54 protein-coding genes (1 of these 54 running past the window's edge) are annotated in these 57,671 nt (G+C 38.1%); 28 read left to right on the top strand and 26 right to left on the bottom strand.

Going from position 1 to position 57,671, the window contains the following annotated elements:
- The 4 genes from ACQ334_RS18575 to ACQ334_RS18560 form a co-directional block, all read left to right on the top strand.
- Positions 1 to 1,207, top strand: partial view of a S46 family peptidase gene (locus tag ACQ334_RS18575; protein ID WP_430989757.1) — the 3' portion only. The gene continues 953 nt to the left of window position 1, outside the view; only the last 1,207 of its 2,160 coding nucleotides appear in the window; the start codon falls outside the window, past its left edge; its stop codon occupies positions 1,205 to 1,207.
- A gap of 12 nt (positions 1,208 to 1,219) precedes the next feature.
- On the top strand, positions 1,220 to 1,711 hold the full coding sequence (locus ACQ334_RS18570; protein WP_430989756.1) for a GNAT family N-acetyltransferase: 492 nt from the start codon (positions 1,220 to 1,222) through the stop codon (positions 1,709 to 1,711).
- Between the two features lie 286 nt (positions 1,712 to 1,997).
- A complete protein-coding gene (locus ACQ334_RS18565) occupies positions 1,998 to 3,113 on the top strand; it encodes a saccharopine dehydrogenase family protein (protein ID WP_430989755.1) in 1,116 nt (371 codons plus the stop codon).
- 86 nt (positions 3,114 to 3,199) lie between these two features.
- A complete protein-coding gene (locus tag ACQ334_RS18560) occupies positions 3,200 to 4,009 on the top strand; it encodes a glutaminyl-peptide cyclotransferase (RefSeq protein WP_430989754.1) in 810 nt (269 codons plus the stop codon).
- 59 nt (positions 4,010 to 4,068) lie between these two features.
- Here the strand turns inward: ACQ334_RS18560 and ACQ334_RS18555 are convergent, their stop codons facing one another.
- The 5 genes from ACQ334_RS18555 to ACQ334_RS18535 form a co-directional block, all read right to left on the bottom strand.
- On the bottom strand, positions 4,069 to 4,956 hold the full coding sequence (locus ACQ334_RS18555) for a class I SAM-dependent methyltransferase (protein WP_430989753.1): 888 nt from the start codon (positions 4,954 to 4,956) through the stop codon (positions 4,069 to 4,071).
- Between the two features lie 11 nt (positions 4,957 to 4,967).
- The gene (gene lspA, locus ACQ334_RS18550; RefSeq protein ID WP_430989752.1) at positions 4,968 to 5,492 is read right to left on the bottom strand and encodes a signal peptidase II; all 525 of its coding nucleotides are present in this window, start codon (positions 5,490 to 5,492) and stop codon (positions 4,968 to 4,970) included.
- Complete coding sequence (locus ACQ334_RS18545) at positions 5,493 to 6,098, bottom strand: hypothetical protein (RefSeq protein ID WP_430989751.1); 606 nt, start codon at positions 6,096 to 6,098, stop codon at positions 5,493 to 5,495. It abuts the gene before it with no gap.
- Between the two features lie 260 nt (positions 6,099 to 6,358).
- Positions 6,359 to 8,068, bottom strand: coding sequence for a hypothetical protein (locus tag ACQ334_RS18540; RefSeq protein ID WP_430989750.1), 1,710 nt, complete (start codon positions 8,066 to 8,068; stop codon positions 6,359 to 6,361).
- A gap of 44 nt (positions 8,069 to 8,112) precedes the next feature.
- On the bottom strand, positions 8,113 to 11,157 hold the full coding sequence (locus tag ACQ334_RS18535) for a tetratricopeptide repeat protein (RefSeq protein ID WP_430989749.1): 3,045 nt from the start codon (positions 11,155 to 11,157) through the stop codon (positions 8,113 to 8,115).
- Positions 11,158 to 11,348: 191 nt separating this feature from the next.
- Between ACQ334_RS18535 and ACQ334_RS18530 the strand changes: the two genes are divergently transcribed.
- The 3 genes from ACQ334_RS18530 to ACQ334_RS18520 are packed head-to-tail and all read left to right on the top strand — an operon-like array spanning position 11,349 to position 12,754.
- Entirely contained in the window at positions 11,349 to 11,756 is a 408-nt protein-coding gene (locus ACQ334_RS18530; protein ID WP_430989748.1) for a DoxX family protein, read from the top strand.
- 10 nt (positions 11,757 to 11,766) lie between these two features.
- Positions 11,767 to 12,342 carry a hypothetical protein gene (locus ACQ334_RS18525; protein ID WP_430989747.1) on the top strand — a complete coding sequence of 192 codons (576 nt, stop codon included), beginning with the start codon at positions 11,767 to 11,769 and terminating at the stop codon, positions 12,340 to 12,342.
- Positions 12,343 to 12,346: 4 nt separating this feature from the next.
- Positions 12,347 to 12,754: an acyl-CoA thioesterase gene (locus tag ACQ334_RS18520; RefSeq protein WP_430989746.1), complete on the top strand. Its 408-nt coding sequence runs from the start codon at positions 12,347 to 12,349 to the stop codon at positions 12,752 to 12,754.
- 1 nt (position 12,755) lies between these two features.
- Here ACQ334_RS18520 and ACQ334_RS18515 read toward each other — a convergent pair whose 3' ends face one another.
- Genes ACQ334_RS18515 through dacB form a run of 3 tightly spaced genes read right to left on the bottom strand, consistent with a single transcriptional unit; the run spans position 12,756 to position 15,409 of the window.
- The gene (locus tag ACQ334_RS18515; protein WP_430989745.1) at positions 12,756 to 13,499 is read right to left on the bottom strand and encodes a hypothetical protein; all 744 of its coding nucleotides are present in this window, start codon (positions 13,497 to 13,499) and stop codon (positions 12,756 to 12,758) included.
- 32 nt (positions 13,500 to 13,531) lie between these two features.
- Positions 13,532 to 13,966 (bottom strand): DUF6526 family protein, encoded by a 435-nt coding sequence (locus tag ACQ334_RS18510; protein ID WP_430989744.1) that lies wholly within the window; start codon positions 13,964 to 13,966, stop codon positions 13,532 to 13,534.
- A 36-nt stretch (positions 13,967 to 14,002) separates the two neighbouring features.
- Positions 14,003 to 15,409, bottom strand: a complete 1,407-nt coding sequence (dacB, locus tag ACQ334_RS18505) for a D-alanyl-D-alanine carboxypeptidase/D-alanyl-D-alanine endopeptidase (RefSeq protein ID WP_430989743.1) — start codon at positions 15,407 to 15,409, stop codon at positions 14,003 to 14,005.
- Positions 15,410 to 15,456: 47 nt separating this feature from the next.
- Between dacB and ACQ334_RS18500 the strand changes: the two genes are divergently transcribed.
- The 8 genes from ACQ334_RS18500 (at position 15,457) to ACQ334_RS18465 (ending at position 21,916) form a co-directional block, all read left to right on the top strand.
- On the top strand, positions 15,457 to 16,044 hold the full coding sequence (locus tag ACQ334_RS18500) for a Uma2 family endonuclease (protein ID WP_430989742.1): 588 nt from the start codon (positions 15,457 to 15,459) through the stop codon (positions 16,042 to 16,044).
- 37 nt (positions 16,045 to 16,081) lie between these two features.
- Positions 16,082 to 17,329: a CinA family nicotinamide mononucleotide deamidase-related protein gene (locus ACQ334_RS18495; protein ID WP_430989741.1), complete on the top strand. Its 1,248-nt coding sequence runs from the start codon at positions 16,082 to 16,084 to the stop codon at positions 17,327 to 17,329.
- A 314-nt stretch (positions 17,330 to 17,643) separates the two neighbouring features.
- Positions 17,644 to 19,026: a dihydrolipoamide acetyltransferase family protein gene (locus ACQ334_RS18490; RefSeq protein ID WP_430989740.1), complete on the top strand. Its 1,383-nt coding sequence runs from the start codon at positions 17,644 to 17,646 to the stop codon at positions 19,024 to 19,026.
- A 266-nt stretch (positions 19,027 to 19,292) separates the two neighbouring features.
- Complete coding sequence (locus ACQ334_RS18485) at positions 19,293 to 19,664, top strand: hypothetical protein (RefSeq protein ID WP_430989739.1); 372 nt, start codon at positions 19,293 to 19,295, stop codon at positions 19,662 to 19,664.
- A 222-nt stretch (positions 19,665 to 19,886) separates the two neighbouring features.
- A complete protein-coding gene (locus tag ACQ334_RS18480; RefSeq protein ID WP_430989738.1) occupies positions 19,887 to 20,375 on the top strand; it encodes a hypothetical protein in 489 nt (162 codons plus the stop codon).
- An 86-nt stretch (positions 20,376 to 20,461) separates the two neighbouring features.
- Positions 20,462 to 20,872 (top strand): contact-dependent growth inhibition system immunity protein, encoded by a 411-nt coding sequence (locus tag ACQ334_RS18475; protein WP_430989737.1) that lies wholly within the window; start codon positions 20,462 to 20,464, stop codon positions 20,870 to 20,872.
- Positions 20,873 to 20,876: 4 nt separating this feature from the next.
- Positions 20,877 to 21,626 carry a hypothetical protein gene (locus ACQ334_RS18470; protein WP_430989736.1) on the top strand — a complete coding sequence of 250 codons (750 nt, stop codon included), beginning with the start codon at positions 20,877 to 20,879 and terminating at the stop codon, positions 21,624 to 21,626.
- The gene (locus ACQ334_RS18465; protein ID WP_430989735.1) at positions 21,626 to 21,916 is read left to right on the top strand and encodes a hypothetical protein; all 291 of its coding nucleotides are present in this window, start codon (positions 21,626 to 21,628) and stop codon (positions 21,914 to 21,916) included. Before ACQ334_RS18470 ends, ACQ334_RS18465 begins: the two co-directional genes overlap by 1 nt.
- A gap of 72 nt (positions 21,917 to 21,988) precedes the next feature.
- On the opposite strand, the gene ACQ334_RS18460 is transcribed toward ACQ334_RS18465, so the two are convergent.
- The 8 genes from ACQ334_RS18460 to ACQ334_RS18425 form a co-directional block, all read right to left on the bottom strand.
- A complete protein-coding gene (locus tag ACQ334_RS18460) occupies positions 21,989 to 23,098 on the bottom strand; it encodes a Gfo/Idh/MocA family protein (protein WP_430989734.1) in 1,110 nt (369 codons plus the stop codon).
- 129 nt (positions 23,099 to 23,227) lie between these two features.
- Positions 23,228 to 24,280, bottom strand: coding sequence for a tetratricopeptide repeat protein (locus ACQ334_RS18455; protein ID WP_430989733.1), 1,053 nt, complete (start codon positions 24,278 to 24,280; stop codon positions 23,228 to 23,230).
- Positions 24,281 to 24,356: 76 nt separating this feature from the next.
- Positions 24,357 to 24,740, bottom strand: coding sequence for a DUF2809 domain-containing protein (locus tag ACQ334_RS18450; RefSeq protein WP_430989732.1), 384 nt, complete (start codon positions 24,738 to 24,740; stop codon positions 24,357 to 24,359).
- 41 nt (positions 24,741 to 24,781) lie between these two features.
- Complete coding sequence (locus ACQ334_RS18445) at positions 24,782 to 26,959, bottom strand: PQQ-binding-like beta-propeller repeat protein (protein ID WP_430989731.1); 2,178 nt, start codon at positions 26,957 to 26,959, stop codon at positions 24,782 to 24,784.
- Positions 26,960 to 27,002: 43 nt separating this feature from the next.
- Entirely contained in the window at positions 27,003 to 27,386 is a 384-nt protein-coding gene (locus ACQ334_RS18440) for a hypothetical protein (RefSeq protein WP_430989730.1), read from the bottom strand.
- A gap of 53 nt (positions 27,387 to 27,439) precedes the next feature.
- Positions 27,440 to 27,868, bottom strand: a complete 429-nt coding sequence (locus tag ACQ334_RS18435; protein WP_430989729.1) for an OmpA family protein — start codon at positions 27,866 to 27,868, stop codon at positions 27,440 to 27,442.
- A gap of 9 nt (positions 27,869 to 27,877) precedes the next feature.
- The gene (locus ACQ334_RS18430; RefSeq protein ID WP_430989728.1) at positions 27,878 to 31,123 is read right to left on the bottom strand and encodes a S41 family peptidase; all 3,246 of its coding nucleotides are present in this window, start codon (positions 31,121 to 31,123) and stop codon (positions 27,878 to 27,880) included.
- A gap of 111 nt (positions 31,124 to 31,234) precedes the next feature.
- Entirely contained in the window at positions 31,235 to 31,615 is a 381-nt protein-coding gene (locus ACQ334_RS18425; RefSeq protein ID WP_430989727.1) for a VOC family protein, read from the bottom strand.
- A gap of 151 nt (positions 31,616 to 31,766) precedes the next feature.
- Here ACQ334_RS18425 and ACQ334_RS18420 point away from each other — a divergent pair, with 151 nt between their 5' ends.
- The 3 genes from ACQ334_RS18420 to ACQ334_RS18410 are packed head-to-tail and all read left to right on the top strand — an operon-like array spanning position 31,767 to position 35,933.
- Positions 31,767 to 32,435 (top strand): hypothetical protein, encoded by a 669-nt coding sequence (locus ACQ334_RS18420; RefSeq protein WP_430989726.1) that lies wholly within the window; start codon positions 31,767 to 31,769, stop codon positions 32,433 to 32,435.
- Positions 32,432 to 33,652 carry a hypothetical protein gene (locus ACQ334_RS18415; protein ID WP_430989725.1) on the top strand — a complete coding sequence of 407 codons (1,221 nt, stop codon included), beginning with the start codon at positions 32,432 to 32,434 and terminating at the stop codon, positions 33,650 to 33,652. The genes ACQ334_RS18420 and ACQ334_RS18415 overlap by 4 nt, the downstream gene beginning before the upstream one ends.
- 58 nt (positions 33,653 to 33,710) lie before the next feature.
- Positions 33,711 to 35,933: an FUSC family membrane protein gene (locus tag ACQ334_RS18410; RefSeq protein ID WP_430989724.1), complete on the top strand. Its 2,223-nt coding sequence runs from the start codon at positions 33,711 to 33,713 to the stop codon at positions 35,931 to 35,933.
- A 37-nt stretch (positions 35,934 to 35,970) separates the two neighbouring features.
- Here the strand turns inward: ACQ334_RS18410 and ACQ334_RS18405 are convergent, their stop codons facing one another.
- From ACQ334_RS18405 to ACQ334_RS18370, 8 genes are all read right to left on the bottom strand, one after another.
- A complete protein-coding gene (locus tag ACQ334_RS18405; protein WP_430989723.1) occupies positions 35,971 to 37,548 on the bottom strand; it encodes a T9SS type A sorting domain-containing protein in 1,578 nt (525 codons plus the stop codon).
- Positions 37,549 to 37,586: 38 nt separating this feature from the next.
- Entirely contained in the window at positions 37,587 to 38,042 is a 456-nt protein-coding gene (locus tag ACQ334_RS18400; protein WP_430989722.1) for a hypothetical protein, read from the bottom strand.
- 220 nt (positions 38,043 to 38,262) lie between these two features.
- Positions 38,263 to 40,383: a M56 family metallopeptidase gene (locus ACQ334_RS18395; protein WP_430989721.1), complete on the bottom strand. Its 2,121-nt coding sequence runs from the start codon at positions 40,381 to 40,383 to the stop codon at positions 38,263 to 38,265.
- A 17-nt stretch (positions 40,384 to 40,400) separates the two neighbouring features.
- Entirely contained in the window at positions 40,401 to 40,760 is a 360-nt protein-coding gene (locus ACQ334_RS18390; protein ID WP_430989720.1) for a BlaI/MecI/CopY family transcriptional regulator, read from the bottom strand.
- 91 nt (positions 40,761 to 40,851) lie between these two features.
- Complete coding sequence (locus ACQ334_RS18385) at positions 40,852 to 42,066, bottom strand: hypothetical protein (protein WP_430989719.1); 1,215 nt, start codon at positions 42,064 to 42,066, stop codon at positions 40,852 to 40,854.
- A gap of 15 nt (positions 42,067 to 42,081) precedes the next feature.
- Positions 42,082 to 42,471: a RidA family protein gene (locus tag ACQ334_RS18380; RefSeq protein ID WP_430989718.1), complete on the bottom strand. Its 390-nt coding sequence runs from the start codon at positions 42,469 to 42,471 to the stop codon at positions 42,082 to 42,084.
- Positions 42,472 to 42,521: 50 nt separating this feature from the next.
- Positions 42,522 to 43,475, bottom strand: a complete 954-nt coding sequence (locus ACQ334_RS18375; protein ID WP_430989717.1) for a SecDF P1 head subdomain-containing protein — start codon at positions 43,473 to 43,475, stop codon at positions 42,522 to 42,524.
- Positions 43,476 to 43,692: 217 nt separating this feature from the next.
- Positions 43,693 to 44,295, bottom strand: coding sequence for a class I SAM-dependent methyltransferase (locus tag ACQ334_RS18370; RefSeq protein WP_430989716.1), 603 nt, complete (start codon positions 44,293 to 44,295; stop codon positions 43,693 to 43,695).
- 147 nt (positions 44,296 to 44,442) lie between these two features.
- Between ACQ334_RS18370 and ACQ334_RS18365 the strand changes: the two genes are divergently transcribed.
- Positions 44,443 to 44,898 carry a phage tail protein gene (locus ACQ334_RS18365; RefSeq protein ID WP_430989715.1) on the top strand — a complete coding sequence of 152 codons (456 nt, stop codon included), beginning with the start codon at positions 44,443 to 44,445 and terminating at the stop codon, positions 44,896 to 44,898.
- An 85-nt stretch (positions 44,899 to 44,983) separates the two neighbouring features.
- On the opposite strand, the gene ACQ334_RS18360 is transcribed toward ACQ334_RS18365, so the two are convergent.
- Together ACQ334_RS18360 and ACQ334_RS18355 are read right to left on the bottom strand one after the other, a co-directional pair.
- Entirely contained in the window at positions 44,984 to 47,950 is a 2,967-nt protein-coding gene (locus tag ACQ334_RS18360; RefSeq protein WP_430989714.1) for an alpha/beta hydrolase family protein, read from the bottom strand.
- 132 nt (positions 47,951 to 48,082) lie between these two features.
- The gene (locus tag ACQ334_RS18355) at positions 48,083 to 48,673 is read right to left on the bottom strand and encodes a TrmH family RNA methyltransferase (RefSeq protein WP_430989713.1); all 591 of its coding nucleotides are present in this window, start codon (positions 48,671 to 48,673) and stop codon (positions 48,083 to 48,085) included.
- 109 nt (positions 48,674 to 48,782) lie between these two features.
- On the opposite strand from ACQ334_RS18355, the gene ACQ334_RS18350 reads away from it, so the two are divergent.
- The 9 genes from ACQ334_RS18350 to ACQ334_RS18310 all read left to right on the top strand — a co-directional run bounded on the left by ACQ334_RS18350 (position 48,783) and on the right by ACQ334_RS18310 (position 57,636).
- Positions 48,783 to 50,807, top strand: a complete 2,025-nt coding sequence (locus ACQ334_RS18350) for a M13 family metallopeptidase (protein ID WP_430989712.1) — start codon at positions 48,783 to 48,785, stop codon at positions 50,805 to 50,807.
- Between the two features lie 134 nt (positions 50,808 to 50,941).
- The gene (locus ACQ334_RS18345) at positions 50,942 to 51,568 is read left to right on the top strand and encodes a PH domain-containing protein (RefSeq protein ID WP_430989711.1); all 627 of its coding nucleotides are present in this window, start codon (positions 50,942 to 50,944) and stop codon (positions 51,566 to 51,568) included.
- 39 nt (positions 51,569 to 51,607) lie between these two features.
- A complete protein-coding gene (locus ACQ334_RS18340) occupies positions 51,608 to 52,231 on the top strand; it encodes a matrixin family metalloprotease (protein ID WP_430989710.1) in 624 nt (207 codons plus the stop codon).
- 124 nt (positions 52,232 to 52,355) lie between these two features.
- Positions 52,356 to 53,090 (top strand): LytR/AlgR family response regulator transcription factor, encoded by a 735-nt coding sequence (locus ACQ334_RS18335; RefSeq protein WP_430989709.1) that lies wholly within the window; start codon positions 52,356 to 52,358, stop codon positions 53,088 to 53,090.
- Between the two features lie 287 nt (positions 53,091 to 53,377).
- Positions 53,378 to 54,757 (top strand): T9SS type A sorting domain-containing protein, encoded by a 1,380-nt coding sequence (locus ACQ334_RS18330; protein ID WP_430989708.1) that lies wholly within the window; start codon positions 53,378 to 53,380, stop codon positions 54,755 to 54,757.
- Positions 54,758 to 54,857: 100 nt separating this feature from the next.
- Positions 54,858 to 55,529 (top strand): RteC domain-containing protein, encoded by a 672-nt coding sequence (locus ACQ334_RS18325; RefSeq protein ID WP_430989707.1) that lies wholly within the window; start codon positions 54,858 to 54,860, stop codon positions 55,527 to 55,529.
- Between the two features lie 108 nt (positions 55,530 to 55,637).
- Positions 55,638 to 56,168: a DUF2911 domain-containing protein gene (locus ACQ334_RS18320; RefSeq protein WP_430989706.1), complete on the top strand. Its 531-nt coding sequence runs from the start codon at positions 55,638 to 55,640 to the stop codon at positions 56,166 to 56,168.
- A 158-nt stretch (positions 56,169 to 56,326) separates the two neighbouring features.
- On the top strand, positions 56,327 to 56,773 hold the full coding sequence (locus ACQ334_RS18315; protein ID WP_430989705.1) for a DUF2147 domain-containing protein: 447 nt from the start codon (positions 56,327 to 56,329) through the stop codon (positions 56,771 to 56,773).
- Between the two features lie 8 nt (positions 56,774 to 56,781).
- Positions 56,782 to 57,636 carry a sterol desaturase family protein gene (locus ACQ334_RS18310; RefSeq protein WP_430989704.1) on the top strand — a complete coding sequence of 285 codons (855 nt, stop codon included), beginning with the start codon at positions 56,782 to 56,784 and terminating at the stop codon, positions 57,634 to 57,636.
- The last annotated feature ends 35 nt before the right edge of the window (positions 57,637 to 57,671 follow it).

Raw genomic sequence — 57,671 nt, 5'->3', positions numbered from 1 at the left:
TGCCGCAAAATATGCTACTATAGAAAATGCCTATAAAAAATGGAAAGGCGAAGTACTCGGTTTGAAAGCATCTAATGCTGTTGGCAAAAAACAAGAACTGGAAGCTGGCTTTGAAAAAATTGTTTTATTGCAACCCGCCATGAATGCCGGTTATGTTGACCTGTTAAAAAAATTAAACCAGGCTTATGCAGACATTGAGCCTTTTGGTTATGCCCGTGATTACTATAATGAGATCATTCCCAAAATAGAATTGTTTACAATTGCCACCAATGCTATTGCTGCTGTAACCGCATCCGGCAAAGACGATGCTACCTACAAAAAAACATTAACTGATGTAAATGAAAAACTAGACGGGTTATTTGGTGAATACAATGCTACAGTAGATCAAAAACTTTTTGAAGTGTTGATGGAAATGTATGTGAAAGATCAAAAAGAAGAAAACGTATCTCCACTACTGAAAAAAATGCTGGCAGAAAATGGCAACTCCTTTGCAGCATTGGCAAAAGCCGTTTACAGCCAGACTGTATTGACAGATCCGGTTAAACTTAAAAATTTATTAACCGGAATTGCTACCGGCGGTACGCAATCTGTAACTACTGATGTTGCTGCGGCTCTATATGCAGATATTTTAAAAACCTATGTTGCTAATGTATCTCCCGGGCTGAATGAATTACAGGCAAACATCAATCAGTTGCAACGTACTTATATGCAGGCACAGATGGATGTGTTTACAAAGAAAGTTTTTTACCCCGATGCCAACAGTACTTTACGTTTAACTTATGGCAATGTAAAAGGTTACAATGCAAGAGATGCAGTTAAATATGATTTCTATACTTATCTGGATGGTGTAATGGAAAAATACAAACCCGGAGATTATGAATTTGATGTGCCACAAAAATTAATTGACCTGTACAATAAAAAAGATTTTGGCCCTTACGGTGTTAATGGTCGTCAGCCGGTATGTTTTATTGCCGCTAATCACACTACAGGTGGTAATAGCGGTAGCCCTGCATTGGATGGTTATGGTAATTTAGTGGGCTTAAATTTTGACAGGGTTTGGGAGGGTACGATGAGTGATATTAATTACGATAAAAATATTTGCCGCAATATAATGGTGGACATCCGTTATGTATTATTTATTGTAGACAAATTTGCCGGGGCAAAAAATATTATCAGCGAATTAAAATTAGTGAGTAAGAAAAAATAAATTATTGCATTTATGCAATTCAGAGATGCCATACAAAATGATCTGGTCACCATCGTAGCCATTTACAACTCAACTGTTGAAGGCCGCATGGTAACTGCTGATACCGATCCTGTGTCGGTAGAAAGCAGGCAGCAATGGTTTGATGAACATACTGCTGATAAACATCCGTTGTGGATGGTGGAAGATGATAATGGCAATACCATTGGCTGGGTAAGCTTCCAGGCATTTTACGGAAGGCCGGCTTATGATGGCACTGCAGAGATCAGCATTTATCTCGATCCGGCACAAAGAGGAAAAGGTTATGGCAAAAAAATATTACAATATTGTATTGACAATGCCGGCTCATTCGAAATAAATATTTTACTCGGTTTCATCTTTGCCCACAATACACCCAGCCTGCAACTCTTTATGGCATTGGGTTTTGAAGAATGGGGGCATTTAAAAAATATTGCTTTGCTGGATGGCATTGAAAGAAGTGTAAAGATTTTAGGAAAACGGGTGTAACTTTACAGCCGGAATTATAAAAGTAAATTAAGGTTGCTTACAAAAAACTCATACGCACATTTCTACAGGCACTCAGCCTACATTTCCATTATGATGAATGGAACGTCGCAATCGCTGCAATAAAAATGACAGGAAATACAATTGTTGATCCGCCGCGGCGGACGCCAATGTCGCTCCAAAGAATTACTCATTTCGTTACAAAAAACACTTGAAGCAAGAGCTTCAAAATACACAATCATTACGAAAAGACTTGAAGCCGGAGCTTCAAGGTACAAAAACATATTTTATGCAAATAGCAATATTAGGTGCCGGCATGGTAGGTCGTGCCATGGCAATTGATGTAGTAAAAAATTATTCCGTTACTTCTTTTGATGTAAGTGAACAGTCATTACAATTATTACAACAAAAAAGCAAACTGATCACTACTGTGCAAACAGATTTGAGTGACTACGACAACTACAAAAATTTACTACAGGGTTTTGATTTCGTGATCAGCGCTGTGCCCGGCTTTATGGGGTATAAAACTTTAGAAGCCATCATCAACGCCAAAAAAAATGTAGTGGACATTTCTTTTTTTCCTGAAGATGCTTTGCAACTGGATGCTTTGGCCAAAGAAAATAGTGTAACCGCAATTGTTGATTGTGGTGTGGCACCGGGTATGAGTAATTTAATTCTAGGTTACCATAACGAGAGAATGAAAATTGACAGTTTTGAATGCATGGTAGGCGGCTTACCGAAGAGAAGAATTCAACCCTTTGAATACAAAGCCCCCTTCTCTCCCATTGATGTGCTGGAAGAATATACCCGGCCGGCACGCTATGTAGAGAATAGCCATATTGTAACCAAGCCGGCTTTAAGCGATGCTGAATTAATTGACTTCAATAATGTGGGCACATTGGAATCATTTAACACTGATGGCTTGCGGAGTATTTTATTTACGATGAGCCATATTCCCAACATGAAAGAAAAAACCCTGCGTTACCCCGGCCATATCGACCTGATGAAGGGATTAATAAAAGCAGGATTTTTAAATTCAAGCCCTGTTAATTTTAAAGGACAGCAAATTATCCCATTGGAATTTACTTCCAGTTTACTTTTTGATCAATGGAAACTGGGGCCAACCGAAGAGGAGTTTACACTAATGGCCATAACGATAAAAGGCGAAGGCAAAACCATTCATTACGATCTGTATGACGAGTATGATACCATAACAGCAACAAGCAGTATGAGCCGCACTACAGGCTATACCTGCACCGCAGCATTAAATATGCTCATCAATAAATTGTTTACTGCCAAAGGTGTTTTTCCGCCTGAGTTGGTAGGCAATAATGAAAGCTGTTTTAATTTTATACTGGATTACTTACGGCAAAGAAATATTGTGTATACCAAAACAGCGCAATAATAGCTGGCATTTTACAATCTTTTACCAATAAAACTGCAGCAGATCTGCTGCAGTTTGTTACTTTTGCGGATATTATTTAATCAGATATGAAATATATTTTATCCCTGGCGGTAATCATTTTTTTTGCAGCCTGTAATGGAGGTGGAGATAAACAGGATGTTGTTGACCCCGCCCTCGTACCAAAAGTAACACCAAAGATCAGTTACAATATTGTGAATGTATACCCTCACGATACCAGCGCCTTCACCGAAGGCTTGCAAATTTACAATGGAAAATTCTATGAAGGAACTGGTATGGAACAGGAATCTACTTTACGTATCGCAGACATTAAAACCGGTAAGGTAGAAAAGAAACATTTTTATACCGACACGGCTATATTCGGAGAAGGCATACAGGTATTCAAAGGAAAAATATACCAGCTTACCTGGAAGAATCATATCGTATATGTTTACGATGAAAACAATATCGATAAGCCTATCAAAACATTTCAATGGCCTTACGAAGGATGGGGCATGACCAATAATGGTACTGACCTGATCATCAGCGATGGCAGTGCCAACCTTTATTTTGTAGATGCCGAAACCTTTAAAGTAAAAAGTACTATTGCTGTAACAGAAGATGGAAAATCCGTTGATTCAATCAACGAATTAGAATATGTCAATGGATTTATTTATGCCAATGTTTGGCAAACTGATGATATTGTAAAGATCGATCCGGCAAACGGGCAAATTGTTGGTAAAATGGAATTGCCTGATCTTAAAGAAAAATATTTTCCTAAAGAAATTGTAGATCAGCGAACAGATGTATTGAATGGTATTGCTTACGATAGCACTACTAAAAAAATGTACATTACCGGTAAGCGCTGGCCGAAAATGTTTGAGATTTCGTTTAACTAATCAAATGCTTTTCAATACTAAAGAAGTCAACTTTTAAAAAGTTGACTTCTTTGTTTAAACTACTTACTGATAACGTAGATCACCGAACTGCATTTTGTTTTATCACCCATTGCTTTTAAGTTAGAGATCAATCCGTTCCAGAATGCTTTGATGATATTGCCTTTCCCGTTTTTATATTGTTCACTGAGCATACTCACATAAAAACTATCATACCACATCGGCCTGATAGTGGTAAGTTTCAAATTATAAGTGCTAAGCAATACTTTCATTGAAGCCGGCGAAAAATGATAAAGATGCCTGGGCACATCATAAGCCGCCCAAAACTCTTTATAGATATCTGCATCTTTAGAAGTATAATTTGGTACTGCAATAAATATCTTTCCCTGCGGTGTAATCAGCTCAGCTAATTGTTTGATGTACGCATGTAACTCGTGCACATGTTCCAGCACATGCCACATAGTGATAGCGTGATATGAGGCAGGCTTTAATTGAAATAATTGTTCCGGCGATTGCGGATTAATGCTATACAATTCTGCAGCTTTTTTTCTTGCTGTATCATCCGGCTCTAAACCGGTAATGCCCCAGCCTGCCGTTTTCATCGTATTTAAAAAGGCGCCGGTACCGCAACCAATGTCCAGTATCTCTCCTTTTGTCATACCTACCTGGCCGATGATCAACGCTTTCTTTTTATCAAGCGTACGTTTTCTTACGGCATGATATAAAGTATTAACGAAACCTTTTTTTGTATCGCTGTGAGAAATATAATTATCCGATTGATAATAAGGCCCGATAGCATTTTGTTCCGGTACATCCTGTGTAAACCTTGCTGTACAGGCATTACAATGCCATACAGCAAATTCTTTTTGAGAAACAGTATAATCTTTTGCTGTTAACGCAGGAGCAATATTTTGAGAAGAACAAACAGGACAGTTAGTATAATGGATCATGAAGAAAGACTTTATGGTGCAGGTAGTTCGTTAGAAGTAATAGTTGGTGTATTTCTTTTATCATTAAAAAACAAGAGTAATCCGATAACACCTGCAGTTACACAAATATCAGCCACATTAAAAATTCCTGTGCGTATATTGCCAATACCGAGATTCATGAAATCGGTTACATGCCGGTCGAATACTATTCTGTCGATAATATTTCCAACGCCGCCGGAAAAAACAAGGGCGATAGAAAATATTTTCATCGTGCCCATTTGCTGCAGGTTTTTTATAGTGTAGATAAACAATCCCAATAATACTGCTAAAGGTAAAATACTCAGTAACCAAAAACTTACCGCCTTAGGCAGGTCATCTCCCAAACTTAAAGCAGCCCCGGTATTTTCAACGTATTGCAATCTTACTGTATCATTCAGATAAGTAATGGCTTGCTTATCTTTTAAATGTTCTTTAGCAAGATCTTTTGTTAACCTGTCGCAGCCAATAAAAGCCAGGCAGCAGGTACAGAACATTACTATTTTAGTCCACTTTTTCATTTATTGAATAGGGGTTGTATTTCCTCCGAATGCAGAGGCTGTTTTATCCATAGTTAAATAATACAATAAACCCAGTATAGCAAATGTTCCTAACACAATGGCCCAAACCCACCAGCGACTTGATTTTTCCGGAGTTTCGTTAAAATATTCCGTCATTACGGTATTGGTGGTTTCTTTATCACCTACTAATATCTGGTGTTCTGCCTGCGGATGTATTACCCGTTCTGCTTTTACCGGTTGCAAAAAAACAGCAGGTAACTGGCTGGATTTAAAATTGATGTTGCCTGAAGAATCAGTGAAAAAATTACCTACTCCATCCAATATTGCAGGTTTATTGCTAATGGCTGCCGCTTTAAGGTTATTACAAAACTGCCCCAATGCATCTATCGTATTTAAAACCGTACTATTAGTTTTTGAAGCTACATAATCCAGCAAATTGCTGGCATCATTTTCTTTGGCCTCAAAAATAATTCTTGGCAGCGGCGCTTTAATTGTTGTGTTTAAAAAATCTGATTCTGCCTTACCTGCCACTACAGATAAAATACCCAGGCCCGGCAAAGGGCAGGTTTTATTTTGAAAAAGATATGAAGCGATTAACTGGTGCATAACATTTGGGGTTGTGCAAAGGTATGACGGAAAATCGAATGTCCAAAGCGATGGCTTTAGAGGCTAAAAGTTGAATTTCCTGGGATATTTTGAGCAGTTAAGAAATAATCAATACTCAATGTTCAATGCACAATAATCAATAAAAATGCATAGCGTTACATTTTCAACAGTTTTTTAAAATTGAAGCAATAAAATACTGCTGTATTTCATTGGAAATTGAACATTGAGCGTTGAACATTGAACATTTTTCCTTATTTCCATTAGAAAGTAATCCTCACCCCTCCCAGCACGTTCAGTCCATACACTTCGTAATTATGCCAGCGTTCGTATTTATTGTTGAGGATATTATTCACATCCAGCCATGCACTGAACATTTTATTTACTTTAAATTCCATTCCTGCACTTAAATCAGTGCCGCCATTAAATGATTTGGTGCTATTCCCTTTGGCAATGTAATTACCACCCCCAAACATATAAAAATCACCTTTCAGCAATACCTGTTTAAATGCCCACCAACGCAGTGAACTGGTCAGCTCCATTGGTATGGTATTCCATGCTTTACCATTATTATTAAAGCCGGTATAACCATTTAATGTAAGCCCGGTGGTTAAGGTAAACCTATCCTGGTTAATATAACTCAGGTCGCCATGAATACGCAGGTTATTGCCTTTGCCTTCAAATACTGTTTTAAATGCTTTGTTATCGGTTGCGGTATCATTAATAAACAATGGAAAGTTAGTATAACTGATAAAGCCTGCTTTAGCACTAAAATTAAAGTGTTTGCCCATGGTTGCCTTTATGCCACCATAATACTCAATTTCTTTAGTGTTGGTTTGAGATGCAATGGTTTTTAAATAAGGATTGATGGCTGAAAGGTTACGGAAAGTATTTTTAGTGTATGTTCCTACCCAGCCTGCCTGTATCATGAAAACTTTTTCTTTCACCTGTGCCTCTGCATACACATTCGGTAACCACACAAAATTTCCATTATCCCAGGTTGGTGTAATGCCTGCATTAATGCTGAACCTTGGCGATGCAAAAGCCAATGCCGGTGCTACCTGGAAAACATTGTTGCTGATCTTTACATTGCTGGTAAGATCTTTTGTAGTGTAAGAAGTGATGTCTGCCTTGCCTTCTACTTTTATTGACATCGCTTCACCAAATTGTTTTTCTATTGGCGCACTTACAATTAAAGAACTTTCACTTAACCTGTTTTTATTAGTGAAGATATTTACCTGCACATTGGGATTGTACTTAATGCCAAAATCACCTACAGTGGTATTTCTTATGCCTGCCTTTAGTGTTATATCCTGGTACTGATTGCGGATACTGTCTTTTTTATAATTATATAAAGTATGATCGTAGCCATATAAGTAAGTATCATGCTGGCTGATATTCACACTGGCATACGCTTCATTCTTCTCCATAAAATAACTGCCCGTTCCTTTAAGGTTCAGCTGAGAATAATCCTGGTATTTTATTTTTCCTTTAGAAGAAATATAATCTGCATATAAATTCAATAAACTTGTTTTGCCATCGCCAAAACTAAAACCTGCGCTTACATAAGGTGTAGAAAAATTACCAAAACCAAGTTTCAGGTAATTTCTTAATCCTAAATTCAGATTAGTATCCTGCTGTAATGCCAAAGGTTTTAAAGTAATGGGCTGATAAGAATAAAATAAATTCTGTGCCGGTACAGTATAATTCATTTTAGGTTTGCTTGTATCGGCATTTAAATGCGATGCCGAAAAATTTATTTTCACCGCATTACGCAATACCGGTTTGTATGCCGATGTAATATCGATAGTAGTTCCTTTTTTAGTGGTGTCCTTTTGGGCAGAAACCGAAACAGACAACAGGCAACAGGCAATAGACAATATACCTGTAATACAAAGCATTTTGCCTTTTCTTCTATTGAATATTGAACATTGAACATTAAACATTAAATATTTTTTTGCTTGCCTTTTCATTCTTATTATTTTAACTTCTTTTAATTTTGTTGCGAACCCGATTCCTAATTACCTGTTATTTTACTCCCTGCCTTTTCTTCCTCCGTTGCTTTATCCAGTTTCTGCTGTGCTTCATTTTTCAATTCAGGGATCACAGAATTTTTAGCCACACTTTCGTAAGTAGCTTTAGCATTGAAATAATCTTTCTGCTGCATGAAAATATCGCCCAGTAAAATATAGGATTTAGTTACCCAATAATCGTAAGAACCGGTTTCTTTAATTACAGCCATTGCTGATTTTTCTGCTGCGGCCAGGTTATTAGAAGTAAACTGGCAGTTGGCAATTTCATACCTGGCTTCCGCACCCCATGCTGCCTTGTTGATAGCCGCACAAGATTTAAATGAAGCAATAGCTGCAGCACAATCACCACCCAGTTGCTGCGATTTACCTAATACTAAAAAGGCAATTGATTTATCATCTGTGCTGATACCTTTTTTAGTAAGTAATGTTTTTGCTGTTTCATTCGCCTTAGAATAATCCTTCAACAGGTACTGACATCTTACCAACCCTCTTAAAGCTTCTAAAATATTATCCTGGTTGGCAGTACCACTCAATAATGATTCAAAGAATCTTTTTGCCTCTGCATAATTCTTCAATTCAAAATAATTGATCCTTGCTGCTTCTAATGTTGCTTTCTCAAAATAACGGTTCAGGCCTTTTGCATTTACGTAGTTATACCCTGTAAGAGCATTTTGAAAATCCTTATTCTTATTATAACATTCACTGCGGAAATAATTTGCTTCCAAAGCAAAAGAACCGTTAGGGTATTGCGATAAATAGTTATTGAAGCCAGTTATTGCGGCGCCGCAATCATTAGCATTGTATTTTAATTCCGCTGAAGTATAGGTTAATGAATCAGCTTCACTTACCGAAATGTTCTTACCATTCTTACGCATCAGTTCCACATATTCATTCGGCTTGCCATCTTCTACATAAATACTTTTGATATTATCCAGCGCTTCATCTGCTTCAGGTGATTGCGGATATTTCTGAATCAAGGTTTGATAATTGGTCAGCGCATCTTTATTATTATCGATATTGTAATAACTCAAGCCTAATTTTAAATAAGCCGTTGGTTTTAATCCCCCTGCATCAGGCATCGTTAAAATATTATTCAGGTAAGGAATCGCATCCCTGAATTTTTCATCGGCCATATAGGTATTAGCTATTTCCATGGTAACATCAGGCACCAAACCACTTTGCGGATATAATCTTGTAAGTGTATTAAGCGTTTTAATTTTATCTGCAGAGCTTTTTACACCAGCGATCATTGCTTTTTGAAAATAAGCATAATCACTTTGCGGCAATGCATTGCTGATCACATTATCATACATACCGTTGGCTTTTGAAAAATCACGGTTCATAAAATAACAATCTGCGCTGCGTACATACGCATCTTGTTCCATTGCAGGAGAAGTTACTGTTACTGATTTTGTAACCTGCTCAAAATAATTTAATGCCTGTTTGTAGTTTTCTTTCTTCATCCAGCTATAGCCTAAATTATACCGGGCCGCCTGTGGTGTTGCTTCACCCTGTGATGGTGCACTGCTCTGTAAATAAGCCGTCATGTATTTAATGGCTTCATCAAATTTCTGGTTGCGTAAGGCTATTTCTCCTTTCCAGAAATTTGCGTAAGGCAGTATCGGGCCTGCGTATTGATCAGCTAATACTTTAGTCAATAATTCATCGGCCCTTATTATTTGCTGATCGTTAACATATTCCACAGCTTTACCAAATAAAATTCTCGGATATACTTTTTGCATGGCTACTGTTGGTTTGCCCAGCGATTCATACAAGGTTAATGCATCAGAAAAATTATTGGTGTTTGCCAAAAGCCCTACTAATAATTCTTTGGCTTCTGTTTCGTAATCTGAATTAGGATAATCGTTGAGGAATTTTTTCAGTTCATTTAAAGCTATATCCTGGTAACCTAATTCGTAAGATAATTTAGCATAAATAAAACGGGATACTTCCTGTTGCTTTGCGTTGCTGTTATTATATGCACAATACTGAAAAGCGTTTCTTGCATTGGCTTTTTGCCCGGTTCTTAAATAACAATCCCCCAGCAGGTACATACTGTTTTGCCCCATCGAATCTTTTTGATTACTCAATTGTTTAAATCCGTCTATAGCTTTTTGTAATTGATTATCCTGGTAGTAACAGTAGCTTACTTCGTACAATACTTCTTTATCAACTTTGTCAGTATTGTTTACATAATATTCCAAAAGCGGTAATGCTTTTCCAAATTCCTTTTTCTCAAAATGCAATTGCCCCATCAGCAATTTCATTTCTTTTTCATAATATAAAGTGCCTCCCCTGGCCAATACACTTTCTCCATAGCGCAATGATTCTTCCTTCTTGCCCTGGAAATAATAGATCTCGGCAATATAATAAGGCACCACGCCTTTGTATTCTTCTCTCGTCTCTACTAATTTAAAAGATTTTAAAGCTTCGTTATATTGTTTATCGTAATAGCTGATGAAACCATAATAATAATTTGCAGGAAAATAATATTTATTACCCGGCAACTGGTGTATCTCATCAAACAAAGGTTTGGCTTCTTCAAATTGCTTTAAATTAAAATAGCAGTAGGCTCTTTCAAATTTTGCATCGGCAATTTCTTCGTTACTGAGGTTATCCAATCCTGCTCTTTCGTAATATGTTATAGCATTGCTAAAATCTTCTTTTGTAAAATAAAACTTTGCCAGGTGATAGCTCATCAGCTGCCTGCGGGGCTCATTGCTCACCACATCGATATAGCGTTTGGCTTCGTCTTCTGCAACAGGTTGCACCAGTTTCAATTCGCAAACGGTATAAAAATAACTGATATCGTCGTTAAGATATGTATGGTTGCTGATGCTGTTATCCGGGTACTGTTCCTTCAGTTCTTTAAACAGCGGATAAGCCAGTGCGAACTGCTCTTTTACAAACAATTCCTTAGCATCTTTATATTTTTTTTCTGAATCGGTAACCGCATTAGTGGGTTGTGCAACTGCTGTAAAATAAAGCCCGGCAGTAAGTAGCAGGGCGATGAGTTTGTGTTTTATCATGTCGGTAAATTCAGGCTTTTTGCCAATTGTAAAATTAACTATAATGCCAGTTATGCAAACACCGTTCCAAGTTTATTGTGAATAAGTGGATAACTGTTATATGCTAAACGAATGTATTTTTGTTTCGCTGTTAAGGATTTTGTAAAATTGTCAACTAAAAAATTCGATAACCTTAAAACTAAAAAAAGAAAATGAAAAAATTACTTTCTACAAAGTATTCTGCAGGGGCTTTCAGCACTGCAATGTTAGTGCTCCGTTTAGCTGCCGGCATTTTAATGCTGCTGCATGGCTATGATAAACTGATGCATTTTGCCCATTACAAAAATGATTTTATGAATTTTATGGGCATTGGCAGTACCCTGAGTTTGGCACTGGCGGTTTTTGCAGAATTCTTTTGCTCACTGTTTTTAATTTTAGGATTGTTTACACGCCTTGCAACTATTCCATTGATCATTGTTACCTGTGTGATCATTTTTAAGGTTGATCATGGGCATATATCTGCAGATAATGAAAAAGTAGTGTTGTTTCTTTGCAGCTATATTGTTTTACTCCTGGTTGGCCCGGGCAGAGTAAGTGTGGATAGTATGATTGGAAAATAAAAAATAATTCATGAAAAATAGTGACCCCATTCAGTTAGCCATACTCATCATCGCATTGCTGGTAGGTTATAATGCAGTAGAAACAGTGCCGTACTTTTTATGGGTTTTATACCGCTGGTTTGAACAGGGCCTGACTTTGGCGGGTGATTTTTATACTGTAACCCTTAATTTATTCTACCTTATTTTTTACATTACTGTGGCAACAGTTTTAATTAGAAGGTCAAAAACTATTGCACAGAAAATTGCTTCGGGAATATCTTTTTCCAATGAAATTAAAATTGTTTTAAAAAAAGAAGACGTATTGTATGTAACGTTTGTAGCCATGGGTGCTTATATTTTAACTACAAGGTTACCGAAGTTATTGATAAAACTGTACGAACACATCAAAGAAAGAAATCAGTCAATATCTTACGAAGGCCCCAATCTTATTTTACCCAAAGAAAGTATCCCTGAATTTCTGATCACTATCATCCTGGCAACTACAATGCTGGTATATGCCAAAACAATAACAGAATTTCTTGTAAGACAAATTAAGGAAGATACAGCCGTTGATACAATTGGCGATAATCTTGAAGAAATGAAGTAAAATTATGTTTGTAACCGAAACACAAATACGCATTCACTATGCCCTCACCGACCAGATGAGCATGGTGTATTATGGCCACTATGCACAGTTTTACGAGATCGGCCGTACAGAAGCCATACGACAGTTGGGCTATACCTATAAAGAGATTGAAGCACTAGGCATTATTATGCCGGTAGTGGATATACACAGCCGTTTTTTAAGGCCTGCCAAATATGATGACCTCATCACTATTAAAACCACGTTGAGGGAAATGCCTGCTCATCATAAAATTGTTTTTTATGCCGAAATTTATAATGAGCAGGATGAATTACTGAATACCGGCGAAGTAACTTTATTTTTTATTGATGCCAAAACTATGAAGCGTTGCGAAATGCCGGAAGTACTTAAAGAAAAATTGAAACATTATTTCTAACCTATTTCTTAGCCATTATTTTTTTATACAAAGAAAAATTTACACCAATTGCTGTTGCAGTTTGTGTAATTTTTTTTGACCATGGCGTTACATAAAAACTAATCGGGAATAAACCCAGCCGCATTCCATACCCTTTAGCAAAATGAATATCCATGTCTAAATAAGGTTCAATACGCAACAGGTAACTATTGATATCATTGTTATAAGAATTGTTGATGGCACTCAATTGCGTACTGTTTGGCCTGAAATAATTTGTATCAGGAGTGGCAACTGTTGTAGCGGCAATTTTAAAACTATTGATCAATCGTAATCCTGCAAATAAAGTAACCGTGCGATTATCGCTGTTTGATAAGCGATATTCGAAGCCCAGCGGCACATTAATATATTGGCTGCTAGATCTTACTTTTGTGAGGTAAGCGGTATCTTTATAAGTGGCAAATGGTATAAACAACAATATAAAATCACCGGCATTAAACTTACTCATCGAAAAGTGGCGCTGGCTAAATCCCACACCTGCTGATAATCTTAATCTTTCATTGCGTAAAGAAAAAAAACTCTGGAGATCGATATTAACTTCATCTCCAAAGCTCAGCTTATTCCTGTTACGAGGAAATACCATAGAATCGCTGGTGTGAGAATAAGGATCAAAAAAAGCGCCTGTTATCAATGCTGTGCGTTCGTATTTTATTTGTGCTGCAGCATGCAATGAACAACCAATCAGCAAGCATAATAAAAAAGATTTCATAAGAGCAAAGTTTATTTTTATCTGTCACAAAATTACACCCTGTTATTATCGGCCTTCCAGTTGGTGATGGCCATTTTAATTTGTTTGGCAGAAAGGTTTTCATCCACCGCTTTTTTAGCCAGTGCTACAAATTCATTATCACCTGCAAAACGTAGAGCGATGATCTGGCCCATACGCAGCCTGCTGTCAAAAGTTTTTCCGGTAGCAATATAATAGCGGAAATTTTCTTCGGCACGAATAGCCCTGTCCTGCGCTTTTAATGCAAATGCCCTTGCAAACCAGAGTGCCAAAACCAAAGCCACAGATAATGATACCATTGCAGCAGCATGCAGGCGTCCGCTGCCATCGCCGATGGTTTTAAACAAATGTATCACACTGCTAACCAATGGAAATATTGCCGCAGGAAATGCTACAAAATGAAATAAGGGAACATAGCGGGAATGATTTTTAAAATTTTGTTCTGACATAATACTTTAGTTTAGGTTGATTGTGTATCGATAAAGCTACTTTAAAATATCCAGTACCTTCCACATTTTTTCCCTCACGGTTCCGGGATTTCCATCAAAATTATTGACGATAAAAGAGAAGGTATATTCTTCACCCGACCTGCTTTTTACATAACCCGTATAACTTCTTACGCCATTGATATAACCATCTTTCATTTTAATGCCGTTGATCTCCGGCAGATCGTAATAAAAAGAAGCAAACCATTTTTGCTTTTGGGCATATTGCATTACTGTAACCAATGCATTTGTGGTAACCCTGTTAGCGGGCGATAGTCCGCTGCCATCAATAATATTTAATGCTGATTTTTCTATACCATTTTTATTCCAGAAATCTTTGATGATGGCAATGCCGGTATCGGTGGAACCAGATTTTGTTTTTTCGTAAGCAATGGTTTTTACAAAAGCTTCGCCATATAAATTCACACTCTTTTTTAAAAACCAGTAGTTGATGCTATCAAGTGTTGGAGAATAGTATGTGTATAATAAAGAATCAAAACCTATTTCCCGGGGCAAGTGTGAAATGAAGTTAGTTTCCCCATCGACTTCAATAAATGAATAATCCAGGTTAATTTTTAAAGCTCTTTCTCTAAAATCATTTACAAATAAATTAAATCCATTTTGCTGGGCACCGGATATAGTAAATGTTTTTTCAGATAGAGGAATTGTTCCTCTTAAAACATTCAGTTTACTATTACTACCTAAATAAATATAAGCATTATCTCCTGTTCCTCTTTCAGCAGTTTTTAATTCATTGATCCATTTATGATACCTGCCTAAATCCGAACTCACTACTTTTACTTTATCTCCAACCTTTTGCCCAGATTGTAAAATAATGCTGTATTGATTTTCATTCCAGTTAAAAGAACTTGCTCCTGCTCCATAATAATTTCCAATATCTTCCCAAACCCAGCCATCAGGAATACTTTGTGAGCCCCATTTGGTATCATCAACTACAATGGATTTAAAGCTCCTGATATTTTTTTTACGTAAGAATTGTGTCATAGCTGTAAAAAATCCTTCAGGCGTAGTACTGTTATAACGCCAGCTTCCTAAAGTTGGATCCCCATACCCTACAATATGAATATCGCCTGTTATTAAAGTGTCCACAATTTTACCACTATACCCAATATCAGTTTTGTATTTATACTCCTTCCCCAGCAATTCAAAAGCACTAACACTCGTTACCACTTTCTGGCAACTCGCCGGTGCCAAACCAATTTGTGCATTCCTGTCAAAAATAACTTTACCGGTTTTGCTGTCCACTACATACATGCTTAGTATGGCATGTTTAAACTGGGCATCGTTTTCAAGGCCTTTAATTGCAGCAGTTAACCGGGCATCAATATTTTGCGCCTGTATGTTTGAACAAATGCAAACCAGCAGTGTTATCATCAGCCATTTCATGAGCAAATAAATTTATTTGTCAAAACTAAAAGATTTAAATTTGATGCATGGAAAATAAAGTAGAGGAGCCTGCGCTACAATATAATTTTTATTCCTTGCAGGAATATTGGGAAATTGAAGAAAGTACAGAAAATAAAAACGAATACTATAACGGCAACCTTGTGGTAATGCAGGGTGCTTCATTAAACCATAATCAAATTGTAATGAACCTGGCTGGCAATCTGTCTTCGAAGGTAAAAAGTAATGATTGCAAAATGTTCGTAAACGACCTTAGGTTAAGTATTTCTTCGGCCAATGCGTATGTCTATCCTGATGCAATGATAATATGTGGAGAGCCGGAATTGACTGAAGATAAATTTGATACGGTAAAAAACCCATCAGTAATATTTGAGGTTATTTCCAAATCAACCGAAGCTAACGACCGCAGAAAATTCTTTTATTATATGCAGATGGCAAATGTAAAAGAAATCATCATGATCAATTCTTACGAGCTGGTAAAAGTAGAAGTTGGTGTTAAACAGGAAAATGGCAGTTGGCAAATTACCACCTACACTTCTTTGCAGGATGAAATAAAATTATCAGTGATTGATGAACAAATTTCTCTTGCAGATATTTATGAAAATGTATCTTTTTAATAAACTATTCCCCTTATTTTATCTTTCTTTTTAAATTATGATCAAAGCAACCATCATCACCATTGGCGATGAACTTTTAATAGGCCAGGTGATAGATACCAACAGCGCCTGGATGGCACAGGAATTAAACAAAGCCGGCATACCTGTTGTAAGGCGTTTGGCTGTAGGCGATGTATGGGATGAAATATGGAGCGCCTTAGATGAAGAAAGCAAACATGCAGATATTATTTTGATCACCGGTGGCCTTGGCCCCACTGCTGATGATATTACCAAACCATTATTGTGCAAATATTTTGGCGGCAAATTAATTATTGATGAAGGCGCTAAACAAAACGTCATCGATATTTTTACCCGGCTAAACAGGCCCATGATCGAAAGAAATTTATTGCAGGCCGAAGTATCAGATGTGTGTACCGTTATTCAGAATAAAAGAGGTACTGCACCTGGTATGCTTTTTAACAAAGAAGGAAAAATATACGTAAGCATGCCCGGCGTACCCAATGAAATGAAAGGCATGATGGAAGATGATGTGATCCCATCCCTGGTAAAACAATTTGAACTGCCGGTTATTATTCACCGTACTTTATTAACTGCCGGTGTGGGAGAGAGTTTTTTAGCAGACCTCATTCAGAATTTTGAAACTGCATTACCATCGCATATTAAGTTAGCGTACTTACCTAATTACGGCATGGTGCGTTTGCGTTTATCAACCTCAGGTTTTGATAAAGCCGCAACAGAAAAAGAAATTGATGCACAATTTGGGCAACTGCAATCATTAGTAAAAGAATACCTCGTTACCAATATTGATGAACTCATGGAACAGGTAGTAGGCAAATTACTCTTGCAAAAAAATCAAACCATGTGTACTGCCGAAAGTTGTACCGGCGGTTATATTGCCCACCTGCTTACTTCAATCCCCGGTTCATCAGCATTTTATGATGGCAGCGTGGTGAGTTATTCTTATGGCGCCAAAGAAGACCTGCTCAATGTTAATCATCAGACCCTGTTAACTAAAGGTGCAGTGAGTGAAGAAGTGGTGACCGAAATGGCTAAAGGCGCTTTGCAGAATATTAAATCTGATTACGTGATAGCGGTGAGTGGTATTATGGGGCCTGGTGGTGGCCTGCCCGAAAAACCTGTAGGCACTGCCTGGGTTGCTATCGGCAATGCCGAAAAAATTATTGCTCAAAAACTCTTTTTCCGTTTCGACAGGGCGAGGAATATACAATTAACCGCAGTTACTGCACTAAACCTCTTGCGCAAATTTATTCTGGAGAACGGCTAAAGCCGTTTTTCTTTTGCCACAGATGACACAGATTACACAAATTATTATTCTACATTTTGGCTAATCTTTTTGAATTATTAAAATAAGAAGGAGTGTAAGTAGGATAAAATATTCCCCGTCTTTTCTGTGTAATTTGTGTAATCTGTGGCTAACTCTTGCTGCTTAGCAGCAACCCTGCCTCCCATTTTATCCGTGTAATCTGTGGCTAACTTCTCCTGCGTTTTATTCGTGTAAATTTGTGTCATTCGTGGCAAACCATTTTTGCTTACTTTTGCCCTTGCCAGAACAACGATTGTTAACACTTAAACCATTTTATGAGTGTAGTAGATTTAATTATGCCAAAGCTTGGCGAAAGCATTATGGAAGCCACCATTTTAAAGTGGCACAAAAAACCCGGTGACACGGTAAAGCAGGACGAGACTGTTTTAGACATTGCCACTGATAAAGTGGATAGTGAGGTTCCCTCTACTGCCGAAGGTGTAATTGAAACCATTTTATTTAATGAAAATGATGTGGTGCCCATTGGTACCGTAATTGCCACCATACGTGTGGGCGCCAATGCAGCAGTGTCTGCTACGCAGCCAGCAGCACCTGTAACACAGCCGCAATACGAAGAAGCTAAACTGGTGGAAGAAATTCCCTTTGTGCCTGCTAACACCATGCCTGCAACAGGCAACGGACAAAGCAGTGATAACAAAATAAAATTCTATTCTCCTTTAGTATTGAATATTGCACAGCAGGAAGGTATCAGCATGACGGAATTGGAAAATATTCCTGGTACGGGCCAGGAAGGCAGGGTGAGCAAAAAAGATATTTTAGCGTACGTGGCAGGAAGAGGAAGTGGAAGCTACAAGCCACAAGCTGCAAGTCAGCCTTCGCAGGAAGTTACGGTTCTGCCAACAAACAACAACCAACCAGTAACGAACAACCAACAACGACCCGCTACCAACGATCAACCTGCATTTCAACCACCCACTGTGTATAACGGTAATGTAGAAATTATTGAAATGGACCGCATGCGTAAGCTCATCAGCAAGCATATGACGGACAGCAAGCATACCAGTGCTCATGTAACCAGCTTTGCAGAATGTGATGTTACCGGCCTGGTAATGTGGAGAGAAAAAGTGAAGAAGGATTTTGAAAAAAGAGAAGGCGAAAAAATTACTTTCACACCATTATTTATAGAAGCTATTGTAAAGTGTATTAAAAAATACCCCATGCTCAGCAGCAGTGTGGATGGCGATAAGATCATCATTAAAAAAGACCTTAACATTGGTATGGCTACTGCCCTGCCCAGTGGCAACCTGATTGTACCGGTAATAAAAAATGCCGACCAGTTAAATTTAACCGGCCTTACCAAACAGGTGAATGGCCTTGCCAATGCTGCCCGTAACAACAAATTAAAACCTGATGATACCACCGGTGGCACTTTTACTTTAACCAATGTAGGTACATTCGGAAGCATTATGGGTACCCCCATCATCAATCAACCGCAGGTAGCCATTATGGCCGTAGGTGCCATTAAAAAACGCCCCATGGTTATTGAAACACCGCAAGGCGACAGTATTGCTATCCGCCATATGATGTACATTTCTCTCAGTTACGACCATAGAATTATTGATGGTGCATTGGGAAGTACCTTCTTAAATGCAGTGAGCAAAGAGCTGGAGAACTTTGATGTACACCGCAGCATATAAATGATTTTGGATTTGTGATGTTGGATTTATGATTTTTTGCGCAAGATATTGATTGGAAATTAAAGCGGGTTACTGCGATGATTTCCAATTTTTTTATCTACTTTGATGAATTAATGAATATAGCTTTGTGTTGGTGAGGATTTGTTCATTTTTGATTAAGCTGTCAAATGATTAGTGAACAAGAGTTGCGTAAATACAATAGTTGCACGCAGTTTGCTAGACCAATCACAATTTTTTTTGATTAATTAGCCTTGAAATCCCTGTATATGAAAAAATATTTCTTAGTTTTTGTAATACTTTGTTATCAAAATTTATTTTCGCAAACTTCTAAGCAACAAAGCATTGACTCTTCCCGCTTTTATATAAATTTTATGTCTACTCAATATAAACCGGCTATTGCTAATATTTATATATCTGGTGGGCTGCCAAATGTGTTTAGTCAAACCTTTTACATCCCAAACAATGCCTTCATGTGGTTTAGATGCGACTCAGCCAATCCCTGTAGAGTTAATGTTGATGGTGCCTACAATGAGCTCAACGCTTTACTTGCAAATAGACAATTTAATAATGGAGATAGTATTATCGTAAACATGGATAATAAGTCAATAGCAGTTATAAATAGAAAAAAAGACAAGTAACCAAAAAACCGCATACAACAGGTGGTTTAGCAAAATTGGGGCTGGACAAATTTAGCTTCAGCATTTTATCATTATCATTATTGGCTCAGGCAGACACAACATCACCAGACATTAAATCAAACATCGACTTTTAATTGTAAATTTAGAAGACGTCCGGGGGAACGTTTTCCAAAACCCCAACTTCGCTAAGCCCCGAACGTTGCCTATAAGCCTTTATGAAGTATGCCTAAATTAAAAAGAGAATTTCTACCATTTATTGCAGTTATCGTTATTCTAGTTGTCGGATACTTTCGGTGTAATAAATGGTATGATAAATTAAGTAGCAAAGAACGAAGATTGACAATTGCTAATGTTTATGAGACATTTACTATAAAGTCAAGTCGTTACTATAAATACATTTATAAAGTAGGGAATAATTTCTATTCTGAATCGACAAGCGGAACAAATGTTCAGCATGATGGTGATTCTCTTAAATTACAAACCTTTATGGTAGTATATTATTTGCCAGATCCGACAATTCATACGGTCATTTGGAGCTATAAATTTAAAACAGTAATTCAGCTTGGGAAAGAAATCGATACACTTGCAATCAATAATAACTTGATAAAAAGACATACCATTGATTGGGATGGCTTAAGTCCTAAATCTGATATTAACGACAAAGATGAAATTAATAAGTATGAAAGATTTCTCAGGACACACTTACAATAGGCATGCTCCCAATATGAAATGTCTAAAAAATAACCCCTTATTAAAAGTTATATAAAAATACAAAAAACTCTACCCGATATTAAGAAATGAACCTCCCCCACAACTGGCAACAAAAAACACTGGAAACCTTAGAAAATAAAAACTGGGGCGACCCCGATGAAGCACCCACGGGCCTCGTAAAAAGATGTTTGCAGTTAAGAAGAAAGCCTTTAGATACATTTACTATTGAAGACCTTCGTAGCATGATCGGGCAACAAATCGGATTGCCTTACCTGATACCACTTGCCATAGAGCAGTTAAAAGAAAATCTGTTTGCAGAAGGTGATCTGTATGAAGGTGATCTTTTACACAGTGTATTAAAAGTTGATACTGTTTTCTGGAATGACAATGAAGCATACTGGCAACAAGTGAATGTATTGATACAACCAAAACTACAAGAGATAGCAGAAGAAAAATTTGATACTGTAAAATTTTACCATTGTAAATATGCCCGTTAATAAAATGAAACGCCTTCTGTTTTTATTGTACTCTTCTTTACTGGTGCTTGCCACCGGATGCCTCGACCTTACCAATGGTAGCGACTCACCGGGAAAATATACGGAGCTATCAAAAGTATTTTGTCCTGATAGCTCAAAATATTTATTGACTTACCGCTATGAGCAAGGGGCATGGGATGGTGGCCGTGTTTCGCTTACTGCTGTACTTCACAAAACAGATTCGTTAAAGGCTGCTCACTATTCATTAACCAGTTTAGATTTTGACAAGGTCTATTGGAAAGGCAATGACACGGTTATAGTGGAAGAAAAATATTCTGACTTTATCAGCGAAGGAAAATCAAAATTGAAAGACACTTTAGTTAATGGTATTGCTATTAAAATTATTCAACGGGATCCGATTGATACTTCATACCAGCGAAAAATTATTTCCAGGGAAACATCACCCGATAATTTATCTGAACTGCTGGTGTATCGCTATATAAAACCATCTGAACGTTATCATTATAACCTGTTGAACATTTCAGTCATCAATAAAGGCGACAGTATTCCTAAGTATGGCAATTTCTATATTTCCAGATACGATTTTGATTGCTTCAATGATATTCGCTGGGATAGTACCAATGCGTTAGATATAAAAGTTTCCAGCAGTTGTTATTATGCTTTTGCTGATTACCTGGTGAAGAATAAACCGGCAGTAAAATTTACAGTAAAAAGTGATGATGAAGTAAAAGGAAATATAAATCAGGCACAATAATGAAAAAATATTTCACCATATTGGCATTAACGATTATTGTTTTTGTAGTTTCCACGATGGCTGCTGCTACAATTGAAACGCCATTTGATGGCAATGATACTTATGGTTTTCCTGTAACGTTTTACCAAAAATTCAGTGGCATGTGCGACCCCTGCCCACCCAACCCATCGGAGATAAACTTTTGGAACTTGTGTATTGATATTGTTTTTTGTTTTTTAACAGCGTTGGTTATATGGCTGCCAGGCAATTATGTACTAACCAAATGGCGGGCAAGAAAACAGACTACCTGAAAATTTAACTTGCACTAAAAGTATCTGCTATTATTAATCCGGCGATAATTTTTTTATATAATAAGAAGCAATTTACACCAACGAAATTTTCTTCCCCGTTCTTGCCGCTTCATAAATAGCCTGCAATACTTTCATGTCTTTAAAACCTTCTTCGCCATTGATGTGTTCGGGCAATTGTTTATTGTCTAATATTATTTTTGCAATGCCATCGCATTGTGCAGCCTGCTGGTTGATCTCCGGAAAATTCAATTCAGCCTTACTTGTCTTGCCTTTGAAAGGGCCGTAACTAATACCAGGACTCAGTTCAAAAGTACCTTCATCTGCGGATGCAAAAAATCTGTCGATACCGCAATTATAAGTGCTGGTGCAATTACTGAAAGCGCCACCGGGAAATTCCAGTTGCCATGCAATGGATGCTTCTACTTCGGCAAATAATTTTTTATCGGTGATAGGGCCAAACTGTGCAGTTACCGAAATCGGTTCTTCGCCTGTTACATAACGGCTGCTTTGCACACAATAAATACCTACGTTCATTAAAGGGCCACCGCCTGCCAATGCTTTATTCAACCGCCATTCTGTTGGGTCACTGGTTTTATAACCAAGCGATGCTTCAATTAAACGCACCTGCCCGAAAACCTTTTCCTGCCCCAATCTTTTCATTTCTAAATTATACGGTTCGTAATGCAACCGGTACCCCACTGCTAATTGCACGCCTGCAGTTTTACAGGCATCAATCATTTCCCTGCAATCGGCAGGTGTAATCGCCATGGGTTTTTCTACAATCACATGCTTGCCTGCTTTTGCAGCACGGATGGTATATTCTTTATGCATAGCGTTGGGCAATACCACATACACTAAATCAATGTCTTTATTATTTTTTATCTCATCAAAATTCTGGTAGTTGTAAATATTTTTTTCGGGGATATTATATTTTGTTTTCCATTCAGCTGCTTTAGCTGGTGTGCCGGTTATTATGCCTGCTACTTTACAATATTGAGAAACAGCTATGCCTTCGGCCAGGTAATTGCCGTAGCGCCCCAAACCGCAAATAGCAATATTTAATTTTTTGCCTGCATCATTTGCAGGAGGCATCATAAAAGATGGCAATGATGCTGCCACAGCAACACCACCTGCACCCATACTTACATTTTGTAAAAAAGAACGGCGGGATAAATTTTTCATCTTGTATATTTTTAAATAAAGCTGAAACCAGTACCACTGCAATTAATACAAATGTATAGAAGAAAACCAATGAGTGTGGTTGATTATTATGACTGGTATAGTACATTCACCTGCCACAAAAAAATTCCGTTATTTCGCAGGCCATTTATAAGCTTTCAGCCAATCGTAAAATTCGTCGGTTTTACCGGTGTTAGCGGTAAGCCATATTTTATTTCGCTCTTCCCCTGTATGGGCAAATACCAACCGGCTTACGATCATGGTGTATTTATTTTCTTTCATGCTTTTAAAGAAAGGTACATACCGTTCGCTGAAAAACCCTTTTTCATTATCATTCAAACTACTGATCAATAACTGCAATCTCAGGTCAAATTTTTCAATTTCAGTTTTAGTAATGGTATTCATTACAGAATCTTTGTCCAATGCTGCAGACATATTAAAGATCATTTCCTGCATACCGAAATTATCTGGTTTCTTTTTTGATTTTTTTGTATCCAGCATTCCGGCGTCCATGGTAATGGTAATGCTGTTATCGCCTGTCTTTTTTACGCTGCCAAACATCAGTTCTTTTAAAGTAGCAAAGCTGGTAGCAGCCCTGTCTGTTTCAGGCTCAACAATCAGTTGCATAATACAGGCCATCATTGCCGGAATATGATTGGTTGATTTTAATAATTCACCCACACGGTAATAACTCGACGCATGAAATGGATTTGATACCAGGGCCTCCTGGTAACTTTCATAGGCTTTGTCAGCATCATTCATGATACTGTAAGTGATGCCCTTATTAAAATTCAACAGAAAGTATCCCGGGAATTTTTTCAACCCTTCGTTATAAATTTTAATAGCATCTGCTGATTTCCCCTGGTCATCCAATGAACTACCATACTGCACATACACTGCTTTTAACAGCGGATTATCAGGAAATTGTTTAATGACTTGTTTGGAAAGTTCGATGCACTCGTCATATTTTTTCATGGAGTACAGGGAAAATGTTTTTTCATAATACGCATCTATATAATTTGCATCTTCTGCAATGGCAGCATCATATTTTTTTATGGCATTGTCGTACTCGCCTTTATCGTGCAATACAATGCCTTCATTTACCAGGGCCTTAGCTTTTTCTGATTGGGCAAAACCTAAAACAAAGGAAAGACAGGAGAAGAGTAGTAGAATATTTTTTTTCATAAAACAGTTTATTGATGAAGATGCGAATTGCATTCAATTTACACAATAAAATTTAATATGATTTATGATTGACCGGTTATTTTAGATTTCCTGCCAGTTTTTCTGCAAACAGTACAACCAACACCCCGGCTATATATGCGGCTATATCAACCCATTCAAATGAAGTACCGATAATAACTCTCGCCAGTTTTGAATGCTGCAGGCCTAATACTTCCACAATTTTAAAATATTGCAGTGTTTCAATTAAAAAAGAAAACAACAGTACAGCAATAGCCGTTTTTAAAACCGGGGAATTTATAAATGCTTTTACGGTGCAATAAATAAGAATAACAACCAGCAGGTCGCCGATATAAGGCCGTATAATTGCATCATGAACGTATACTGCAATCAGTATTTCCGTTACCAATAACAGTATGGCTAAAATAAAATACCTGGCGCTGAATTTTAATGAAATGTTCATAAGCTGATGAGGTACGGATTTATTGCTGCTAAGTTATACGTTTATTTTTTATCCGGCAATCCAAACGCAACATACACGTCTGCCGAAGGTTTTCCGAGTTTTCCGCCGCCGCAGGCAATCACTAAAAATTGTTTACCATTTACTTCGTAAACAGCAGGCGTGGCAAAGCCACAAGCCGGCAACGGAAACTCCCACAATAATGTACCGGTTCGTTTATTAAATGCCCTCATTTTAGCATCGCTGGTGGCTGCAATAAAAACCAGTCCGCCTGCAGTTACAGCGGGGCCGCCGTAATTTTCTGTACCGGTGTGTAACCCTTTTGCTTTTAATTCCGGGTAATCACCCAATGTATCTTTCCAAACCAACTGCCCGGTATTTAAGTTAATAGCATTTAGTGTACCCCATGGTGGTAGCACAGCAGGATATCCTTCTTTAGTTAAAAATTTATTATAGCCTGTGCCGCTGTAAGGCATTTTATTCCATCCATCATCGGGTATTAGTGGTGCAATAAATTTTTTATTTTGTTCACTTTTAATGTCCAGTATAAATACAGCCAGCGCTTTCTTTTCGCTTGTTGCAAGCTGATTAAAAGCCGGCATCATTCTTCTGCCTGTACTAATCAATTGCGTAAACTGTTCTTCAGTATATTTTTTGGAGGCATCAGTTAAGGGCGGATAATTACCACTCCCCTGCTTTTCGGTACCATGACAAGCCATACATTTGGAAGTATACAAACGTTGCCCTGCCAGCAGGTTGTTTTCAGCTGTTAATGGTTTGTCTTTAATATCCACCATGGTGAGTATCCATGGCATTTCGTTGGCATTAACATACATAATGCCTGTTGCCGGATCTACCGCAGGACCGCTCCATTCTGCACCTCCATCATAGCCCGGAAAAATTACAGTGCCCCGTTTTGTAGGCGGATTAAACATCACACCGGTTGAATAACCCGATAATCTTTTTTTAATATCCTGGTAAGAAGAATCAGGCACGAGTGTATTCAAATCTTTTTCTGTTAAAGATTGTCGTACAAAGGGTGCAGGTAAAGTAGGGAATGGTTGTGTAGGATTTGGTTTTTCGCCAATGAGTTCCGATACAACAGGTACATTTCTTTCTTCAATTGGAAAAACAGGCTGGCCAGTTACCCTGTCAAAAATAAAAATAAAACCACTCTTGGTAGGTTGTGCTACTGCATCAATCTTTTTACCATCTTTTGTAATGGTAACCAATGAAGGTGCCGTTGGCAGGTCACGATCCCATATATCGTGATGCACTGTTTGAAAATGCCAGATGCGTTTACCCGTTACCGCATCTAACGCCACTAATGAATTGGCATATAAGTTTTGCCCCAATCTTTTGCCACCGTAAAAATCATATACGGCAGAACCCAATGGTGCAAATACAATACCTCGTTCTTCATCCAGGCTAAAGCCTCCCCAGGAATTGGCACCGCCTACATGTTTATAAGCCTCCTTATTTTCCCAGGTTTCAAAACCTGCTTCACCAGGCTGCGGAATAGTATGGAATATCCAGCGCAATTTACCTGTATGCACATCGTATGCTCTTATATGCCCCGGTGCTGCAGGCATTTCCTCTGCTACACGGCAACCAATAATAATTTCATCTTTATAAATAATTCCGGGAGTGGTACAAGACACATAGAGATCATTTGCATTTACACCAAGATCATTGTGCAGATCTATTTTTCCATTATTGCCAAAAGAAGTTATTGCCTTACCTGTTACTGCATCAACACAAAAAAGACTGGGCCCTGCAGCATAAAAAATACGTTTATCGTTTTCTCCTCCTGAATAATAGGTTACCCCACGGCATACATTCATCATAAAATACCCGGCACCTTTTACATCTTTATTAATATCATCTGCAGGATTAAATACCCATTTTTCTTTTCCGGTGACGGCATCCAATGCAAAGAGTTTTAATTTAGGAGAAACACCATACAGCATATTATCTATAATAACCGGGTTCACCTGCAGCTGTGTCATCTTATCAGCATCTCCGGCATGGTATTGCCAGGCCACCTGTAGTTGCGTAACATTATTGGTATCAATTTGTGTTAATGCTGAGTAGCGGTTGTTTTCTTTATTACCGCCATATACCGACCAGTTTTTGTATCCTGTGTTATTATGTGAATTGCAGGAGAGCAAAACAAAAAATAGTATAGCTGCAAAGAATACATTATTACTTTTACTTTTCATGCAAGCTCAATTTTTCCTGATTAGTTATAAAAAATAAAATTTATCATCGCATTTTTTCCATTTCATCATTATCCTGTGCACCATTGCTTACGGTAGTTCTGTATGTCATTTTTGTTTTATCTATATTTAATATTTCCACTAATAAAGAATCTCCTGCTTTTATTGATGCCGGATGAGCACTGGTAGTGCCCACGTAAATTAAATGGTAACTGCATTTATCAATCCAATGTATCTTAAATTCGTAAAAATGTTTACCGCTATCTACATATTCCCTTTGTTTTTGCAATGTTCGCACTACAAATAAATTCTTCGGATCGATATTTTTATATTTCCATTTACCGGTAAATAGTTTTTTGCAATCGGTATCTTTCGGGTATGCAAAAGCCATACACAATAAAAAAACAGGAATGTATTTTAAATATTTCATGCTACAGATTTATGCTTAGTAATAATTAATAATTAGCAGGTTTTGTATAACAGTCATTCTTTTTTACGCCAGAACTGGATGTAAATATCCACACAGCGTTGTTGTATATGAGCCTGCGGAAAATGCAGATCGTATGCATCTGCAGACTCCCCTATCCAACCGACATATACACGTGTAGTGTCGAATACTGCATGGTTGGCTAAATAATCATATACCGCATTTGCTCTTTCAGACGAAAGTTCATCATTATCATCTTCTTTTCCCTTAGTATCGGCAAAACCAAAAACTTTTAAAAAGCCCATTGAATCAGAACCGAGTTGCCTTGCAACATGATCAAGCATGGGAAAATATTTTTTGTCAATAGAAAAGCTACCGGGTTTAAAATAGATTGTTTTTACAAGTATTGTTTGTGCATTTAAAGAAAATGCAGTGGCAACAAACAACATGGCAAAGACTATCCTTAAACGTATATGATCACTCATGTTTTATAATCAATTTCTTTTTTCGTAGGCCGGTTGTTTGGGCGCACTGTAGCCTTTGTTTTTTAAAGCTGCTTTTATTTCAGTGATGGCACGTTCCAGTTGCGGATCGGTACCCTTGCTCATCAAACCCAGGTCTTCATCAACAGCAATATCCGGATCAACACCGTGCCCTTCTTTAAACCAGGTACCATCCTGGTTATACATCCTGAAAGATGGTGCTGTAATACTTCCTCCATCAACTAAAGAAGGCATACCGCTGATACCGATCAGTCCGCCCCATGTTCTTGCACCAATCAACGGGCCTAAACCTTTCTTTCTAAAATAATCAGGAAAGGCATCACCACCGGAACCACTCCAGCCATTAATGAGCATTACCTTAGGCCCGAAGTGTGCGTAAGGCGGCCATGGCCATGCAGCGCCATCACGTGTAGCCCAATATGCCAACGGTGTACGGTTAAGCATTTCTATAAAACGATCAGGAATTTGTCCGCCGCTATTAAAGCGTTCATCAATCACCAATGCTTTTTTATCCCATTGTGCGTTAAACTGTCGTGTAAGTTCTTCCTGCCCATCAGTGCCAGTGCTTGGTACATAAATATAACCGGCTTCGCCATTAGTTGCTTCATCCACACGTTTGCGGTTAGCTTCCACCCATGCTAAATAACGAAGGTTGTATTCATTATCCATCGTTTGTACCACTGCAGTTTTGGCACCGTTAAAATTTGGGCTACTGTTATACGTTAGTTCAACCGTTTTTTTGGCTAAACCCTGGAAGAAAGCATACGGTTCCTGGTCTGTGGTAATGGGCTTGCCGTTTACTGCCAGTATATAACTACCTTCCTTGATATCGATACCCGGTTCATCTAATGGTGAACGTTCTTTAACATCCCATGCCGCACCACGTATGATCGTTTTTACTTTATAATAATTTCCTGCGGCCTGCCAATCTACACCAAGATAACCTACGCTTTTATTGGTTTCTCTTTCTTCATCACCACCGCCTTTGTAAGTGTGCGATGCATTTAATTCACCGATCATTTCTCCTATGATAAAATTCACTTCTTCACGTGTCAATGCCCCTTCAATCATTTTTAAATAACGTTCCTTTACCAAATTCCAGTTTACGCCATGCATATTAGGATCATAAAAATAATCCCGTTCCATACGCCATGCATCGGTAAATAATTCTTTCCATTCTGCCATCGGGTCTACTGTCATTTCCATTTCATTCAACCGTAAAGGCTTGTCGAATTTTTGTCCTTCCTGTGGTTTTATCACTGCCATTGCATTGCCACGCATAGCCAGCAATTTATCGGTATTAGCACAGAGGATATAACCATCCGCATTGTCCAAAATATTTTTTTCTTCTCTGCCTTCAATATCAAAAAATTTAATGGCCGCTTTAGCATCATCGCCACTACCCATGTTAGGATACTTCATGTACACTATCTTCCCTTTTACAGAACTGAGGTTGCCATAATTACCTGCCGCCAGCGGCAGCATCACCATTCTTTTTTGTATTCCATCAAAATCTATTTCTACTGTATTGGCTGCAGGTTTCTTTGCAGCAGTATCTTTCTTTTTTTCTGCAGGCATTTCATCTGCTTTATATGCTACCGTATCATTTTTTGCATACAATAAAGAGGCTGTAGCTTTCTTTAAAGTAATAACTGCGATTTGTGTGGAATTACCATAAATAAATGAATTATCAATATCGCTGTAATAAGGCGAATAAGATTGATTGGTGGTGAGGTATAAATATTTCCCTTCAGTATCAAACACCGCATTGCCGCAATTGTAAAAGCCATCAGTAACCTGTTGCGTTTTTTTATTCTGCGTATCATAGATGTACACTGCATTGTGATAATTATTAAGATCACGGGTGTAAGTAAACCAACGGCTGTCCGGCGACCAGCTTCCTTTAAAACCTTCGCAGCCACCATGCATAAAACGCAATGCCTGGTCAACATCTGTTGTACTGCCGGTTGCCACATCAAAGATTTTTATTTTCATAGCCTGGTCAATAAAAATTAGTTTTTTACTATTGGGCGACCATGATAAATTATACCTGAACCCAACGTTATAACTGGTTACTTTTTTGGGCGCCTCATCTTTGCCAGGTTGTGCTAACCACAATTCATTTTCTCCTGACTGATCACTCCAGTAAGCAATTGTTTTTCCATCGGGCGACCATGAAGGATAACGTTCATTGGCATCGGTGGAATGGGTAATGTTTTTTACAAAACCATTTTCAGCAGGTACAGAAAAAATATCTCCTCTTGCCTCTACCAAAACCCTGTTACCATCGGGGCTGATATCAACATGCTGTACAAAACCTGCAACGGAAACAGATTTAGATTTTAATGCTGCTTTATCTGTTACCACATTTACAGCAATAGTTTTTGCCTGTTGTGTGGCAAAAGAAAAAAGAAACAATTTTCCTGCCTGTTCAAATACAATATCATCAGGTCCTGCAGAAGGAAAATGAATATCATAATCTTTAAAATTGGTAAGCTGTTCAAATTTTTTACTGCTAACTGAATACTTCCACAAATTCATTCTTAATTCTGCTCCACGATCTGAAATAAAATAAATATCATCAGCATGCCACATCGGAAATTCGTTTCCTGCAACTTCGGCAGCGGAAATATTCTGTGAGGTATTGCTGGCAAAATTAAAAATATGAATACCCGCTTTCCATCCGCCACGATAGCGTTTCCAGTTGCGGTTAGATTGTGTGATAAAAGTAAGCGCCATTTGTTTGCCATCAGGAGAATAAGAACCAAGTTCCGCATAAGCAAAAGGTAATTTTTCTGCAGGGCCGCCATTAGCTGCTACTGTATAAAACTGATTGAAGCGGTCTCTGCCACTTTCACGCCCTGAAGCAAATAGAACTCTTTTGCCATCGGGTGTCCAGTCTACTACTCTGTCGGGAAAACCATGTGCTGTTAATCGTGCCGGCACGCCGCCTTTAGCTGGAATCACATACACATCTTTATTGCCATCGTAATTACCGGTAAAGGCAATAGCATTACCATCAGGCGAAAATTTAGGATAGATCTCCACGCCTGCAGGTGAACTTAATTTTTCGGCAGTGCCACCCTCTTTGGGCATGATCCAGATATCATTGCCATAAGAAAAAACGATCTGTGTTTTTGATACGTCCGGGTAACGAAATAAACCGGCATCAATTTGCGCTGTTGCACTCAATACAATAAAAACAGCAATACAGGAGAAGAGCATTAATTTCTTCATGGCAATTATAAGTTTAGTAGTTTAATGTGTGGGATATTGATAAGGAACAGTAAGATAAAATAAAAAAGGTAATAATTACAACTAATCAGCAGGTATTATTATGGTTAAAAATTACCTGCCACCATGCTGGTACAAGCCCAATACGTTTCCTGTGGGATCGCTGAAGCTGGCTGTTATTTCACGAGCTGCCTTATCAACCGGCTGTATTATTTCTCCGCCATTTTCATTGATGAGCGCAATAGTTGCATCGATATCATACACCATAATATGGATCATGATGCCCAATTCGTTTACCGGCTTCCTGTCTGTTCTCCAGGTACCGCTTACTTCCGTAACGGCATCATCAAACGAAGCAGTACCATCATCATTTTTCCTTATCTGCCAGTTAAAAACCTGGTGGTAAAAAGTAGCGGATTCATTGATGTCTTTTGAGGGTAATTCGATATAACAGATCTTGCCATTACCAAATGTTGGATGAGAAGCATTTTCCATGATGTATAGTTTGTAGTATTTTAAAATTAAGTAAAAGTTTACATCCGTTTAATGTATGATCTAAACAAAATACCTGAATTTTAACATTGTGCTATGGCTGAACCCGGAGAAAAAATAATTATCTTTAAAGCGTTCCAAAACTTTACCAGTCATGAAACTAATTTTTATTGTGCTGCTGAGTATACTCACTACTTCTTCTTTTGCACAAACAAAGGCCATTGCTTTTAAAAGCCATAGTGGCAATATGAATAATTTCAGTATTGCTTTGGAGCATGGTTTATTCAGTAATGAAGAATCAAATTTTGGGCTCCCATCAAGTATAAAAACTTATCGCCTGGATAGTGTTATTTATGTTTCCGAAGAAGTTTCCGTAATCGTGTACAGGTTTTATAACCGCCGGTTTAATGAACCTAAAGATTCTGCAAAATTTATCAGAAGCTATAAAGATTCACTCTTTAATGATCCTTTGTTTTCAAAAAAACATGCATTAGACAGCATTAAGACAGTTTTGAAAAAGACCGGCCGTTACGATTACCCTATTAACAATGCAGTGTTTGTAGGGTATGACAATAAGAAGAAAACCGTAAAAGAAAAGACAGTTACTAAACCTGTTGATAATACCAATAAAAAACCGAAAGAAAATAATATCACCCCTGTTATAACAAACAATAACGACAATTCTCCTTTTGATATGCAAATGGTAAAAGCACTTGCCGGTATTTTTTTACTGGCCTTGCTTGGCGGCTGGTTATCGTGGAAATATGCCGGTTACCGTAATAAAAAAAGTGATGGCATTGCTGATCAATTAACTGTTGCATGAAGGGCAGTATAACTAAAAGCGTAGCTGCCCTTTTTACATTGCTTGGCGTACTCTTTATTCCTTTTCCATTTAATATTACAACACTTCAATTACAGGTTACTGATTTTATTTTTGGTAAACTGATCGGTATTACAGCTAAAGTTCTTTTTGGAAAAGCTCTTTCCAACACAACAATTTATTCCGACAGTATTTCGATGTACATATTGTTGCTGATACTTTTTGCAGTAGCTGTTATTATAGTTTTAATACTGAGTAGTATAAAAAAATGGCAATTGTACAGTGAGAAAATATTCCGCATTTTATACCAGCTCTTTATTTATTACCTGGCATTACAGTTGTTAAAATACGGTGCAGATAAAATCTTTAAAAATCAATTCTATACTCCAGAGCCTAATACTTTATACACTCCAATGGGGCAACTACAAAAAGATATTTTGTACTGGAGTACTATGGGCACTTCTTACACTTATAATATTTTTCTTGGATCATTGGAAATACTGGGCGGAGTTTTAATTTTAATTAAACGAACAAGATTAATCGGTTTACTATTATCATCAGGCATATTGGTAAATGTAGTAGCGGTAAATTTCAGCTTTGATATTTCTGTTAAATTGTATTCCTCGTTTTTATTATTCCTGGATATCTATCTTTTGCATCCTTTTGGTAAGAGGCTTTATCAATTGCTGTTGCAAAAAAACATTACTGCATTACCTGCAACCGGGCAAACAACAGTATTCAAAAAAACATTTGCTATTGCATTTTTACAATGGTTAGCCATTGGCCTTATTGTGCTGGAAGTTTTTTATCCTTTTGTAATGGCAGGAAATTTTAATGGCGATAAAACACCGAGACCTTACCTGCATGGTGCTTATGAAGTAAGAAATATCATTGAGGGAAAAGATACGCTTGCTTCGTCTCTGTCTCCGGTAAAACGTTTTTTCATTCATCGTGGCAGTTATATTATCTTCCAGGACCAGGGAGATATTATGAAGGATTACAAACTCAGTTACGACAAAGCAGATACCACATTAACTATTACTGACTACGAGTTTAAACAAACAGTTCTCTCCTATACTTACCAAACCGCTGACAGTATTTTAACGCTGGAATATCTTACTAATGACAAACCGATCAAATTAATTGGCAAGGCCATTAACTGGAGAAAATTGCCCGCCTTACAAAAAAATTTTCACTGGACGATGGATGGTATGCAGTAAAGTGCCGGCGCTTTCATTTAGCATAGTATCTTTGCCATTGCAAACCGTCATCTGACCAATGGATTACATCAAAGAATATAAAAGTTTTATCAGCAGCCATTACCTGAGCGATGGCGTTCGCATTACTGCCGGTATCGTTTTACCTGCAATTGTCCTCAATCATTTTAATTTATTAGCTGTTGGTGTGGTGGTATCGTTAGGTGCCATGAGTGTGAGCATTACAGATACACCCGGGCCTATACACCATCGTAAGAATGGTATGCTGGCCTGTATCGTTATCAATACACTGATGGCATTGCTTACGGGTTTGGTGGCGCCTTATCATTTGCTGCTTGGTGTATTAATTGTAGTGGCCTGTTTTTCTTTTTCTATGATTGCTGTATATGGTGCAAGGGCAAATTCCATTGGCGTTTCTGCATTGCTGATGATAGTGCTTAATATCAGCGACCATCTTACAGGATGGAACCTAGTGATAAATGCAGGCTATATACTGGCCGGCGCAGTATGGTATACTTTGCTGAGTTTGTTGCTGTATAGTTTTCGCCCATACAAACTGGCGCAACAGGCATTAGGCGATTGCATTATGGCTACCGCGGATTACCTGCGTGTAAGAGCGGCATTTTACGAAAAGGAAGTTGACTATGAAAAAACTTACCAGCAAATGATGGAGCAACAAATCGTGTTGCATACCGAACAAAACCTGGTAAGAGAACTATTATTTAAAAGCCGTGATGTAATTAAAGAATCCACCACTACGGGCAGAACATTGCTGATGATGTTCACAGACATTGTTGACCTGTTTGAAAGAACCATGACTTCCTATCATGATTATAAAGCACTGCATGATGCTTTTAATGATAATGATATACTGGAACAATACCGGCAACTGATACTGGAACTGGCGAATGAACTGGACGAAATTGGTATTGCAGTAAAAAGCGGAAGAGAGTCTGAAGATACAGGACTACTGGCTGCACATATCAGCACCACAACGGAATACTTCAATACCTTCAGGGATGCTAACCGTACCGCAGAAAATGTAGACAGTTTCATCAGCATGCGGCATATCCTTAACAGCATCAGTGATATTGCAGGCCGCATACATACTTTGCATTTATACACAGCGTACGATAAAGAGCTTACTAAAAAAATGGCCAGGCCTGTAGACCTTGATAAATTCATTTCTCACCAGGCTATCGACTGGAAAGTATTGCGGGATAACCTATCCTTTGCATCAAATAATTTCCGTCATGCATTAAGAGTAAGTATTGCCACACTGGTGGGTTATATTGTTTCGTTATTGTTGCCCGTGGGGCATAGTTACTGGATATTACTCACCATCATTGTAATTTTAAAACCAGCTTATAGTCTTACTAAAAAAAGAAATTATGAAAGATTAGTGGGCACTATTCTTGGAGCTGCGGTTGGTATGTTGTTATTATATTTTATTCATGATAACCAGGTGCTGTTTATTATCATGCTGGTATTAATGATCGGCACTTACAGTTTACTACGTACCAATTATATGATCAGCGTTATTTTTATGACGCCGTATATATTGCTGCTTTTTCACTTGCTGAGTAATGCTAATTTTCAAACTATTATTATTGATCGTGTAACTGATACTGCCATAGCATCTGTGATTGCTTTTTTAGCGAACCTTATTTTATTACCTGCCTGGGAACAGGAACAGGTGAGTAGTTACATGCTGGATGCCATCCGCAGCAATAAAAAATATTTCACCGCTATAGCAGCTGCTTTTACCGGCAACCCGGCAGATAATACCTTGTATAAAGTGAGCCGCAAAGATGCATTTGTTGCATTGGCCAACCTTTCGGATGCATTCACCCGTATGTTATCGGAACCTAAAAGCAAACAGAAAAACAGTACCAGATTGCACCAGTTTGTAGTGCTTAATCATATGCTTACTTCGCATATTGCCACGCTTTCGTATTATGTAAAACCATTGTCGGCTAAATTTGCATCGCCGGATTTTATACCGCTGATCAACAATACCACAGCACGTTTGGAAGATGCAGAAAAGATCATCGGCGAAATGCCAGGAGAAGCGGTGGCTCCTGAAACCTTACCGCACAACATCATTCAGCAGCAATTGCAACATTTATTGCAGGCAAGGCGTAAAGAATTACAGCAAGGTATATTACAAAGTGATACGCAAAAAATACTGACTGAATTTAAACCTATAGCCGACCAGTTTAATTTCATTGATAATATTGCCACTGATATTAAAAAGACCGGCATGCAGTGGATGGAAGAATAATTGTTATTTACAATTACCCACCATTACTACCTGCTTCTTACTGTTTAAATATTTTATTGGTTTGTTGTTGTCCGTTATTGAAAAGCTGTACCATATACATACCGCCGGGTTGATTTGAAATATTAATTTTATTAACACCACCTGATCCGCTACCAGCCATTACAACCCTGCCGTTAATATCCAGCAAACGGTATTGATAATTTTCAGTAGCATTGATGCTGACCTCATTTTGAACAATTGCAGATACAGTAAAAATAGTATTTGCAAATGATTTTAATGCAATAGTGTTAGAGTACATGATCTGATCAAGCACCGAAGTAACTTTTATCCTGTAATAGATAATATTGCTTTTAACCGGCTGGTATAAAAATTGTGTTGTTGCAGTTGCGGTACTTGTTAACTCATTGAAGTGGATACCATCATCAGAGGTTTCAATACCAATACTTTTAACCGGCTCATCTGTTATAATACGCCAGTTAAGGCGGTGATTATTATGCTCTGCTTTTCCATTCAGGCTTACATCACGAATTGGTAAAATTCCTGTAAAACCATTTAAAGTATATGAACCAAGACTTCCATATTCCCCGATATTTATATTTCCCGTACCGTCTATTTTAAGAAAATAAGTGCCTGCATTTAATACCGTATCAATAGTAACGCTCATTGATGCCGGATCATAGGTAGCGATTAAAGCAGCGGCAGCATTGTAGAGTTCTATCTTTATATCCAGGTTAGCGCCAACATAATCAGCGCCAACATTAAAAGGAACAGCCGTTAAATGAAAAGCTGAATTTTGTGCCATTGTAAACTTAAACGCATCTTTGTCTGCATCAGTACTAATAATGCCATTTGCAGTAAATGCAGATCCGTTTAAAGCAAATGTATTTGCATTTAAGGTATCAGCATAATCGTCTGCCCTGTAACCAAAACCATTCATAGTGGTGATTATAGAAAGATTATCCTGCAATGTAGTACATCCATAAGGAGTAGGCCCGTTATTCCAGTTACTCATATTCCTGTTGTAACTGTTACCCATAATTGGTGCCCAACCCGTTTCACCGCTTCCATTACCGCTATTGTAAGTTTCAATTGGTGTATTGCAGTCGGTGCCGTATTTTGACTGATGCGATAATCCTATCGTGTGTCCGCTTTCGTGAGAACAACACTCTCCTACCATTTTAGGGCTATTTGGCCCAAGCCTGTCGCAAAAAACAAATGCCGGTGTATCATCACCCCAGTTAAAAGAACCAATCCAGGATACGCCGCCTACACCTGGGCTCCAGGCACTTGTTGGAGTAATAATTATCCTGATCCGTTTATTTAGCGGCATACTTTCAAACACTGCAGAATCTGTAGTGATATTGATATTGAACGGGCGATAATCTTCTGCCACACGATTAAATGATTCTGTGATCTGTACATCGGACATTCCCGAAGGGTTACAATAAAATGCGGTGCCGTTATTCCATAAGGTACTCTGTACAAAATGGCCGTCAAAATCAAGAAAGATAGTGGATACAGCGCCGGGTAAACTATTCAGTTTAGGAACACTTAAAACTTTATTACAAAATAATAAGCTTGTTACGAATAGAAATAATGTAAAAATATTTTTCATAGTTCCTGGATTTAGAGAATCAAATAGTCAACGGTACTTTATAGTTGTTTACAATCCTGCATTAAACGGCCGGTTTCAATTTTTATCAATTGATAATTACCCGCAGTATTTCTTTGTAATTCATAGCCGTCAAAATATCTGGTATTGATGATACGGCCCAGGTAGGTAATGCTGTTGTCTTTATTTTTTATTTTAGAGACACTAAAAATAGTATTGTCAAGGGCCGCAGATTGGATTACCGCAGTTTGCAGGTTATTATATTTTACCAGGTTACTGGTTACATTTCCTGAAAACGAAAAATTACCCGGAAAAGAAAGATTGATAGTTTGCCCGGCAGCAGTATTAAAAATACTGTTTAAAGAAGATTCAGAGCAGTCGATCACAGAAGGGGAATTATGGAATTGCTCAGGCTTGTTTGTATTTCCGTTTTGCCCGAAACTGTTTGTTGTAAAAAATAGCAGCAACAGCAATACATAAAGTACAGGTTTATTCATGATAGAGGATTTGAATGCTAATAAAATCGGGACAGTAACTTGCATTGCAAACGCAATTAATAACGAGTTAGTATCTCCCGGAAATAATAACTGCACATTATATTATCAAATACATAATAACTTATATACCGATTAAATAACAGATGGGTAATTGTAGTACATAAAAAAAGCAGCCTGCTTAAAATAAACAGGCTGCTTTTTTATATCTAAATGAGGCTATCTACTGCACGGTAGTAATTTCAATGGCACCATTTTCGCCTTTAGGGCCGTATTTTTTTGCTGCTGCATGTTTGGTTAAAGTAAGCATATTAAACTTTCCTGTTAACCTTGTATTATTTGATGCCAGTTCTTTTCCATCGAGAATAAGCAGCTTGTTACTGTTCATTATTTTAATCTCACCGCTATATACAGTAGGATTATTTTTTCCGGGGATAACAGTTGCATCAGGTGGTGTTGGTGGTTTAGTTATCTCGCCATATTTTTTCTCAAACTTTTCTTTCTGTTCAGCATTATTAAGATCGTAAGTTTCTTTTTGCCCGTTCTTTAACCATATCGTGGCTTTATTATTATCAATATCTAAACGTTTTACGTTGGCAGGTAATTTTGGTGGTGCAGGAGGCGCTGGTGGTGCGGCTGGCGGAGGTGGTGGTGCTAATGCTGGTGTAACTTGTATTCCTGGTGCCGCAGGTGGCACAGGTGCTACAGCAGGTGCAGCTTGTATACCAACAGCTGCCGGTGGTGGAGGTGGCGCAGGCATGTCTGGCGCTGGTGGTGCAAGGAGGCCAGGCATATCTGGTGTTGGTGGAGCAAGCGGGGCAGCCGGTGGGGTTGGTGGCGGAGGGGGTGGCGGCAGCTCGCCGTAAATACTCTCGTATTTTTCAGCGTTTTCGTTCCATTCACTCAATAAAACTCTTTTTACTTCTGTACCTGCTTTGTCTTTTATCACCACCGTAGCATTACCTTTTTTGTCGGCAATATTTATAAGATATCCCTTACTGTTAGGTTGCTTACGTTTGGGAAATGTATCCCTGAGATTCATTTTTTCGCCGTAAGCAGTATTCCATTTATAAACTTCTGAAAGTTTAGCAGCAACTGCTGCATATTCCAGGTCTTCTATACCCGAAGCACCTCCTAACCACGAAAATCCTTTATCAGAACTTTTGGATAAACCAAAATGTTCTATTGATTTACTGTAGCGGTTATAAATATAATCCTGTGTAAAATTACCCCAATGTTCTGTTTGTTGAAAAGGCTGGTAGCCTTCCTTTGTAATTTGCAATGTAAACTCAAGTTCTTTGTTTTCGAAAGGCAATTGCAAAAGATAATATCCTTTTGCATCGGTGCGGATGGAAATATTTTTTTCCTTACAGTAAATACCGGCATCCGCTAAAGGTTGTAGAGTTTTGGCATCTACTACAAGGCCCGCTACGGCAACTGTTTTATCAGTAGTAGTTGCTTTGGCTGCTGCATTCCATTTACTACGGAATGCAAGCAGCAAAACAGCAGTGGCAGGTAATAAAAACAACAGTCGTATCAACTGCCGTTTGGCACTTTTTGTTTTGTTCATCATGGCTATTCTTTTTTTAAGTGAAGAAAAATTAAACTGAGTGGCTATACTATATTGATTGTTACCTATCACTTTCAGCAACAGGTATTGATATTCTTTTTTGTTGATACCGTTCTCCAGCACTTTGCCATCGGCAATAAACTCCAGGTTCTGGCGTATCGATCTTTTCAGTAACCACACAAAAGGATTGTACCAGCAGGCAATGCAAAGCAGTTCGCTCCAGATGATATCAATACTATGCCTTTGTTTTACATGTACAAATTCATGATGAATGATCTCCTGTAATTCTTCCTCGGTATGTAAATGGCGGTTAATAAAAATTGCATTGCCAAAAGAAAATGGAATGATGTTATCGTTTACCTGGTACAGGTTCATTCCATCAGTGGTAACCGGTTCTGCTTTACGCAACATTTTTTTAAAAGAAAAAACCTGCAATAACAAACGGGTGAGCATTACCAGCATGCCAGCAACAATTATCAGTAATACAATTTCTTTTATGCCCCATATAGCCAAATGCGTTACAGGTAAACCGGTTACTATATTGTTATTGATCGTTGGTACCCAGTTAATGATCTCACTGCTATGCCAGTTATTTTTTTGCAATACAGCAGCAATATTAATGAATGGAATAAAAAAAGAAAGTATGGTATAACCAAGCAGGTACCAGCGGTTATGGTTATAAAAAGTAAGCTTACGCAAAATAAAATAGTAAAATAAAAACACTACTGCAAGGCTTACAGAAAGTTTTAAAATATAGTCTGATAAAAAATGCATACCAATAGTTTTACAGGTTATTTGTTCCCTTTCTCAATCATGTTAATAATCTCTTTCAGTTCTTTGGCAGATAATTTTTTCTGCTCCACAAAAAAATTCACCATCTCTTTATATGAATTATCGAAATATTCTTTTACCACATTACCCATGAATTTCTTTTTATAGTCTGCTTCGCTTACTGCAGGTTTGTACAGGTACGCATTACCCACCAGCCTGCTGCTGATGTATCCCTTGCGTTCTAAATTTTTTACAATGGAGGCTACTGTGGTATAAGGAGTAGGTTCACCGAGGTTTTCCATAAAAGCTTTTACATTGGCTTCGCCGGTGCGCCAGATGGCCTGCATTACTTCTTCTTCAACATGTGTTAATTTTTCCATTTCTACGAAATTTTCGTAAATCTACGAATATTTCGTAATAAGCCAAATTTATTTTTGTTAAAGTGATGCAATAATAATTTAACAACTTTGCTTACTCCTGTAAATCAATCACCACTTTCGCATTTTTTTGTTCCGACGATGAAATAAAAATTTCGTAGCGTTTCTTTCCGGCAGTAATAATCATGAGAGAGGTGTTGGGAGGAATAGTGCCTAAATTATCCGCTACCATTATCAGTTCGTGATGAGGTTGTTGTTTATCTACTTTTATTTTAAAAGTAACAGGTTTTGCAGAAATACCTGCATGGTTTACCACCAGTTCATTATTATGGTAAATACTTACTGTATCGCCATCTATTTCTCCATTATCATATAACTCAATAATTAATTCAGCAGCTTCGGTCTTTATTTGTTGTACAACGGGGTTGGCCCTGGTTTCAATTACTTTAGGTACAGGAACTATAATTTTTTTTTGAACAACTGCCGGTGTAACAGGAGTTTTGGTTTCCGGAATTTGTTCCACCGGTTTTTGCGGTTGCCTGTTGGTTTCTATTTTTTCCGGAGCAGGAATATTTTTTTCAACAGGCTTTGTTACAATAATCTCCGGCTTTGGTTTTTCTTTTTGTATTACTTCAGGTTGTGGTACTGTACATTCACTTATAAAAATATCATCCATTGCAAAATCATTTCCGCAGCCGCCGGCAGTCATGTCTTTCATTTGTATCGTAACAGCATCTGCTGTTGCCGGCATAGTAAATTCGCCGGCATATTTTAGCCATACCGGTTCGTTGGTCATCAATATCTTACCGGTTTCAAAACTGGTGAGCATTTTTTCGTTGGCAAAAATACCAATGGCAATTACCGGCGGTGTAGGATAACAACCGGTACCATACCTGCAAATATTGGCAAACCAGCTTGAAAGCTGATAAGTAGTGCCGGGCTTGAGCCCTGTAATTTTTAAAACAAAAAAATAACCAGGTTTTTCAGAAGCATTTACCACCATCATTTTCCCATTTACATCGCCTGCAGTATGATCATTTAAAAGGTTATGCCACCTGCCACCAAAACAATCACTGGTATAGGATACAAAACTATAATAACCATCATCAGGACAGCCTCCTTTTGCTTTTCTGTAATTTTTTACATTGGAAAGATTGTAGTCCTTACTATCCTCAGCCGTACCAAAATCTATTCTGATAACGGGATCTCCGTAATTGCAATTGTTTGTTTGTGCCAACACTTTTGTAGTACTGCAACAAGTAAGCAACACAAAAAAAGCAAGCGAAATATTTACAGCAATCGTTTTCAACTCCTGGTTATTTATTTACACCATTGCAATACACTCTACCGAAACCAATATGTTGCCGGGAAATGGCATTACCTGCGGTGCACTGCGTGCCGGTGCCTGTTCTCCAAAGAAATTGCTGTACACTTTATTGATCATTTTAAAATCACTGTCACAACCGGCAACCATATAAATAGTGGTTCTTACAATTTTATCAACACTGCTGCCGGCTTCCTCAATAATGGTCTGCACATTTTTAAATGCCTGCAAAGCCTGTGCTTCAAAATCATTTTCAGCAATGGTGCCAGTTGCTGTATCAATACCTGTGGTTCCTGAAACAAAAATAAAATCACCTGCAATTACCGCCTGCGGAAATGCCATATTGGTCCGCAATACTTTGGGTGTGTTAAAGTTTTTTCTTTCTGCCATAGTGGTAGTGTATTTTTTTATAAATGTAAAACGTTTTTGTTTTGTGTAATCTATTCTGCAGGCTCTAGTTCATGCATTTCTTTTAAACTACAATTCACAGGGAGGTAACCTGAGCTTAACAGATCGGCAAAATCATGTGCCTCCTGTTTTTTTAAAACACCGCTAATAATACTGTTACCACCTTCAATGGTATTGATAACTGTCGGTACGGTTAACACTTTACCATCCATTACCATTGCTATTGCTTTATTGATATTTCTTTCGGTCATTCTTTTCCACGCATAGGTGCCATAGGCGTCAAAAGACATTTCTACTGAATTATATTTACCATCAGCTTTTGCCGATGCCTTTTTAATATAGTTGCTGGCAAAAAATTTTGTATCATTTTCTTTTACAACATACACTTCACTCAATGGCGGTGCATTTTCTGTTGTCGTATTTTCTTCTTTAAAAACCAGGGCAGCATCTGCCGGAAATAATTCTTTGGAAAGCTCAAAATATTTTTTCAGCCGGGGAATATTTTGTTTTGTTACTTCTCCGATATAGGAAGGGAAACGTGATGTATTGCCAATGGTATATTGCTGAGCATAACTATAAAATGCACTTAACAAAGGATGGCTTGAGGTATCTGTTTTATTACCGGCAATTTTTTGTGCCGCCATTTTATCTGCTTCATTCATAATATCTGCCAGTTCAGTAATGGAATAACATTCGTAAAATATTAATGCGCCTTTTTTAAGCAGGTTGGTTTTTATCCAGTCTTTATCTAAAGCGGCTGATTGTATTGTTAGCAGGTGTTCCTTATAATTGGCAGTAACGATAACATCTTTAAACTTTGCCATTTCCAGACGTTTTTTTAGTACCAACACTACAGTATCAATTTGTACGTTAGTTGTAATAGAATCATCGATAGTAAGTGTGGTTACAAATTGTTTTTGCTTACTGCTGCAACTACTAACTGTAAGGCAGGAAATAAGCAAGAGGGGTAAAATGTATTTTATCATTAGGAAGGGTTATGGCTTTTATAAACTAAGGTATGTAATGATTATAAAAGTAATGCACTTTTATTTTATCCTTTGAAAGTACGGGCATATTAAATCAGCCCGGAGCATACAAAATTGACATCGCTGTTACGAGGGGCATTTTCATTATACTTCTTTTACAAATACCCGGCATTGTGTTCGGTAAAGACACCGGACACGGAAGGAAAGTAAACACATTTTAATGATACATAAAAACGGTAAAATCATCTTCGTAATAATCTTTGATCAATATCACTTTATCTGTTAGTGTACAACAATAAGCTTTGATATAATCCGGATCGTAAGCAACAAGCAATCCTTCAGCAAAATCAGTTTTACTTAAAAGATTAAATCCCAAACCTGTTTTGCATGATGCAAATAATTTTTCAATTGTTTTAAATACAAATAAATTATCGCTATTGCGATAGCTTAATGCACCGCAAGCCAGTATATAATCGGCAGCAGGTAATGAAGGATTTTCAAAGTCGCCTTGAAAAAACCTGGCATTATGTAAATGGCCGTACCGGGAAAAGGCTACTTCTAAAAGAGCAGGTATTTGTTCTATACCTGAGTACTGCACCCCGGGATAAATATTGCAGAGAAATGCATACAGATCACCATGGCCGCAACCGGCATCTAATACGGTACAATCATCAAGATTGGCAATACCGGATAAAATTTTAAACCTTGCCTGTTGCCCTTCCGGCTTCTTCCACCCTAAGGCACCTGTAGTGCCAACGCCATATTTTTCAGTCAGGCTTTTATGAAACCGGAAGACATGAGCGGTATCGATCAAATGCATTGTTGCCCGGTTAAGTAATTTTTAATTAAATAAAGTTAACAACATAGTTTATATTTATAGTACGTTATTGGATTAAAGCCTTCTCTTATTTTTTCTTACTACAGCTTTTCTGTAACGAAAATCATACATTAATCTTAAACTTTTTTTATGGCAGATGACGGTAAATCACAATCGCAAACTACCTGGCCGCTGGTAAAATTTTCATTTTTGGTAACTATTGGAAATACAGAAATTATGTTCCAGGAAGTGACGGGATTAAATGCAGAAACACAGGCAATAGAATACCGCTCGGGCAGCAGCAAAGTTTTTTCCACTGTAAAAATGCCAGGCTTAAAAAAGTACGGCAACGTTACACTTAAGAAAGGTATTTTTAAAGATGATAAAGTCTTAAAGAAAATGTACGACCTGGTTGTAATGAATACCTTTGAAAGGCAGGCAATAACCATTTCTGTATTGGATGAAAAAGGAGGCACTGCTATGAGCTGGGCCCTTACCAATGCTTTTCCTTGTAAGATGACAGTTACCGATATGAAATCGGATGGCAATGAAGCTGCAGTGGAAACAATGGAACTGGCGCATGAGGGATTGAGCCTGGTTTCATGATATGATGAATTTTGTGGCCGGTGTCTTCACCTGCCACGGGGGTAAAAGAGAAGTCAAGTTTTTAAAACTTGACTTCTCTCCGCAACTACTCCACTTTCAATCCCCAATCAATACCCTTTTGTGTAGCAGGCACACCTTCGGTTAACCATTTGGCGGGCTTCTCTCCTTTCAGTTTCCAATCAAAAAATTGCTGTTCCCTTATCTGAATGTCTTTACGGTTTTTTCTTTCAATTAAATTATGGGCTTCGTTATTGTACACCAGTAACCATACCGGTTTATTAAGGCGGCGCATGGCGGTAAACATTTCAATACCCTGGTACCATGGCACGGCATCATCAGCGTCGTTGCTCATAATTACCAATGGTGTGGTTACGTTGGGTAAATGAAACAGCGGTGAGTTTTCTAAATACAGATTTTGTTTTTCCCACAAAGTAGCACCAATGCGGCTCTGTGTTTTTTCGTACTGGAACTGGCGGTTGAGGCCACTGCCCCAGCGTATGCCGCCATAGGCACTCGTCATGTTGGCAACGGGTGCGCCTGCCCATGCGGCTGCAAACAATTTTGTTTTGGTAATAAGGATGGCGGTTTGATAACCACCCCAGCTTTGTCCCTGTAACCCCAGTTTGGTACTATCTACATAACCCAGTTTTACAATTGCCCTTACACCACTTACAATATAATTATATGCATCGTTGCCGGGGTGACCGGTGGTATAAGAAATATCAGGTGCAAACACCACATAACCACGGCTTACAAAAAAAGATATGTTCAAACGGCTTGGCGTAGGCGAAGGTGGAATATACCCATACAAACCATCGCTCAGTTTTTCGTAAAAATAACTGATCATCGGGTACTTCTTTTTAGGATCAAAGTTTTCGGGCTTGTAAATAATGCCTTCGCTTTCTTTACCGTTATAGGTTTTCCATTTAAATAATTCGGCAGTACCCCAGTTGTAGTCCGCTTGCTGAGGATTGATATCGGATAATGGCATCCATTCCCTATTGATCTCAGTAGTATTGTGATAACAAAGATTAGTTGACTTAGTATAGCTTTCCATAGTGCATATAAAAGAATATGCATTCTGAGCCTTTATTATGCTATTAAAATATGTGGGGTGCGTAAACCCGACTCCATCTTTATTTGCAGGAGGGAGAAATAGAGAATTGCAGCCATTGCAACCATCAACAATTCCGGAATACTTTGTCTTTTTGTCAAATACCCTGAATATCCAAGATTGTTTATCTTTAAAAAAAAGTTCTTCTCTGTCAGTTTTTACATAACGTAATACTGATTTTGCAGTACGTCCAAATTGATTAAACAGTACATTTGGCATAACATTATTGCAAGTAGAAATTTTCCAAACATCAAACTGATCGTAAACATATAAAGCGCTATCGCCTTCCTGCCAGCCCATTACACCATAAGGCGCAGGATAATCCGGTACATCATTATCTTCTTCATACAAAGGCACTTTAATTTTTTCGGTGGCATTTTTGGTAACGCCGGTAGTTACATCATAAGTAAAATAATTTTTCTTCACATTATCATACCAGTACACATACTTACCTGCAGGCGAAGCATCAAAGTTGGCAAGTGCATTAGCCAGTACTAATTTTTTACTACCGTCTTTTGTACTGATCACATAAGCTGATGTTTTGGTACGGCCTGTCCACTGCCCTTCTACCCTGTTGCCTTTATTGCTTTCTGCCAAAACCCAATCCGCATTACCTTCGTTTACCAGGGTTATTCTTTCGGCATCTTCGGCGCCCAGTTGTATTACCTGGTTATGGCCGAGGTTGATCACAGCTGTGTAGCTGCGCCTTAATTCTCCATCCAGTTGTTTTAGTTGTTGTGGTTGTAAATAATCATCATTGTAATGCCATACATCTAAACGTGCCAGTTCAAAATCTACCAGCGTGGTATCTTTGGGTGCTTTAATTGGTGCAGTACCAAAGAATAATTTTTTAGCATCTTTACTAAAAATCAAATTGGCATTTTCACTTACTGTAGTGCCCACTTTCATACCCACAGTATTTTTTTCTGCAATGATGGTAGCGCTATCTGCACCTTTAAAGTAATAATAAAGTTTATAAAATTTAGTGAGTGCTTTGGCCACACTGTCACGCTCTGCCACAAAAGCCAGTTGATTGCCCTCTTCATTTAAGGCATAATTTTTTGCATCATTGAATTTTTTCATGATAGTATCTGTCTTGCCAGTAGTAAGGTCAACCCACAATACTGTTGGCTTTGTAATACTGTCGTTATTTTTTGCAGAAGTTTCTACAATTAAAGTATTGGCCTTTTTGCTGAAGAAATATTCTGTTACCAGTTTAAATTTTTTATCGGTGCCGGTGCTCAAATTTCTCAATACTAAATCGGTGCCTTCTTCAACTTTTTCCGCTTCTGCTTTTGGTGGCGTGGGTTTGTTTTCTTTTTTAGCAGGTGTTAATACTGCAATGCCTTTCGTTTGCGCTTCTTTGGTTTTGTTACGAATGCTGTCAGCAACCTTCACTAAACTATCGGCCATCTGCAACATATTTTTTAATTGTGTGGCAGAGTCGGGCAATGCTTTTACTTTAGGTGCAGGTGTTTCTGTTTTTTCCAACAAATACGCCATCCAGCCGCTGCCTTTCTCGGGTGTTTTGTAAGATTTTATTTTAGCGATCTTCAATACACTGTCTTGACCCAGTTCTATAATACCTAGAGAATCTTTGGGCAGGTCATCGCCGGTTTTCTTTTTAATTTTTGCCTGCCTGGTATCCTGGAAAAATGGTTTTATTTTAAACACCAGGTATTTACTGTCTTCGGTAAGTACAGCACTGTAACCACGGGGAATTATTTTTTTATATTTGGTAGCCGGATTTTGTATTACCAGTTCGCCATCGCCTTCCTGTGGGTTAACCGTGTACACTACAAATTTGCCATCATTGCTGATCATGCGTTCGCCAATACTTTTCCAGTTATCATACACGGTATGGTCGAGCGGTTTTTTGTTTTGTGCAGCGGCAGTACATAGGATTCCTAAAAAGAGAGGAAACAGTAATTTCTTCATAATGGAGGTTTTGATGCGATAAAGTTATTGGAATTTGTCTGAACTGGGATTTAGAAGATTAAATGATTACAGGATCATATTCGCAAATTTATTTTTTCCGATAAATTCTTCTCTGTTAGTGTTCGGGTAAGATCATTCCTCCTCCATAAACCCCCATTCTGTTCTCAACCCTTCCAGTCTTTCTCCTTCCAGTTTAATCGCATCGTAATGCCCGGCATTATTTTTCTGCCGATAGGCTTCGTACAATGTAACTGCACATGCCACAGAAATGTTTAATGATTTAATGATGCCCACCTGTGGAATGATAAAATTCCCATCGGCCATCGCAATGATCTCTTCACTTACACCACTGTGTTCGTTACCAAAGACCAATGCCACCGGTTCGGTTAAATTTAATTCGTGCAGGCCTACGGCATCACTGCTTAAATGAGTGGTGTAGATTTTTTTGTAGCGTTTTCTTAATTCGGCAAAACATTCATCCGCATCGGTGTATTGATGTACCGTTAACCATTTAGCTGCACTTGAACTGCTTTTAGCACCCCATTTACGGTGTGGTGGAATCTTATTGTTCAAAATAAAAATATCCTGTATGCCCACAGCATCTGCGGTACGCATTACAGCGCTGATATTATGCGGATCAAAAACATTTTCCAATACCACAGTAAGATCGGGCTGGCGTTTATTTAATACAGAAGAGAGTCGTTCGTTGCGTTCTGGTGTCATATCAATATATAAAACGTAAAAATACACAATATGCCCTTAGTGTATCCATCCGGCAAAAATATTATTGCAGCACAAAATCATTGTTTACTTTTAAATATAAATTTCAAACATGAGAAAAGTAATACTGTTAAGTTTTGTATTCACAGGCCTTTTTGCGTCGGCACAAAAGAAGCCGGATTTTTTAGCCGCTAATATTGATCATTCGGTTGCACCCGGCACCGATTTCTTTTTATATGCCAATGGTGGGTGGATCAATAAAACACCTATACCATCCAGCGAAAGTGGCTGGGGCATTGGCAACCTGGTGCAGGAAGAAATTTACAGCCGTATAAAAGCGATCAACTACAGCGCTGCACAATCAACCCAAACCCATGGCAGCACTTCGCAAAAGATCGGCGATTTCTGGAAAGCAGCAATGGATACTGTGGCTATCAATAAAGCCGGCTTATCGGTATTAAAAACAACTTTCAAAACCATTGATGCCATTACATCACCGGCAGATCTTACTGCAGTGGCAGCGGGCTTGCATATAGCTGGTGTCAATTGTTTCTTCAGCCAGTACGTAGCACAGGATGATAAGAACAGTGATGCAATGGTATATCGCTTAGACCAGGGCGGGCTGGGCTTACCTAACAGGGAATATTATTTTAAAACAGATGAGAGAACGGCGAAAGTAAGGGAAGCGTATAAAAACTATGTTACACTAACATTGCAGCAATTGGGCATGAACAAAGCTGTTGCTGAAAAAAGCATGAAAGAAATTTTTGAACTGGAAACCAGGTTAGCTATCGCCAGCCGCAAACTGGAAGACCTGCGTGACCCTTATGCCAATTATAATAAAATGACCTTTGGTTCTTTAGCAGCAGATTGCCCGGCTATTAACTGGAATAAATATGCCACAGCTGTTGGTATCAAAGCCAATATCATTGCTGATTCTATTGTAATAGGCCAACCTGAATTTTATAAAGCACTGAGCCATGAAATACAAAGCACTTCTATTGCCGTGTGGAAGAACTATTTAAAATTTCATGTGATACAATCCGCTGCAGGTTTTTTAGATAACACCACTTACATGAATGCTTTTAATTACCGCAGGGCATTAACCGGCGCCAAAGAACCAAGGCCAAGATGGAAAAGAGTATTGGATGCTGAAGAAGGTGCAATGGGTGAATTACTGGGACAACTTTTTGCAAAGGAATATTTTAATGAAAAAGCAAAAGCACGGTACAGCAATCTGGTGGAAGCTATAAGAGAAGCTTATGTTGACCGCATAAAAAAATTATCGTGGATGAGTGCCGAAACAAAAACAAAGGCATTAGATAAATTGAGCAAGGTGAGCGAAAAAGTTGGCTATCCCGATAAATGGAAAGACTTTAGTTCCTTGAACATCATCCCGGGTTCCTACTTTAAAAATATGATGGCCGCAAGTACCTTCTGGCATTTTTACAGTATGAATAAATTAGGCAAACCTGTTGACAGAACAGAATGGGATATGACACCTCAAACCTACAATGCATATTATAATCCCAGCAATAATGAAATTGTTTTACCTGCCGGCATATTTGCGGTGCCGGGTATGAAGGATGATGAATTAGATGATGCCTTTGTATATGGTTATGCTGGTGCAAGTACCATCGGCCACGAAATTACACATGGCTTTGATGACCAGGGAAGACAGTATGATGCAAAAGGCAATTTAACCGATTGGTGGACAACAGCCGATGGTGAAGAATTTAAAACAAGGGCAAAAGCCATCATCAATCAATTCAACGAATTTATGCCGGTGGATACTTTACACATTAATGGTGAAGCTACACAGGGAGAAAATATTGCCGACCTTGGTGGCATGTTGTTAGGACTTGATGCCTATAAAAAAACAAAAGAATATAAAGAAGGTAAATTGATCGGCGGCCTCACACCCATTCAACGATATTTTTTAGGTTATGCCTATGGCTGGATGTACCAGGAAAAAAAAGAGCGCCTTGCCAACCAGGTAATGACGGATGTGCATGCTCCTGCAAAAGAAAGAGTGAATGGGCCCGTAGTAAATATTGCTGAGTTTTATGAAGCCTTTGGTATTAAGCCGGGAGATAAAATGTACAGGGCAGATAATTTAAGGGTGACTATCTGGTAAGAAATGAACACGGATAATACAGATGAAACGGATTAACAGAGATTTATTATAAGGTGCTGAAAAAAATTGTACTTTTAAAATATCCTTTACCCGTCTGATCTCTCTTATCCGTGTTCTAAAAAAATCTAACAATCATGAGGACGAAATTAAAAACAGACGAAAAATTATTGCTCATCATCCGCAAACACTGGATAAAATTAGTGCTGCCGATGTTTGCATGGCTTGTACTTACCATTGCAATCTTATGGTGGATGCCTACCGGTGTTGGCTTTGTAATTATTTTACTGGCGGCTATTTACCCGGCATTGGAATACATCAACTGGAAGTACAACCTGTGGGCTGTTACTAATATGAGAGTGGTGGATGAAAGTGGTTATTTTACCCGCTATTCAAAAGAAAGTCCGCTGGATAAAATTAATAATGTAGAATACGATCAGACTGTATGGGGCAGAATTTTTGGTTATGGTGATGTGGATATACAAACTGCCGCTGAATTAGGCGAAACCAAATACCAATGGATCCATCATCCAAAATTATTAAAAGACACTATCACCCACGCACAGGAAGAATACAAACGCATACAGATCAGCAGCCAGGCAACACAACTGGCGCAGGCTATTGCGGCGCAAAGGCCGGCAACATCAGGCGCATCGCAACAAATGATTGCTGATGAATTGCATAAACTATTCGACCTGTTGCAGAAAGGCGCTATTACAAATGAAGAATATGTGGCGCAGAAAAATAAATTGCTGGGGAATTAATATTTCCCGGAATTTATTATAGCGTTCACAAATGCTACTATGAAAATTCTTGCAATCATATTTTTATCTCTTGTATTGCTTTCCGCCAGTTGCAATAAGCCAATCGGCTTATCTTTAAATAATCCGCAACAGGTATTCGGACTAGTACCGCTCGATAGTTTTTCAAAAGCTGAAACAGACAGTATAATAAACGAACTGTCTGTTTTTTATAATACCCCCGTTGTTCTCCTTCAACAGAAAAGTATACCCGGTAATTTCTTCAACAAGGTAATTCAGCAATACTCAGGAGACTCGATACTTATGTTGTTATCAAAACTACAGAATGATACACTTACTGAAATCATAGGCCTTACACATCAACCCATTTTTACTATGATAGAAGCTAAACCTATAGCTTACTATGATAAAAATTTATTAGGATTCAGCTACCAGCCCGGCAATGCCTGCATCATTTCTGATATTAAATTCAGAACCGGTAACCATACTTTTTATACCCATAGAATGAGAAATGTAATCATTCATGAAATCGGTCACAATCTTGGCTTACCGCACTGCGCCGATGATAAATGCATCATGTCGAAAAAAAATGGAGACATGATGACTTTAGACAAAAGTGGCAATGACTATTGCAACAGCTGCAGGAAAAAATTAACAAAACCCTAAGTACAATAAATTCCGCTGCTGCTTCAGGCAACTCATCCAGTATTTCTTTCAGTTCATTCTGCTTACCCTTGAAACTACAGGGCTAAAAAATGAACTTGCAATAAAAGAAATATTTCCAGGGGTTATGAAAGTAATAATTGTAGAGCCGGAAAAGCAGGTGATCAAAAAATTAATGCGGGTGCTGCATGCTATTGATAGCAGCATTAATATACTTGCTGTGGTAAATGATGTAGATGCATTACAAACCAGAATAAACACACCACCTATCCCCGACCTGGTGTTAGTAAATAAGCAATTGCTAAGTGACACCCAAAATTCTATTGAAGCTAAACTGATCATTACAGCCGGAAAAAATCATCTTGTATATCTTGCCTTCAGAATAACTAACCTTAAGTACCTGCAAAAATATTTACTCAAAGAAAATTCCGATACTCCTTCCCTTCAAAAGGAACAACCTGGTACAGCTAAAACCGTAAATAAACGGGAACAAATGGCAACGCTACCCGTATTACAACAAGCCATAAAAAAAAGGTTTTTAGTAACCTACCAACAAAAGTTATTGTCAGTTGCAGTAGAAGAAATTGCGTATTTTTTCTCCGACAACCGGTTCATCTTTTTTAAAACTTTTGATAACCGGAAATTTTTAATTGAATACAGAATGGATGAGCTGGAAACTATTCTTGATCCGCAATTTTTCTTTCGTATCAACAGGTCGTATATTATTTCCATCAATTCTATTGCTGTTATTTATTCTTATCCTGGCAACCGTTACAAAATAAATTTATTGCCTGCTGTAGATAAAGAAATGATCGTTAGCCGTGAACGTATTGCCAATTTTAAAAAATGGCTGGGAGAATAATTATCTTCTTTTTGTTCGTGTTCAATTTTATACAACTAATGCAGTAATTATTTCAACTGCTGCAACTTCATTACATTTTTACTGGCCAAGTGTGTAGGTTTACTTTGCAACTGCTGATAAAAGGATAGGGTGCAAATGCCGGTTTGCAATAAATAGTTTACCAGAGTTTTTTGTGGTTATGATTGTCATTAACAATTGTGTCAGGCAGCACCAGTGAAAAGGGATTTAACAGAACTGTTTTTCTATTATCCAATATATAAATTCAATATCCTTAAAAAAATCAATTTATGAAAGCCCTTTTCATTTTCTTTTTTGTGCTGCTTATTTTAGCAGTGATAACAGCTACACCTTTACACGGTCAATGTTTAACCGCTCCCACGGCAAGTTGTACCAATACCGAACCTTTAGCAACAGATGGTGAAACATTAAATGCCGGTATTACCAAATGGTACTATGGCCCTGTAACAACTTTTAATTCTTTAAGATTGAATGGCGGCACTTTAATTGTTTGCGGCAACCTTACCATTGATAAATTTTACATGGACTCCGGTAAAATTTTTGTGCAGGCCGGTGGCAGGTTCGTAATTGGCAGTGGTATAGGTTCGGGGCTACCGCTGAAAGGGAATAGTTATTTGTACAACTATGGCACTCTGGAAATTCAAAGAAATCTGTCTTTAGAAAATGGTTGGACAACAGCTGCAAAACCCAATGTGGTTATCAATGCCACACGTAGTGCAACTTTTAAAATGAACAACCAGTACTTTGTTATCAACAATGCTAATTCCTGGTTTGTAAATAAAGGCAAAGCTTATTTTCATGGCATCATCACCGATCCGCAGTCTGCTGTAAACAGTGTATGCCTTGGCAAAGGAAGTGAAACAGTAATGACTGTACTGTATAATAAAGTAAAGAACAGTTATTTTGCCCCCGAAGCATTTGCCTGTGTATCGGTATCAGAATTTTCTCAGCTATGGGATACACTTACCACGGTTAATCCCTACATCCATCTTTGCCTTGGCCCCACACACCGTACCGATTCTTCCTGCAGGCCTTTTGGTTGCAAACCTTCGTGGGGAACAGCAGATATTTTCAGGGGTTGTACCGGTTGCAATATGATACAGGTATTATCAAATAATTTTTTGTCCTTTTCTGCCACGCAATACCCTGCAGGTAATATGTTGTATTGGCAAATGGAAAATAATAACACAGCCAACAGTTTATTTTATATCGAATCATCAACCGATGGAATACAATTTCAAACGATACATTCGCTTGCCGCAGGAAAATATACTAACACAATACAATATTCTTACCTGGCTGCATCCTTATCAAGTGAAATCGGTTACTACAGGATCAGGTATGTTGATACCGCATCAAAATTTGTTACGTATACACCCATTATAAAAATTAAATCCAAAACCTCTTACCCCATTGTAATTTATCCCAATCCTTTTACAGACCAGTTGTGGGTTTCTTTAGCGGAGAGTTATGCCACGGTTACGGCCACCATCACTAATGTTTATGGTAAAAAAATAAGTCAGCAGCAGCTATCTTATACAGGTAACAGGTGGCAGTTTACCTTACCTCCGCATTGCGCTGCCGGAATTTATATCATCACCGTAACAGCTGGCGAACATACCTGGCGGCAAAAAGTTTTAAAGCAATAGCATTATCTGCATATTAAAATGCCATCATCAACTGTATGTGCAGTTACATAGCTGCACATACAGCTGATAAAATTATTTGCCAATACAAAATCCAAAACTCATGAACAATGGTTCAACGCAACTCTATACACAAATGCAGGAGGACATCAACGGGTTATTGATGCATTGCAAATGTGAAACCTCCATGATAGAAGGCTGCTTTAATATTGTGATCCGGTACTGGAGTAAAATAAAAAAATGTTTAGAAACTCATTTATTCAGTAATGAAACAGAAGAGATATACTTCTTTAAAAATATAAAACCATTATTTACAGGTGCAATAGAATATTACACCCTTCACTACCAGGCTATTTTATTTAAACCTTCAAACGATACCAACGCACTTGTTGCTTATTGGATGCATGAACTGAAGAGGGTGGAAAAATTTTACGCCAGGCATAAAGAATTTTACCAATACTATAGTAGCGGACAATGCCACATGGATGATATTTATTTCACCCGTGCCAGTAATACCAGTAAGGAATTCTGCAACAAGCGAACCGATGTAAACACAACCACTTCACACGATCATATTGTAGCTTGCATAATTGCGTACCAAAAATACTATAAGTACGTAGAAGCAGAATTGGAAATACTATTACAAAGCAATACAAAAGAGTATCAGCAGCAGTATTATCCTTGCACAATATTTTTTACCTTATCTAGCCACAGGTTTTCATTCTTCCACAAGCTGATGAACCCACAGCCCAAACTATTATTACATGCCCGATAAACATTTCTCTAACCAATTTGTTTATTATATTCTTGCAAAATATACAGCAACGGTAAGCTTCAATCAACCTAAAAAGTTTAAATTGCATTTCACTTAAAAACTTTACACATGAAAAAGATAGCCACATTTGCATTGCTGTTAACCGGCCTGGCAATCAGCAGTAACACACAGGCACAGGGAGGAGGAGATAAAAGCAAACGCCCCAGCCCTCCTGCATTGGTAACACAAACACTTGCATCGGGTGCTGTAGTAAGTATCGATTACAGCCAGCCTTCTGTAAAAGGGAGAACCATTGGTAAAGACCTTGAACCTAAAGCGGGAGAAGTATGGCGCACCGGTGCTAATGAAGCCACTGTTTTTGAAACCACTAAAGCATTAAAAATTAATGGCAAAGAATTACCCGCCGGAAAATATGGCTTGTTCAGCCTTTCCGGTACTGAAACATGGACCATTATTTTTAATAAGACCTGGAAACAATGGGGAGCTTTTACTTACAAGGAAGCTGATGATGCCTTGAGAATTCCTGCTACCGTATCTAAAGCATCGCCCTTTGCAGAAAAAATGAGTTTTGCTATTGATAAAAATGGCCTGGTAACACTATTATGGGGCGATAATAAAGTTACTTTTATGGTAGAATAATTTGTAAAATTTCTATAGAAAAAGAGCCCCTGTTTTTCCGGGGCTCTTTTTTATTGCCCTTATTTCTCCCAATGTTTTCCTGATTAACAGTTGTTTAACCACGGCCTGCGCATGTAATTTGTCTCTTTGTCGTTGAGATAAATAAGGTAACCGCTATAATGAAACAAAAAATCATTTACTTTTTTATTGCAATACTCTGCTCATTCAGCAGTTATGCACAGAAAAACCCTGATGCCATTGTAGGCCAATGGATGAGTGAAGACAATAACCTTAAAGTGGAAGTGTATAAAGATGGCACGCAGTTTAAAGCTAAAGTAATTTGGTTTGATGATAGTGACGATAAAAACAAACCCTGGAATACCAGGCTGGATGAAAAAAATCCTAAGGCGGCATTACGCACCAGGAAAATTGTGGGTATGGAAGTATTAAGCGGACTTACTTATGATGAAGACGACGACGAATGGGTGGATGGTGTGATTTATGATAGCAAGTCGGGAAAAGAATGGAGTTCGAAAGTATGGATCAATAAAAACCACCAGTTAAAAGTAAGGGGCTACTGGCTGGTAAGCCTCTTTGGCGAAACCATGACATTTAATAAAGTTTAAAACCACATATGCACCACCTTATTCATTTTTTAGTGTACTCGTCGTCGGAAGCACAGTTTTTTCTCATCACCGGTATGCTGCTGCTCTGCTGGAATATTGAGTTACTGGCGGGCCTGAATGTAAATTATAAAAAATGGAAACACGCCATTGTAAATGCCGGTTTCATCTTCAGTAATTTTCCATTGCAGGTACTGGTGGGCATTACATTTGCTGCCACCATGCAATGGACAGCCAGGCATCATTTTGGTTTTTTCTACCACATCCCGTTCTTAAAAAATGAACTCTGGCTTTTTATTGCCACTTTTATCTTTCTCGATTTTGGCGAATACATTTATCACGTGGTGATGCATAAAATAAAACGTTTCTGGATGTTTCATGTGGTGCACCACAGCGACCTGCATTTAGATACTTCCACTTCGTTGCGGGAGCACCCGGGTGAAAATTTTATCCGCAACAGTTTTACATTGCTATGGGTTTTTATGAGCGGCACTGTTTTCTGGGCGTTGGTATTGCGACAAATTATTCAGATTGCCAGCAATGTATTTGCCCATGTTAATTACCGCCTGCCCGAAAAAGTAGATAAAGTTGCCGGCATACTTTTCATTACCCCTAATATTCACCAGGTACACCATCACTATGCACAACCTTATACCGATTGCAATTACGGCGATGTATTAAGCATCTGGGACCATCTCTTCGGCACATTCAAACGCCTCCACCCTTCTAAAATTATTTTTGGTGTGGATACCTTTATGGATGAACCGGATAAAAGAAAATACCTGCATCTGTTAAAATTACCTTTTGGAAAATACCGGAAGAGTAATCCGGCAATGATTGAAGAATTGCAGGCAGTTAATAAATGATCATTTCTTTTTGTGAAGACGGGCATTTGGAATGC

Origin of the sequence: Ferruginibacter sp. SUN106 (genome assembly GCF_050611765.1) — a bacterium.
In the GTDB taxonomy this organism is placed as follows: domain Bacteria; phylum Bacteroidota; class Bacteroidia; order Chitinophagales; family Chitinophagaceae; genus Ferruginibacter.
This window is presented reverse-complemented; position numbering and strand designations above follow the sequence as displayed.

What these genes read in the sequence shown, in the direction of transcription:
- ACQ334_RS18570 (WP_430989756.1), top strand. Translation starts at nt 1,220, where the DNA reads ATGCAATTCAGAGATGCCATACAAAATGATCTGGTCACCATCGTAGCC.
- ACQ334_RS18565 (WP_430989755.1), top strand. Translation starts at nt 1,998, where the DNA reads ATGCAAATAGCAATATTAGGTGCCGGCATGGTAGGTCGTGCCATGGCA.
- ACQ334_RS18560 (WP_430989754.1), top strand. Translation starts at nt 3,200, where the DNA reads ATGAAATATATTTTATCCCTGGCGGTAATCATTTTTTTTGCAGCCTGT.
- ACQ334_RS18555 (WP_430989753.1), bottom strand. Translation starts at nt 4,956, where the DNA reads ATGATCCATTATACTAACTGTCCTGTTTGTTCTTCTCAAAATATTGCT.
- lspA (WP_430989752.1), bottom strand. Translation starts at nt 5,492, where the DNA reads ATGAAAAAGTGGACTAAAATAGTAATGTTCTGTACCTGCTGCCTGGCT.
- ACQ334_RS18545 (WP_430989751.1), bottom strand. Translation starts at nt 6,098, where the DNA reads ATGCACCAGTTAATCGCTTCATATCTTTTTCAAAATAAAACCTGCCCT.
- ACQ334_RS18540 (WP_430989750.1), bottom strand. Translation starts at nt 8,068, where the DNA reads ATGAAAAGGCAAGCAAAAAAATATTTAATGTTTAATGTTCAATGTTCA.
- ACQ334_RS18535 (WP_430989749.1), bottom strand. Translation starts at nt 11,157, where the DNA reads ATGATAAAACACAAACTCATCGCCCTGCTACTTACTGCCGGGCTTTAT.
- ACQ334_RS18530 (WP_430989748.1), top strand. Translation starts at nt 11,349, where the DNA reads ATGAAAAAATTACTTTCTACAAAGTATTCTGCAGGGGCTTTCAGCACT.
- ACQ334_RS18525 (WP_430989747.1), top strand. Translation starts at nt 11,767, where the DNA reads ATGAAAAATAGTGACCCCATTCAGTTAGCCATACTCATCATCGCATTG.
- ACQ334_RS18520 (WP_430989746.1), top strand. Translation starts at nt 12,347, where the DNA reads ATGTTTGTAACCGAAACACAAATACGCATTCACTATGCCCTCACCGAC.
- ACQ334_RS18515 (WP_430989745.1), bottom strand. Translation starts at nt 13,499, where the DNA reads ATGAAATCTTTTTTATTATGCTTGCTGATTGGTTGTTCATTGCATGCT.
- ACQ334_RS18510 (WP_430989744.1), bottom strand. Translation starts at nt 13,966, where the DNA reads ATGTCAGAACAAAATTTTAAAAATCATTCCCGCTATGTTCCCTTATTT.
- dacB (WP_430989743.1), bottom strand. Translation starts at nt 15,409, where the DNA reads ATGAAATGGCTGATGATAACACTGCTGGTTTGCATTTGTTCAAACATA.
- ACQ334_RS18500 (WP_430989742.1), top strand. Translation starts at nt 15,457, where the DNA reads ATGGAAAATAAAGTAGAGGAGCCTGCGCTACAATATAATTTTTATTCC.
- ACQ334_RS18495 (WP_430989741.1), top strand. Translation starts at nt 16,082, where the DNA reads ATGATCAAAGCAACCATCATCACCATTGGCGATGAACTTTTAATAGGC.
- ACQ334_RS18490 (WP_430989740.1), top strand. Translation starts at nt 17,644, where the DNA reads ATGAGTGTAGTAGATTTAATTATGCCAAAGCTTGGCGAAAGCATTATG.
- ACQ334_RS18485 (WP_430989739.1), top strand. Translation starts at nt 19,293, where the DNA reads ATGAAAAAATATTTCTTAGTTTTTGTAATACTTTGTTATCAAAATTTA.
- ACQ334_RS18480 (WP_430989738.1), top strand. Translation starts at nt 19,887, where the DNA reads ATGCCTAAATTAAAAAGAGAATTTCTACCATTTATTGCAGTTATCGTT.
- ACQ334_RS18475 (WP_430989737.1), top strand. Translation starts at nt 20,462, where the DNA reads ATGAACCTCCCCCACAACTGGCAACAAAAAACACTGGAAACCTTAGAA.
- ACQ334_RS18470 (WP_430989736.1), top strand. Translation starts at nt 20,877, where the DNA reads ATGAAACGCCTTCTGTTTTTATTGTACTCTTCTTTACTGGTGCTTGCC.
- ACQ334_RS18465 (WP_430989735.1), top strand. Translation starts at nt 21,626, where the DNA reads ATGAAAAAATATTTCACCATATTGGCATTAACGATTATTGTTTTTGTA.
- ACQ334_RS18460 (WP_430989734.1), bottom strand. Translation starts at nt 23,098, where the DNA reads ATGAAAAATTTATCCCGCCGTTCTTTTTTACAAAATGTAAGTATGGGT.
- ACQ334_RS18455 (WP_430989733.1), bottom strand. Translation starts at nt 24,280, where the DNA reads ATGAAAAAAAATATTCTACTACTCTTCTCCTGTCTTTCCTTTGTTTTA.
- ACQ334_RS18450 (WP_430989732.1), bottom strand. Translation starts at nt 24,740, where the DNA reads ATGAACATTTCATTAAAATTCAGCGCCAGGTATTTTATTTTAGCCATA.
- ACQ334_RS18445 (WP_430989731.1), bottom strand. Translation starts at nt 26,959, where the DNA reads ATGAAAAGTAAAAGTAATAATGTATTCTTTGCAGCTATACTATTTTTT.
- ACQ334_RS18440 (WP_430989730.1), bottom strand. Translation starts at nt 27,386, where the DNA reads ATGAAATATTTAAAATACATTCCTGTTTTTTTATTGTGTATGGCTTTT.
- ACQ334_RS18435 (WP_430989729.1), bottom strand. Translation starts at nt 27,868, where the DNA reads ATGAGTGATCATATACGTTTAAGGATAGTCTTTGCCATGTTGTTTGTT.
- ACQ334_RS18430 (WP_430989728.1), bottom strand. Translation starts at nt 31,123, where the DNA reads ATGAAGAAATTAATGCTCTTCTCCTGTATTGCTGTTTTTATTGTATTG.
- ACQ334_RS18425 (WP_430989727.1), bottom strand. Translation starts at nt 31,615, where the DNA reads ATGGAAAATGCTTCTCATCCAACATTTGGTAATGGCAAGATCTGTTAT.
- ACQ334_RS18420 (WP_430989726.1), top strand. Translation starts at nt 31,767, where the DNA reads ATGAAACTAATTTTTATTGTGCTGCTGAGTATACTCACTACTTCTTCT.
- ACQ334_RS18415 (WP_430989725.1), top strand. Translation starts at nt 32,432, where the DNA reads ATGAAGGGCAGTATAACTAAAAGCGTAGCTGCCCTTTTTACATTGCTT.
- ACQ334_RS18410 (WP_430989724.1), top strand. Translation starts at nt 33,711, where the DNA reads ATGGATTACATCAAAGAATATAAAAGTTTTATCAGCAGCCATTACCTG.
- ACQ334_RS18405 (WP_430989723.1), bottom strand. Translation starts at nt 37,548, where the DNA reads ATGAAAAATATTTTTACATTATTTCTATTCGTAACAAGCTTATTATTT.
- ACQ334_RS18400 (WP_430989722.1), bottom strand. Translation starts at nt 38,042, where the DNA reads ATGAATAAACCTGTACTTTATGTATTGCTGTTGCTGCTATTTTTTACA.
- ACQ334_RS18395 (WP_430989721.1), bottom strand. Translation starts at nt 40,383, where the DNA reads ATGCATTTTTTATCAGACTATATTTTAAAACTTTCTGTAAGCCTTGCA.
- ACQ334_RS18390 (WP_430989720.1), bottom strand. Translation starts at nt 40,760, where the DNA reads ATGGAAAAATTAACACATGTTGAAGAAGAAGTAATGCAGGCCATCTGG.
- ACQ334_RS18380 (WP_430989718.1), bottom strand. Translation starts at nt 42,471, where the DNA reads ATGGCAGAAAGAAAAAACTTTAACACACCCAAAGTATTGCGGACCAAT.
- ACQ334_RS18375 (WP_430989717.1), bottom strand. Translation starts at nt 43,475, where the DNA reads ATGATAAAATACATTTTACCCCTCTTGCTTATTTCCTGCCTTACAGTT.
- ACQ334_RS18370 (WP_430989716.1), bottom strand. Translation starts at nt 44,295, where the DNA reads ATGCATTTGATCGATACCGCTCATGTCTTCCGGTTTCATAAAAGCCTG.
- ACQ334_RS18365 (WP_430989715.1), top strand. Translation starts at nt 44,443, where the DNA reads ATGGCAGATGACGGTAAATCACAATCGCAAACTACCTGGCCGCTGGTA.
- ACQ334_RS18360 (WP_430989714.1), bottom strand. Translation starts at nt 47,950, where the DNA reads ATGAAGAAATTACTGTTTCCTCTCTTTTTAGGAATCCTATGTACTGCC.
- ACQ334_RS18355 (WP_430989713.1), bottom strand. Translation starts at nt 48,673, where the DNA reads ATGACACCAGAACGCAACGAACGACTCTCTTCTGTATTAAATAAACGC.
- ACQ334_RS18350 (WP_430989712.1), top strand. Translation starts at nt 48,783, where the DNA reads ATGAGAAAAGTAATACTGTTAAGTTTTGTATTCACAGGCCTTTTTGCG.
- ACQ334_RS18345 (WP_430989711.1), top strand. Translation starts at nt 50,942, where the DNA reads ATGAGGACGAAATTAAAAACAGACGAAAAATTATTGCTCATCATCCGC.
- ACQ334_RS18340 (WP_430989710.1), top strand. Translation starts at nt 51,608, where the DNA reads ATGAAAATTCTTGCAATCATATTTTTATCTCTTGTATTGCTTTCCGCC.
- ACQ334_RS18335 (WP_430989709.1), top strand. Translation starts at nt 52,356, where the DNA reads ATGAAAGTAATAATTGTAGAGCCGGAAAAGCAGGTGATCAAAAAATTA.
- ACQ334_RS18330 (WP_430989708.1), top strand. Translation starts at nt 53,378, where the DNA reads ATGAAAGCCCTTTTCATTTTCTTTTTTGTGCTGCTTATTTTAGCAGTG.
- ACQ334_RS18325 (WP_430989707.1), top strand. Translation starts at nt 54,858, where the DNA reads ATGAACAATGGTTCAACGCAACTCTATACACAAATGCAGGAGGACATC.
- ACQ334_RS18320 (WP_430989706.1), top strand. Translation starts at nt 55,638, where the DNA reads ATGAAAAAGATAGCCACATTTGCATTGCTGTTAACCGGCCTGGCAATC.
- ACQ334_RS18315 (WP_430989705.1), top strand. Translation starts at nt 56,327, where the DNA reads ATGAAACAAAAAATCATTTACTTTTTTATTGCAATACTCTGCTCATTC.
- ACQ334_RS18310 (WP_430989704.1), top strand. Translation starts at nt 56,782, where the DNA reads ATGCACCACCTTATTCATTTTTTAGTGTACTCGTCGTCGGAAGCACAG.